Source organism: Streptomyces malaysiensis subsp. malaysiensis (genome assembly GCF_040653035.1).
GTDB lineage: Bacteria > Actinomycetota > Actinomycetes > Streptomycetales > Streptomycetaceae > Streptomyces > Streptomyces malaysiensis.
Genome location: NZ_JBEZNG010000013.1, coordinates 1 through 57,671, shown reverse-complemented (window position 1 = coordinate 57,671; position 57,671 = coordinate 1). Strand labels below are relative to the sequence as shown.

39 protein-coding genes and 1 pseudogene (1 of these 40 running past the window's edge) are annotated in these 57,671 nt (G+C 71.4%); 18 read left to right on the top strand and 22 right to left on the bottom strand.

From position 1 onward, the window contains the following. Together AB0E24_RS24965 and AB0E24_RS24960 are read right to left on the bottom strand one after the other, a co-directional pair. On the bottom strand, positions 1 to 423 hold the 5' portion of the coding sequence (locus tag AB0E24_RS24965; protein WP_069862204.1) for an ATP-binding protein. 42 nt of this gene lie to the left of the window's left edge; the window shows 423 of its 465 coding nt (coding positions 1–423); it begins with the start codon at positions 421 to 423; its stop codon lies beyond the left edge, outside the window. An 88-nt stretch (positions 424 to 511) separates the two neighbouring features. Further along, a pseudogene (locus tag AB0E24_RS24960) lies at positions 512 to 1,027 on the bottom strand (type 2 periplasmic-binding domain-containing protein); the annotation flags it as partial. A 154-nt stretch (positions 1,028 to 1,181) separates the two neighbouring features. On the opposite strand from AB0E24_RS24960, the gene AB0E24_RS24955 reads away from it, so the two are divergent. Then, positions 1,182 to 2,402: an RNA-guided endonuclease InsQ/TnpB family protein gene (locus AB0E24_RS24955; RefSeq protein WP_359380051.1), complete on the top strand. Its 1,221-nt coding sequence runs from the start codon at positions 1,182 to 1,184 to the stop codon at positions 2,400 to 2,402. Positions 2,403 to 2,443: 41 nt separating this feature from the next. Here AB0E24_RS24955 and AB0E24_RS24950 read toward each other — a convergent pair whose 3' ends face one another. Both AB0E24_RS24950 and AB0E24_RS24945 read right to left on the bottom strand, forming a co-directional pair. After that, positions 2,444 to 3,229: an ABC transporter permease gene (locus AB0E24_RS24950; RefSeq protein WP_174882151.1), complete on the bottom strand. Its 786-nt coding sequence runs from the start codon at positions 3,227 to 3,229 to the stop codon at positions 2,444 to 2,446. Between the two features lie 137 nt (positions 3,230 to 3,366). Then, positions 3,367 to 3,450: a putative leader peptide gene (locus tag AB0E24_RS24945; protein ID WP_313905944.1), complete on the bottom strand. Its 84-nt coding sequence runs from the start codon at positions 3,448 to 3,450 to the stop codon at positions 3,367 to 3,369. Positions 3,451 to 3,551: 101 nt separating this feature from the next. On the opposite strand from AB0E24_RS24945, the gene AB0E24_RS24940 reads away from it, so the two are divergent. Then, positions 3,552 to 3,971, top strand: coding sequence for a YjbQ family protein (locus AB0E24_RS24940; RefSeq protein WP_069862053.1), 420 nt, complete (start codon positions 3,552 to 3,554; stop codon positions 3,969 to 3,971). Between the two features lie 154 nt (positions 3,972 to 4,125). On the opposite strand, the gene dacB is transcribed toward AB0E24_RS24940, so the two are convergent. Further along, a complete protein-coding gene (gene dacB / locus AB0E24_RS24935; RefSeq protein ID WP_079256655.1) occupies positions 4,126 to 5,472 on the bottom strand; it encodes a D-alanyl-D-alanine carboxypeptidase/D-alanyl-D-alanine endopeptidase in 1,347 nt (448 codons plus the stop codon). Between the two features lie 313 nt (positions 5,473 to 5,785). On the opposite strand from dacB, the gene AB0E24_RS24930 reads away from it, so the two are divergent. Then, positions 5,786 to 7,204 carry a DUF1996 domain-containing protein gene (locus AB0E24_RS24930; RefSeq protein ID WP_359380045.1) on the top strand — a complete coding sequence of 473 codons (1,419 nt, stop codon included), beginning with the start codon at positions 5,786 to 5,788 and terminating at the stop codon, positions 7,202 to 7,204. Between the two features lie 68 nt (positions 7,205 to 7,272). On the opposite strand, the gene AB0E24_RS24925 is transcribed toward AB0E24_RS24930, so the two are convergent. Then, complete coding sequence (locus tag AB0E24_RS24925; protein WP_079256653.1) at positions 7,273 to 8,214, bottom strand: D-alanyl-D-alanine carboxypeptidase family protein; 942 nt, start codon at positions 8,212 to 8,214, stop codon at positions 7,273 to 7,275. Between the two features lie 131 nt (positions 8,215 to 8,345). Beyond that, entirely contained in the window at positions 8,346 to 9,026 is a 681-nt protein-coding gene (locus tag AB0E24_RS24920; protein ID WP_069862061.1) for an HAD family hydrolase, read from the bottom strand. A gap of 119 nt (positions 9,027 to 9,145) precedes the next feature. Between AB0E24_RS24920 and AB0E24_RS24915 the strand changes: the two genes are divergently transcribed. Next, positions 9,146 to 10,180, top strand: a complete 1,035-nt coding sequence (locus tag AB0E24_RS24915; protein WP_359380040.1) for a lactonase family protein — start codon at positions 9,146 to 9,148, stop codon at positions 10,178 to 10,180. Between the two features lie 138 nt (positions 10,181 to 10,318). Here the strand turns inward: AB0E24_RS24915 and AB0E24_RS24910 are convergent, their stop codons facing one another. From AB0E24_RS24910 to AB0E24_RS24890, 5 genes are all read right to left on the bottom strand, one after another. After that, a complete protein-coding gene (locus AB0E24_RS24910; RefSeq protein ID WP_079152886.1) occupies positions 10,319 to 11,317 on the bottom strand; it encodes a sirohydrochlorin chelatase in 999 nt (332 codons plus the stop codon). A 348-nt stretch (positions 11,318 to 11,665) separates the two neighbouring features. After that, positions 11,666 to 12,736: a BadF/BadG/BcrA/BcrD ATPase family protein gene (locus AB0E24_RS24905; RefSeq protein ID WP_435865319.1), complete on the bottom strand. Its 1,071-nt coding sequence runs from the start codon at positions 12,734 to 12,736 to the stop codon at positions 11,666 to 11,668. Positions 12,737 to 12,923: 187 nt separating this feature from the next. Further along, positions 12,924 to 13,745 carry an LURP-one-related family protein gene (locus AB0E24_RS24900; RefSeq protein WP_079256649.1) on the bottom strand — a complete coding sequence of 274 codons (822 nt, stop codon included), beginning with the start codon at positions 13,743 to 13,745 and terminating at the stop codon, positions 12,924 to 12,926. A 39-nt stretch (positions 13,746 to 13,784) separates the two neighbouring features. Beyond that, a complete protein-coding gene (locus AB0E24_RS24895; protein ID WP_069862070.1) occupies positions 13,785 to 14,462 on the bottom strand; it encodes a uracil-DNA glycosylase in 678 nt (225 codons plus the stop codon). Between the two features lie 54 nt (positions 14,463 to 14,516). Further along, entirely contained in the window at positions 14,517 to 15,605 is a 1,089-nt protein-coding gene (locus tag AB0E24_RS24890) for a WD40/YVTN/BNR-like repeat-containing protein (RefSeq protein ID WP_093702306.1), read from the bottom strand. 315 nt (positions 15,606 to 15,920) lie between these two features. On the opposite strand from AB0E24_RS24890, the gene AB0E24_RS24885 reads away from it, so the two are divergent. Both AB0E24_RS24885 and AB0E24_RS24880 read left to right on the top strand, forming a co-directional pair. Continuing rightward, complete coding sequence (locus tag AB0E24_RS24885; RefSeq protein ID WP_099012814.1) at positions 15,921 to 17,000, top strand: NADH:flavin oxidoreductase/NADH oxidase; 1,080 nt, start codon at positions 15,921 to 15,923, stop codon at positions 16,998 to 17,000. 92 nt (positions 17,001 to 17,092) lie between these two features. Beyond that, complete coding sequence (locus AB0E24_RS24880) at positions 17,093 to 17,476, top strand: ArsR/SmtB family transcription factor (RefSeq protein ID WP_079256646.1); 384 nt, start codon at positions 17,093 to 17,095, stop codon at positions 17,474 to 17,476. On the opposite strand, the gene AB0E24_RS24875 is transcribed toward AB0E24_RS24880, so the two are convergent. The 3 genes from AB0E24_RS24875 to AB0E24_RS24865 all read right to left on the bottom strand — a co-directional run bounded on the left by AB0E24_RS24875 (position 17,390) and on the right by AB0E24_RS24865 (position 21,261). Then, on the bottom strand, positions 17,390 to 18,778 hold the full coding sequence (locus tag AB0E24_RS24875; protein ID WP_359380033.1) for a nucleobase:cation symporter-2 family protein: 1,389 nt from the start codon (positions 18,776 to 18,778) through the stop codon (positions 17,390 to 17,392). The genes AB0E24_RS24880 and AB0E24_RS24875 overlap by 87 nt on opposite strands. Before the next feature lie 200 nt (positions 18,779 to 18,978). Further along, positions 18,979 to 20,322, bottom strand: a complete 1,344-nt coding sequence (locus AB0E24_RS24870) for an FAD-dependent oxidoreductase (RefSeq protein WP_359380030.1) — start codon at positions 20,320 to 20,322, stop codon at positions 18,979 to 18,981. A gap of 255 nt (positions 20,323 to 20,577) precedes the next feature. Next, entirely contained in the window at positions 20,578 to 21,261 is a 684-nt protein-coding gene (locus AB0E24_RS24865; RefSeq protein WP_079256644.1) for a DUF305 domain-containing protein, read from the bottom strand. A 192-nt stretch (positions 21,262 to 21,453) separates the two neighbouring features. On the opposite strand from AB0E24_RS24865, the gene AB0E24_RS24860 reads away from it, so the two are divergent. Further along, positions 21,454 to 22,935, top strand: a complete 1,482-nt coding sequence (locus AB0E24_RS24860; protein ID WP_069862079.1) for an LVIVD repeat-containing protein — start codon at positions 21,454 to 21,456, stop codon at positions 22,933 to 22,935. Between the two features lie 36 nt (positions 22,936 to 22,971). Here the strand turns inward: AB0E24_RS24860 and AB0E24_RS24855 are convergent, their stop codons facing one another. After that, positions 22,972 to 23,598, bottom strand: a complete 627-nt coding sequence (locus AB0E24_RS24855; RefSeq protein WP_069862081.1) for a TetR/AcrR family transcriptional regulator — start codon at positions 23,596 to 23,598, stop codon at positions 22,972 to 22,974. A gap of 175 nt (positions 23,599 to 23,773) precedes the next feature. Beyond that, on the bottom strand, positions 23,774 to 24,487 hold the full coding sequence (locus tag AB0E24_RS24850) for an HAD family hydrolase (RefSeq protein WP_359380024.1): 714 nt from the start codon (positions 24,485 to 24,487) through the stop codon (positions 23,774 to 23,776). A 704-nt stretch (positions 24,488 to 25,191) separates the two neighbouring features. On the opposite strand from AB0E24_RS24850, the gene AB0E24_RS24845 reads away from it, so the two are divergent. The 5 genes from AB0E24_RS24845 to AB0E24_RS24825 all read left to right on the top strand — a co-directional run bounded on the left by AB0E24_RS24845 (position 25,192) and on the right by AB0E24_RS24825 (position 33,964). After that, positions 25,192 to 28,137: a helix-turn-helix transcriptional regulator gene (locus AB0E24_RS24845; RefSeq protein ID WP_359380021.1), complete on the top strand. Its 2,946-nt coding sequence runs from the start codon at positions 25,192 to 25,194 to the stop codon at positions 28,135 to 28,137. 132 nt (positions 28,138 to 28,269) lie between these two features. Next, positions 28,270 to 29,472: a cytochrome P450 gene (locus tag AB0E24_RS24840; RefSeq protein WP_069862091.1), complete on the top strand. Its 1,203-nt coding sequence runs from the start codon at positions 28,270 to 28,272 to the stop codon at positions 29,470 to 29,472. 60 nt (positions 29,473 to 29,532) lie between these two features. Then, entirely contained in the window at positions 29,533 to 29,727 is a 195-nt protein-coding gene (locus tag AB0E24_RS24835; protein WP_069862093.1) for a ferredoxin, read from the top strand. Between the two features lie 75 nt (positions 29,728 to 29,802). Beyond that, the gene (locus AB0E24_RS24830; protein ID WP_079256640.1) at positions 29,803 to 30,867 is read left to right on the top strand and encodes a 3-dehydroquinate synthase family protein; all 1,065 of its coding nucleotides are present in this window, start codon (positions 29,803 to 29,805) and stop codon (positions 30,865 to 30,867) included. A 364-nt stretch (positions 30,868 to 31,231) separates the two neighbouring features. Beyond that, the gene (locus tag AB0E24_RS24825; RefSeq protein WP_359380016.1) at positions 31,232 to 33,964 is read left to right on the top strand and encodes a helix-turn-helix transcriptional regulator; all 2,733 of its coding nucleotides are present in this window, start codon (positions 31,232 to 31,234) and stop codon (positions 33,962 to 33,964) included. 106 nt (positions 33,965 to 34,070) lie between these two features. On the opposite strand, the gene AB0E24_RS24820 is transcribed toward AB0E24_RS24825, so the two are convergent. Next, complete coding sequence (locus tag AB0E24_RS24820) at positions 34,071 to 34,727, bottom strand: O-methyltransferase (protein WP_069862099.1); 657 nt, start codon at positions 34,725 to 34,727, stop codon at positions 34,071 to 34,073. Positions 34,728 to 34,972: 245 nt separating this feature from the next. Here AB0E24_RS24820 and AB0E24_RS24815 point away from each other — a divergent pair, with 245 nt between their 5' ends. Genes AB0E24_RS24815 through AB0E24_RS24790 form a run of 6 tightly spaced genes read left to right on the top strand, consistent with a single transcriptional unit; the run spans position 34,973 to position 40,752 of the window. Beyond that, positions 34,973 to 35,839 (top strand): 3-hydroxyacyl-CoA dehydrogenase family protein, encoded by an 867-nt coding sequence (locus AB0E24_RS24815; protein ID WP_359380012.1) that lies wholly within the window; start codon positions 34,973 to 34,975, stop codon positions 35,837 to 35,839. Beyond that, positions 35,836 to 36,111, top strand: a complete 276-nt coding sequence (locus AB0E24_RS24810) for an acyl carrier protein (RefSeq protein ID WP_093702315.1) — start codon at positions 35,836 to 35,838, stop codon at positions 36,109 to 36,111. The genes AB0E24_RS24815 and AB0E24_RS24810 overlap by 4 nt, the downstream gene beginning before the upstream one ends. Beyond that, complete coding sequence (locus tag AB0E24_RS24805) at positions 36,108 to 37,220, top strand: acyl-CoA dehydrogenase family protein (protein ID WP_069862105.1); 1,113 nt, start codon at positions 36,108 to 36,110, stop codon at positions 37,218 to 37,220. Before AB0E24_RS24810 ends, AB0E24_RS24805 begins: the two co-directional genes overlap by 4 nt. Then, positions 37,217 to 38,329: an HAD-IIIC family phosphatase gene (locus AB0E24_RS24800; RefSeq protein ID WP_079256637.1), complete on the top strand. Its 1,113-nt coding sequence runs from the start codon at positions 37,217 to 37,219 to the stop codon at positions 38,327 to 38,329. Before AB0E24_RS24805 ends, AB0E24_RS24800 begins: the two co-directional genes overlap by 4 nt. 52 nt (positions 38,330 to 38,381) lie before the next feature. Continuing rightward, entirely contained in the window at positions 38,382 to 40,451 is a 2,070-nt protein-coding gene (locus AB0E24_RS24795; RefSeq protein ID WP_359380006.1) for a carbamoyltransferase family protein, read from the top strand. Between the two features lie 4 nt (positions 40,452 to 40,455). Then, complete coding sequence (locus tag AB0E24_RS24790; protein WP_079256635.1) at positions 40,456 to 40,752, top strand: O-linked N-acetylglucosamine transferase; 297 nt, start codon at positions 40,456 to 40,458, stop codon at positions 40,750 to 40,752. A 184-nt stretch (positions 40,753 to 40,936) separates the two neighbouring features. Here AB0E24_RS24790 and mhpA read toward each other — a convergent pair whose 3' ends face one another. The 4 genes from mhpA to AB0E24_RS24770 form a co-directional block, all read right to left on the bottom strand. Then, a complete protein-coding gene (gene mhpA / locus AB0E24_RS24785; RefSeq protein ID WP_359380001.1) occupies positions 40,937 to 42,580 on the bottom strand; it encodes a bifunctional 3-(3-hydroxy-phenyl)propionate/3-hydroxycinnamic acid hydroxylase MhpA in 1,644 nt (547 codons plus the stop codon). Continuing rightward, complete coding sequence (locus AB0E24_RS24780; protein WP_359379998.1) at positions 42,577 to 43,350, bottom strand: arylamine N-acetyltransferase family protein; 774 nt, start codon at positions 43,348 to 43,350, stop codon at positions 42,577 to 42,579. The genes mhpA and AB0E24_RS24780 overlap by 4 nt, the downstream gene beginning before the upstream one ends. Before the next feature lie 7 nt (positions 43,351 to 43,357). Beyond that, positions 43,358 to 54,958 (bottom strand): SDR family NAD(P)-dependent oxidoreductase, encoded by an 11,601-nt coding sequence (locus AB0E24_RS24775; protein ID WP_359379995.1) that lies wholly within the window; start codon positions 54,956 to 54,958, stop codon positions 43,358 to 43,360. A gap of 26 nt (positions 54,959 to 54,984) precedes the next feature. Further along, positions 54,985 to 57,671: SDR family NAD(P)-dependent oxidoreductase (locus AB0E24_RS24770; protein ID WP_359379993.1), on the bottom strand; the 2,687-nt coding region annotated here is incomplete at its 5' end.

Below are 57,671 nucleotides of genomic sequence, written 5' to 3'. Positions count from 1 at the left end.
CCGCCGGGCGACGATCGCGTTCACGGTCTTGCCGCCGCCCGGCTCCTCGGTGACGGCCGTGGCCATGGCCATACCGCAGATCATCGGCCAGCCGAATCCGCCGCCCTCTCCCCGGACATCCGGAGTGCGCCGGTGCGGCGGTACGCGACTGGCATCGCCGACGGCGATGGCGATGGCCTCGGGGTCGGCCGACACGCGCAGCGAGCAGTACCGGCCGCCCGAGTGCCGTACGGCATTGGTGACCAGCTCCGAGACGATCAGCATCACCGCCTCGGCGGCGCTCCGATCGGGCTCCGGGCGCAGGCTCTCCAGGAAGGTGCTGGTGAGTTGGCGTGCGTACGAGGCCGCTTCGGGGCGGCAGTCCAAGGTGGCCCGCAGCGCGGACGGCGAGGCGGCCGTCCGCCGGGCCGTGGCGGTGTGCATGATGCTCACCTCGTTTCATCGGGTGTGTTCGCGCGGCCTGATTGTTTCCACGCGCTTACCCGATGGGGCGCTCCCGAAAAGGGGTCCCTCAGGAGTCCTTTCCGTAGCTGCGCGGTGCGGAGGTGGACGGGGGCAGATCGCCGTTGAAGCGGGTGTCCACATAGTCGGCGAACCGGAAGCGGCGCGGGGTGAGCTTCAGCTTCGCGAAGGTGTCCGCGATCTCCTGCTCCGAGGCGACGGCGGGCTTGTCGACCGCGACGTACACCCGGGTGCCGTTGGTGCGCTTCACGGAGTCCAGCGCCACCTGGTACGGCAGCCCGGTCTCCTTGCCCCACACCTTGGCCCATGCCTCGGGGTGCTTGTAGACCCAGTCCTGGGCCCGGCGCAGCCGCCCGAGATAGTCCTCGATGACCTTCGCCTTCTTCTTGTCGTCGAGGGAGGAGGGGTTGGCGACCTGGAAGTTGAGGCCGTTGACCACGCCCTGACCCGTGGTGAGCACCCGCGCGTCCGACTGGCGCAGCGCCTGGGAGGTGTACGGGTCCCAGACGGCCCAGGCGTCCACCTTGCCGCGGGTGAAGGCGGCCAGGGCGTCGGCGGGCTGGAGGCGAACGTCGACCATCAAACGTTCTTCCGTGGGGGAATCGAATCTTTGGGCCGGGGCCGCGAAGCGTCGGAGTCCAGTGCGTTGTCAGTGACGGCCGGTAGAGTGACGATATCTGCTTTGACCTGGGGAAACGAGTGAGGGGGCGGGCTGCGTTTTGTTGCGTGCGTATAAGTTTCTGCTGCGCCCTACGGTCCGTCAGACGGTCGCGTTGGGCGAGATGCTGCGGGATCACTGCTCGCTGTACAACGGAGCCTTGCAGGAACGCCGCGACGCCTACCGGCACGTCTCCAGGACGAGCATCAAGTATGGCGACCAGTCGGCCCAGCTCAAGGAGATCCGGGCGTTCGACCCTGAGCGTCAAGGCCGCTGGTCGTTCTCCTCCCAGCAGGCCACCCTGCGCCGCCTGGACAAGGCATTCCAAGCGTTCTTCCGCCGCGTCAAGGCCGGTCAGACGCCGGGATACCCCAGGTTCAAGGGCGTCGGCCACTTCGACACGGTGACCTTCCCCAAGGACGGCGACGGGTGCGGCTGGGACTCCACCCCCCACGACCCACAGACCCGCGTACGCCTCCAGGGCATCGGTCACGTCCGCGTCCACCAGCACCGGCCCGTACGCGGCCGGGTCAAGACGATCTCGGTGAAGCGGGAGGGGAACCGCTGGTACGCCGTCCTCTCCTGCGACGACGTACCAGCCGAACCCCTGCCCGCCACGGGTGCGGTCGTCGGGATCGACATGGGTATCACGCACTTTTTGACCACCTCCGACGGCGCACACGTCGCAGGCCCCCGCTTCCTCGACCAGGCCGCCGACGAACTCGCCGAAGCGCAGCGGCACCTCGCGACGTTCCCCAAGCGCACCCGGCGGCGCACCAAGGCGCACAGGGCCGCCGCCCGCCGCGTGGCGAAGCTGTACGCGAGGATCCGGCGCCGGCGCCTGGACCACGCGCACAAGACTGCGCTCACCCTCGTGCGGGACCACGACGTGATCGCCCACGAGAAGCTGAACACGGCGGGCATGACCCGCGCCCCCAAACCCAGGCCCGACCCCGACGCGCCCGGCACCTTCCTGCCCAATGGCGCCGCGGCCAAGGTGGGCTTGAACCGCAGCATCCTCGACGCGGGTTGGGCGCAGTTCCTGACGATCCTGGCGAACAAGGCTGAGAGTGCCGGTCGCCTCGTGGTCGCGGTGGACGCGCGCAACACCTCCCGTACGTGCCCGCCCAGCCTCGGAGGCTGCGGGCACATCGCGAAGGAGAACCGCGTCACCCAAGCCAAGTTCGAATGCACGGCGTGCGGCTTCACCGCGCACGCGGACCACGTCGGCGCAACGAACGTGCTCGACAGGGCCGGGCTGGTCCTCTGCGACGCTGCTTAGCCAGCGATCCAGGAAGCCCGCGCGGCTACGCGTGGGCGGAGTCACTGCAGCAGCAGCCTCTCCAGGGTGCGGACGATGAAATCGGCGAGCAGGCCGAGGGCGGCGTAGACGATCAGGCAGACCACGATCACATCGGTCTGGAAGAACTCCCGTGCGCGGTTGAGCAGAAAGCCGATCCCGTCATCGGCGTTGATGGTCTCGCCGAACACCAGCGCCAGCCAGGCGGTGGCGAGGGAGTAGCGCAGCCCGGTCATCGCGCCGGGGAGCGCACCCGGCAGCACCACATGGCGGATCAGCCCCCAGCGGCCGAGCCCGAGCGAGGTCCCGGCCTCGATGAGCTGGGCGTCCACACCACGGATGCCCGCGTAGACATTGAGGTAGAGATGGAAGGTGACGCCCAGCGCGATGAGCGCGATCTTCGGGGCCTCGCCGATGCCCATCCAGATGATGAACAGCGGGATCATGCCGACCCAGGGGATGCTGCGCAGCATCTGCACACTCGCGTCGACGAGGTCCTCGCCGAGCCGGGAGAGCCCGGAGATCAGCGCGAGCGAGACGCCGATGACCCCGCCGAGCACCAGCCCGATCAGCACCCGCTGCACCGACACCAGCATGGCGTGCGGGAGGGTGCCGTCCTCGACCAGGTCGGAGGCGGTACGGGCGATGGTTCCGGGGGAGGCCAGGGTGTCGGAGGGCAGCACACCGGTGGCGCTGGAAACCTGCCAGAGCACCAGCAGCAGTAGGGGTCCGGTCGTGCGCCGCAGCCAGCGCGGTACGGTGCGGCGGCGCGCGGAGAGCGGCACGACCGGTTCGAGAACCGGGGACATGGGGGCTCCACAAAGCGGGTACGCCTCGATGCCCCTGCGTACGCCGGTACGGCCCGACCATCAGGGCCGGTACGGCGGAACGGGCCGGAACGGGGCGTTGCCGAGGCGGAGAAGAAGCGGGGGAGGAAGGGGAAAGGTCAGCGGTGGCCGGGACACGCGGCGGACGCCACCCGCAGCAGGTCGATATGACCGCGCGTGGTGAGCAGGGCTGACGTATACATGCTCACGAAGCTAGCGAGGACGTCCGGAACCGGTCAACGGTGTCTTGCCCCTCGGACCTTTGTTGCGGGAGTTTTGCGGGGCGGCGTATCAGGATGGAGCCATGAGCACATTCCGTACCCACACCATCAGCGTCACCACCGGTTCCACCGAGACCGTCGCCGACCTCACCGCCGACTGCGAGGCGTATCTACGGGAGGTAGCGGGCGGCGGTGACGGCCTGCTCAACGTCTTCGTCCCGCATGCCACGGCCGGGATCGCGATCCTGGAGACGGGCGCGGGCAGCGACACCGATCTGCTCTCCACGCTGCGCGATCTGCTGCCCCCGGACGACCGCTGGCGCCACCGCCACGGCAGCCCCGGCCACGGCCGTGACCACGTCCTCCCCGCCCTTGTGCCGCCGCACGCCACCCTCCCGGTCATCGGCGGCAGGCTGGCGCTGGGCACCTGGCAGTCGGTGTGCCTGGTCGACACCAACCGCGACAACCCCGAGCGCCAGGTCCGGCTGAGCTTCCTGGGCTGATCGACCGCCGTTGGGCCAGGCGGTCGATCGCAAGGCGGAGCGTCGCCCTCGTACTGGGCGTACTCGGGCGACGCGACAACGCGGCGAGCGGCCGTGCCAGGCGCCGGGAGCAGGGCGCGCGCCCCCTTTGACGACTGACGACAGACGACTGACCCTAGGCCCAGCAGCCGTTGACCGTGGCGGCCAGGCCGTCGAGGGTGTCCTTGGTCGCGGCCGGGTCGGCGGAGGATTCGTTCTCGATGAAGGAGAAGACCTTCCACCGGCCGTCCTGCGCCTTGGTCAGGCCGCTGAGGGCGATGGCGCCGGTCAGCGTGCCGGTCTTGGCCTTGACCTGGCCGACGGCGCACTGGGAGTCCGCGGTGTCGAAACGGCCCCACTCGGGGCCCAGGGTGCTGCCGGCCTCGCCCGCCACGGGCAGACCCTCGTCGATGGAGCGCAGCAGGCCGCGGTAGCGCGGGTCGGTGACCAGGTCGAGGATGTCCGCGACGGTCTGCGCCGGGATGCGGTCCGCGCGGGACAGCCCGCTGCCGTCGTGGATCTGGAAGTTGTCCATCGAGACCCCGTAGTGCCCGCTGAGGACGTCCCGCACCACGGCCGTGCCGTCCTCGAAGGTGGCGGGCCTGCCGGCGCCGAGCGCGGTCATGCGCAGCACCGTCTCGGCGATGTCGTTGTCGCTCTTCTTGAGCATCTTCTTGACCGTCTCGGACAGCGTGGGGGACAGATGGTGTCCCACCGGGACGTCCGTCGCCGGGGCCGTGCCGCGGGTGACCTCGCCGTCCACGGTGACGCCCTGGTCCGCGAGTTGCTGGGCGAAGACCTTCCCCGCGTCGATGGAGGTGTCCGCGGACAGCTTTCCGTCCACCACCAGGGAGCGCACCGGTGAGACCTGGTCGTCGTAGTACGAGTCGTTCCACCCGGTGGCGAGGGTCGGCTCGGCGAAGAGGCTGTCGTCGACGCGGACCTTGACCGAGTCCAGGCCGCCGAGCTTGACCCCGGCGGCGGCGGTCTTGGCGAGCTCGGTGAGGTCGGCGGTGGTCAGCAGGCGGTCGCCGCCGCCTATGAGGGTGAGCGTGCCATCGCCGTAGACCACCTTGGTGGTGAACCGGTGCTCGGGGCCGAGCACGGTCAGCGCCGCGGTGGCGGTGGCCAGTTTGGCGTTGGACGCGGGCATCAGCGCGGTGTCGGCGTTGTGCCCCCAGACGACCTTGTCGGACGCGGAGTCCAGCACGACACCGCTGAAGGTGTCGCCCAGACTCGGGCTCTGGGCACGGGTGTTGAGGTTGTCCGCGATCCGCTGCTCGGCGGGGTCGAGCCCGTCGGCGGCGGCCACGGACTGGGTCGTCGCGGTGGTCTTGGCGGTCTTGTCGGCGGCGAGCGCGGAGGGAGCCGACAGCAGCGCGCCGGTGACCGGGACGGCCGCGACGATGAAGGCGCGGCGCAGCGCGAGGCTCATGGGCTTGGCTTTGCGATGACGCCCGGTGGACGAGGTCGCGCTGGACATGGGGGGCTCCGCGGCGCGTAGAGGGACATTGGGGGGTGTGAAGCGAGGCACTCACTTTAGCCATGGCTGAACGGCTTCGTCCCCGAGGCCGGTGGATATGTGGTGAAGCCGTTGCGGAGATACGCCACCGCACCGACTCCTCCGGCTTTTCACGAGATGTTGCGACCGCCGTTGAGAACGATCGCCTCGCCGTCCGTATCCATCGGCGTCGCGCTGTGCCTTCCAACTCCGGGACGGATGGTGGGGGCGCGGTCCGACGCGGCCGAGGGCAAGGCGTCCCCGGCGTATGGAGACTGCCGATGAGGGGCGAAGGATGAGGAACAAGAAGAGACACAAGCGATCCAGGGTCATCGGGCTGACCGTGGTCGGAGTGACCGCACTGGCCGTGGGTGGCGGGGCTCTCCTGATGACCGACAACGACGCTTCCGCCGCCCGCCAGTCGGCCGGGCAGCGGCAGACGGCGGCGCGAGCGGCGATGACCGTCAAGTGCCCGGATGCCGCGACCCGGCTGTCGAGTGTGCCGCAGCGGGCGCGGCCCACCGTGGACAAGGAACTGGCGACGATGGACAGCCAGGTGGCCGACGCCTACCAGCGGTTGGCCGCGCGCGGCGCCGGCGCCGACCAGGACTGGGTGCGCACCCGGGTGCTCGAGCCGCTGACCGCCCAGCGGCGTGGCGCGCTCAACCGCATCGGGAACGAGATGGACCGGGTGTCGAGCCGCCCGTCCGGCCTGGACACGCTGGCCCCCTGCACCGTGCAGGGAGCGCCCCCCGCCGCCACCCCGGCGGGCGCCACCCCCGCCGCGGGAACGGCCGCCCCCGCCGCTCCGGCCGCGGGCGCCCCGCCGCAGTCCGGCCCGGTGCGGGCGGACTTCGTGGACATCCGCAAGGTGAGGCCGAACGTCAAGAACCCCCGCACCCGGGCCAACGCCTCCCGCGGCACCTTCTCATCGCGCTGCGGACGCAATGAGAACAAGCACTTCAACTCGGACAACGTGATCGTCGCCCCCGGTGTGAGCAACGGCGCCCACCATATGCACGACTACGTCGGCAACCGCGACACCGACGCCTTCTCCACCAACGACGGCCTCGCCGCCGCCGGGACCACCTGCACCAACGGCGACCGCTCCACCCACTACTGGCCGGTCCTGCGGCTCCAGGACGGGACGAAGGAGGTCGACGCCGACCAGCCCGGCGGCGGTACCGAGGGCAATATCGGGCGGATCCTGCGCCCGGCCACCGCGTCGATCACCTTCCGTGGCAGCGCGGTCTCCAAGGTCGTGGAGATGCCCAAGTTCCTGCGCATCATCACCGGTGACGCCAAGTCCTTCACCAACGGCACGGCCAACGCCAATGCCTCCTGGAGCTGCACCGGGTTCGAGAACCGGCAGCTGAAGGACAAGTACCCGCTCTGCCCCAAGGGCAGCAAGGTGGTCCGTACGTTCAAGTTCCAGAGCTGCTGGGACGGCAAGAACACCGACAGCGCGAACCACCGCACCCATGTGGCCTTCGCGGACGCCAGGGGCGCGTGCCCCAGCGGGTTCAAGGCCATCCCGCAGCTGATCCAGCGGATCACCTACAAGGTGGCACCCGGCTCGCTCTTCGCGGTCGACAGCTTCCCCGAGCAGCTGCACAAGCCGGTGACCGACCACGGCGACTTCATCAACGTGATGTCCAACTCGCTGATGAGAAAGGCCGTGAAGTGCATCAACACCGCGCGTAGGTGCGGCTGACAGCCGCCTCGACGGCCCGGTGCCCCGGCCGGATCGGGATCCGGCCGGGGCACCGTCCGCGGAGCGGGTCAGTCCTCAGGAGTGCCCTTGGGGAGCTGACGCCAGGTGACCTTGGTGTTCGCCCGGAAGGCCCAGTCGAGCATCTTCTTCGCGTCCGGGTAGCGCTTGGGCGCGTTGAGGATCACGCCCACGACGGTGCGCCCGTCCCGCTTGGCCGCGAACACCAGGCACCTGCCGGGCGCGGTGCCCGTGCCCGTCTTGATGCCGATCGCGCCGCTGTACGAACCCAGCAGCCGGTTGGTGTTGTTCCAGTAGTACGTCCTGGTCCTGCCGTTGGCGGCCGGCGCCTTCTGGATGGTGTCGACGGACTTGACCACGGTGCCCAGGGTGGAGTTGCGCAGCGCGTGCCTGGCCAGCTTGGTCATGTCGCGGGGCGTGGTGTAGTTCTGTCCGCCCTGCGAGATGCCGTCGAAGGTGTCGTAATGGCTCTTGGTCATCCCCAGCGCGGACGCCTTCTTGTTCATCTGCGCGATGAACGACTTGGTGCGCTTGGCGGTGGTGTCACCGGTGCCGAACGTATCGGCGAGCGCCATGGCCGCGTCGCAGCCGGACGGCAGCAGCAGGCCGTACAGCAGCTGCTTGACCGTGAGCTTGTCCCCCTTCTTCAGATCCGCCTTGCTGCCGCCCACACGCGCGGTGTAGTCGATGTACGACTGCTTGACGGTGACCTTCTTGCCGAGGTCCAGCCCCCGGCTGTCGAGGACCACGACCGCCGTCATGAGCTTCGTGGTGCTCGCCATCGGCCGCTTGGTGTCCGCCGCCTTGGCCCACAGCTGCTTGTTGGCGCTGTTGTCCAGCAGATACGCGCCCTTGGCGCTGACCCCCGTCGGACCGCTCGCGGCCCCGGCGGCCTGGGCCGCGGTCGCCGGCGCGGCGACCGCCACGGCCGCCGCCGAGGCGATGACCGCCGTTCCCCAGCGGCGGATCGCCTTACCCCCACGTCTTTCCATACGCCCTCCGTCTCTCCTGCGACATGCCGGGGAATGTCCGGGCATGTGCATGCGCATCGTCTCACCGGAGGGCCGGGGACCGTGTTCCGGGGTGGCGGCCGCGGGCTGTCGCGCTGCGGGGCCCGGGGGCGTCAACTACCGGCCGTGGTCCACTCATAGGCGCGCCGGGCGTCGAACTCCGGCTGTCCGCCCCGGAAGAGCAGCCCGGCGGAGGCGAACGGCTCGCCGTCCGGAGACGGACCCGCCACGTACGGAACGGCGATACAGCGCATCCCGGCCCGCCGCGCCGCCTCCACCCCGGGACCGGCGTCCTCGACCACCACACACCGGCCCGGATCGACGGACAGCAGCCGCGCGGCGGCCAGGAACACGTCCGGCTCCGGCTTGCCGCGGCCCACGTCCTCCGCGGACACATACAGGGGCAGCAGCGCGTCCAGCCCGGTGGCCTTGAGCGCGGTCTCGATCGCGGAGCGGGACGAGCCGGAGGCGACGGCCAGCGGATGCCCGGCGGCCCTCAGCAGCTCCACGAAGTCGCGCATCGCGGGGAAGACCTCGGTCGTGGCGGCGAGCTCCAGATAGTGCCGGTTCTTGACGGCGAGCAGCTCCTCCACGGGTGCCTCGATGCGGTATCTGCCGCGCAGGGTCTCCAGGGTCTCGCGGGTGCCGATCCCGATGAACTGGGAGTGCTCCTCCCAGCTGAAGCCGGTGATCCCGTACCGCTGGAGGGTTCGCCTCCCCGCCTCGTAGTAGAGGGGCTCGCTGTCCACGAGCGTGCCGTCCAGGTCGAAGATCACGGCGGGCATGGTGTTCATGGGGACAGCATGCCAAGAAGCCGCCACGCCCTTCGCCGGACGGCGTGTTGGTCTAGACCGCTCTGTTACCGTCGGGCCCGAGCGGATACCGGAACCGGAGTCGGCGGAAGGGGAGTGCGGTGGGCGCGACAGGAAGCGGACGGCGGGCGTATATCGGGTCCTTCACCTCGGCGGGGGGTGCCGGGATCACCGTCGCCGATGTCGACGACGAGACCGGCGCGCTGGGGATCCGGAACTCCACGGACGTGGTCGTCAACCCGTCCTATCTGACGCTCGCCCCCGGCGGGCGCATTCTGTACGCGGTGAGCGAGACCGACGACGGCGCGGTCGCCGCCCTGGACGTCACCCAGGATCCGCCCTCGCTGCTCGGGGAGCCCGTGCGGGTGCGGGGCGCGGCGCCCACCCATCTCGCGCTCGCCGGCGGGCAGCTGCTGACCGCCAACTACGGCTCCGGCAGCGTCACCGCGCTGCCGGTGCTGGCGGACGGCCGGCTCGGGGAGCCCGCGTCCGTGTTGCGGCACGAGGGCAGCGGGCCGCATCCGGAGCGGCAGCGGGGGCCGCATGCCCACGCCGTGACACCCGATCCGTCGGGCGGCTGGCTGCTCGCCGTCGACCTGGGGATCGACGCGGTCCAGGTGTACGCGCTGCCCGGACCGCGTCCGCACCGCGAGGTCCGGCTGCGCCCGGGGAGCGGCCCGCGCCATCTGGCGTTCCATCCGCGCGGCGACCACGCGTATGTCGTCAACGAGCTCGATCCGACGATCACGGCATGCCGCTGGGACGCCGCGTCCGGCGTGCTCGAACCGCTGGGCGAGACCCGTGTGCTGCCCGACGGCACGGACGCCGAGACCTACCCCGCCGAGGTCGTGGTCTCCGGGGACGGGCGCTTCGTATGGGCCGCCAACCGCGGTCATGACAGCATCACCACGCTCGCCCTCGACGCGTCCGGCGACCGTATGGAGCTGGTGACCACCACGCCCTGCGGCGGCCACTGGCCCCGCGATCTGACGCTGGATCCATCGGGCCGCAGGCTCTACGCGTCCAATGAGCGCTCGGGAGATATCACCTGGTTCGGCATCGACCCCTCGACCGGGGTGCCGCACCGCGGCGGTTCGGTCCCGGCCCCGGCGGCGTCCTGCGTGGTCTTCGGCTGACGTACGTTCGCCGACGGCGGATACGAGCGGGGCCGACCGCCACGAAGGGGCCGGCGGATACGAGTGGGGCGGCGACCGCCGAGGTCGCCGCCCCCGCTGTCCCGTCCGTGCTGCGCCGCTTCGCCGTCGTCCGTCGTGTCAGCGCATCGCCGGTGACGCCTGTTGCAGCGTGATGCCCATCGCCGCCGCGTACTTCGCCAGCACCAGCTTGCCCACGGCCGGGTACTCGCCCAGCGCCTCGGCCGCCGAACAGCCCGCCTCCTCGGCGGCCGCCGAGATCAGCTCGGTGGAGACCTCCGGGCCGATGAGGTACGGCGCGAGGGCGAGCCGGGCGGAGCCGGCCGAGCGCAGCTGCTCGGCGACGCGGACCACGGCCCCGTCCACGTCCAGCGCGGCGGCCATCACCGGCACCGCGAGGCGCGCGGAGAGCAGCATGCCGGTGATGCCACCGGCCTGCGCCGCCTCGTCGCCGCCGACCGTGGCGAGGATGATGCCGTCCGCGGCGGTCGCGACCGTGAAGAGACGGGCGCGGTCGGCACGGGCCAGGCCCGCCTCCGACAGACGTACGTGCAGGGCCTCCGCGAGCAGCGGATGCGGGCCGAGGACATCGGTGAGTTCGGCCGCCGAGCCGCTGCTCATGATGGCCTGGCGTATCCGGCGCAGCTGCGCGTTGTCCGGGCCGGCGAGCAGCGGGACCACGACGGCCGCGGGGCCGTCCGTGGGGGCCGTGGGGACGGGCGGGACCTCGTTCACGACCTCGCCCGCGGCCTCGGCCGCCGCGATCGCCTCCGCCGCCTCGTCGGCGAGGGCCTTGGCGGCCTCGGCCGCCTGCCGTAGACGTTCGGGGTTCTCCTGGGCGGCGCGCGTGAGCACGGCCTCGAGTGGCGGGTACTCCTCGCCGTCCCCGTCCAGGAAACCGATCTGGGCGTCGAGCCCTGGCATCTCGGAGCGGGCGAGGCTCGCAAGCTCCTCGGCCAGGCGCCGAGCGCCGTCGCTCGGGGCACCCGGGACGGCCAGCACCAGCGGAGGCGCGCCGAGCGGTGCGGCGGCGGGCTCCGGTCGGCGGTGCCGTCCGGGCTGGCGGGGACGCGGCATTCGTACAGGCAGGCCGGACGCGGGCCCTGTGGGGGAGCTCATGGCGCCGCATGTTAGTCGCTCTATGGGCTCGGCTGTTCGGGAGGGGGTGACTGGGGGCATCTGTCCCACTTTGTCGACTGGTGTTGTGTGTTGATGTGCGTTCAGCGGCCATATGTGTTCGAAGAATCGACCATGTGTCCGGAATTGCCGGGCATGGTGTCCCATACGGGGTGCCTCATGGTGAGCGCCCGTACGGGACACCCGTGCCGTGCGGCCCATTTCGGGCGCCCGGTGTGTCCTGCTCGCGTCGTGGCCGCGTTGTGGCCCGCGCCGGGGTGCGTACGGGGCGGCGTAAGGAGCGTCGCACGGTGGCGTACGGGGCGTCGCACGTGGCCCACGGGGCGACGCTCAGACAACGGTAAGCAGCGCCGGGTCCCGTGGCAGCCGCAGCCCGTCAGCGGCCAGCGCCGCCGCGACGCACAGCGCCCCGTCCAGCGGATCCCCGGCCGCCTCCGTGACCCGGACCCCGGGCAGCCGCGCCGCCAGTTCCTCGCGTACGGGCGTCAGCAGCGGCGCGCCCATCCGGAACAGCCCACCGGTGAGCGCCACCTCGCTGGACTCCAGCCGGGGGCAGACCGCTTCGGCGGCCTCGGCGACATGGCGGGCGGCCGCCCGCAGGATCGCCTCCGCGACCGGATCCTCGCTCGCGCACCGCCCCACCTCGGGGGCGAAGGAGGCCAGGACGGCGGGCCGGTCGGGGCGCGGATACAGCTTCCCCGGCAGCCCGGCCGCGGGGCCGAACACGGCCTCCAGACGGGCCAGCAGAGGCTTTGAACCGCCGTCGCGCCCGTCGTACGCGCGCATGGCCGCCTCCAGGCCCGCGCGGCCGATCCACGCACCGCCGCCGCAGTCACCCAGCAGATGGCCCCAGCCGTCGGCGCGCCGCCAGCCGCCGGTGGCCCGGCGGGCGTCCGGGCGCGCGGCCGGGGCGTCCGCGCCGTCTGGACCGTGCGCACCACCAGGGCCGCCCGTCCCGGGCACACCGGACGCGCTGCCCGGGGCGCTCGTGACGGATGCGCCGCTCGTGCCGCCCGTCCCGGACGCGTCGCCCGCGCCGGACGCGCTGCCCATGCCGGATGTGTCGCCTGCGCCGCCCACGCCCTCCGTACCGCCCGGCCCGCCGCCCGAGCCCTCGGGCACCGTGCCCAGGGCGATCAGGCCCGTCCCGGCCGCGACGACCGCACCGGGGCGCTGGCCCAGCGCCCCGGCGTAGGCGGTCACCGCGTCGGCCGCCAGGGCGAGCCGCCGTACGCCCAGGGCGTCGGCGAGCGCGTCCGGGAGCCTGGCGCGCAGATCGTCGCCGAGGGTGGCCATGCCCGCCGCACCGACGCAGACCGCGCCGAGGCGCCGTGCCCCGGCCTCGTGCAGCAGCTCCCGGGCGGCGGGCAGGACCCGCGCCAGCAGGCCCGCCGCGTCGATGCCCCGGTCGCCGACCGCGGCGGGTGTGGACGAGGACCACGTCAGTGGCGCGGACCAGCTCGGTGGCTTCCCCGCGGAGCCACCGAGTACGTCCGTACGTGCCACGCCCACCCGTACGCCGGAGCCGCCCGAATCGATCCCGAGCACATGCGTCGCCGCATCGCCGGGCGCCGTATCGCCCACCGGCTCAGCCGAACCCGCGCGAGTCCTGCTTGAGCGCCGTGTCCACGGTGAGGGCCGTGGCGATCACAAGGCTCAGCAGCGGGTCGGGCAGCTGGCGGTGGATCTGGAGGACGTAGTTGTCCGCCGTCGTGAACATCGTCTTCGCCAGGCCCTCCCAGGTCTTGGTGATCCGGGCGATCTCGCTGTCGGTGTGGTCGACGATGGCGAAGTTCCAGGCCCGCCAGTTCTCCGCCTTGATGGCGCCGATCTGCTGGCCGTTGACGTGGATGCCGAAGTTGATTTTGCCGAAGACGTTCTGCTGGACGATCTCACCGACCGGCTGTCCGTCCGGGCGGGTCACCAGCACCTTGGACTTCACGAACTTCGCGGGCCGGGTGAGCACCAGATGCGGCTGCCCGTTGGCGTCGCGGATCTCCAGCTTGTGCGTCATGAACTGGTCGAGGCTCGAGACGAACCGCGCGACCTTCTTCATCGTGCTCTGGCCGACCTGGACCACCGAACCGATGGTGCGGCCGTGCTGGTCGAAGACGCTGTACTCATTGGTGAGCTCGATCAGCTTGGCCTTCTGGTTCACCACCAGCACCGGTTCGGTGAACAGCGAGCCGCCACCGCCCGCCGTGGGTCCCACATGTGCCTGCTGCTGCACCTGGTGCTGGACCTTGGCGGGGTTGGGATTGGGCGGGGCGGCCTGCTGAGGCGGGGGCTGTCCGGGCTGGCCCGCGTGGGTATGCGAGGTCCACTGGGCGCCGTCCCACCAGCGCAGCTGGTTCGGCGTGCCCTCGGGGTCGGCGTACCAGCCCGCGGGGGTGTTCGGATGCGTTGTCATGGCGGGCAGACTACCCTTCGCCCACCTGGAACGATCGGGTCAGGGAAGGCGCCAGTCCACGGGTTGCGCTCCCTGCTGTACGAGCATGTCGTTGGCGCGGCTGAACGGGCGGGAGCCGAAGAACCCGCGGTCCGCGGACATGGGGGAGGGATGCGCGGATTCGATGGCCGGGAGGCTGCCCAGCAGCGGCCGCACGTTACGGGCGTCGCGGCCCCACAGGATGGCCACCAGCGGGCGGGCGCGCTCGGCCAGCGCCCGGATGGCCTGCTCGGTGACCTCCTCCCAGCCCTTGCCGCGGTGGGCGGCCGGGCGGCGCGGGGCCGTGGTGAGCGCCTTGTTGAGCAGCAGGACGCCCTGCCGGGTCCAGGGCGTCAGATCGCCGTTGGACGGGCGCGGCAGACCGAGGTCGGTGTGGAGCTCGCGGTAGATGTTCTCCAGACTGCCGGGAAGCGGCCGGACCTCGGGCGCCACCGAGAAGCTGAGCCCCACCGCGTGTCCGGGCGTCGGATACGGGTCCTGACCCACGATCAGCACCTTCACCTCGTCGAAGGGCTGCTGGAAGGCGCGCAGCACATTCGGCCCGGCGGGCAGATAGGTGCGGCCTGCCGCGATCTCGGCCCGCAGGAAGTCACCCATCGCCGCGACGCGTTTCTCGACGGGCTCAAGTGCCTTGGCCCAGCCCGCTTCCACAATTTCATTCAAGGGTCGTGCTGCCACACCGCGTCACTCTAGTGGCTCAGCGCGTGGCCGCGTGCCGCTTCGCGATCACTCTCAGCCGATCACGGCGGCCCGGACACACAGCACATCCGGGAGATGACGGGCGATCTGCCGCCAGCTCTCGCCCTCGTCGGCGCTCGCGTAGACCTCGCCGTTGCGATTGCCGAAGTAGACCCCGGCCGGATCGGCGTCATCGGTGCGCAGCGCGTCTCTCAGCACCACCCCGTAGTGGGGCTCGCCCGGCAGCCCGGCGCACCGCTCCTCCCAGGTGGCGCCCGCGTCCTCGGTGCGGAACACCCGGCAGCGGTACTCCGGGGGGTAGCGGTCCGAACCGTCGCTGGCCGGGAAGACGTAGACGACGCCGCCGCGGCGCGGATGGACGGTGACCGCGAAGCCGAAGTCCGCCGGGAGGTCCTTGCCGATCTCGGTCCAGTGCGCGCCGTCGTCGTCGCTGCGGTACACCCCGCCGTGGTTCTGGAGGTAGAGCCGGTCCGGGTCGACCGGATCCCGGGCGATCTTGTGGACGCACTGCCCGAACTCCGGGTACTGATCCGGCAGGAACTCCGCCTTGAGCCCGCTGTTGGACGGCTCCCAGCTCTCCCCGCCGTCCGCGGAGCGGTACACCCCGCCGGAGGACACGGCGACCATGAGCGCCCGCGGGTCCCTCGGATCGGTGACGACGGTGTGCACGGCCTGCCCGCCGAACCCCTCGCCCCACTCCGGCCGCTGGGGGTGGTCCCACAGGCTGCGGACGAACGCGAAGGTCTCCCCGCCGTCCTCGGAGCGGAACAGCGCCCCGGGCTGGGTGCCCGCGTAGACCACCCCCGGCTCGTCGGGCCCGGCCGGCTGAAGCTGCCACACCCGCTCCAGCGAGGTGCCGGTGCCCTCCGGGAACTTCACCGCGGGCTCGGCGGGCTCGTGCCAGGCGGCCCCGAGGTCGTCGGAGCGGAAGACCGAGGGGCCCCAGTGCGAGCTGTCCGCACCGGCCAGCAGCCGGGGGCGGTCGCCCCGGGTGTCGATGCCGACGGAGTACACCGCCTGCATGGGGAAGTGGGGGCCGGTGAAGTCCCAGCCCCCGCGGCCGCCGGAGCGGCCGAGGAAGAGACCCTTGCGGGTGCCGACGGCGAGCAGGACATCGTTCATGACGGCTCATTCCTTGGAGCATGAGATGGGGAGCATGAGATGGACGGCGGAACGAAAACGGCGAAAGGAGATCGGGGGGTGGCGGATCGGTGGGCGGATCGATGGAGGAGAAGGGGATGTGTCCGTCATCACAGAGTCTGCACCCCACCACTGACAACGGGCCGGAAGTCATCCGCGCCACCTCGGGCCACATGCGTCACAGCAGGTCACGGGCCTCATACGAGGGATTTCGTAATTTGACGATCGTCGTACTACGGTAGTTGCCGTACAAGGCGGCGGTCCGGCCGGGCCGCGCGAGGAGAAACGGAGACGTTCATGAGTGCCCTCTTCGAGCCCTTCACCCTGCGGTCGCTGACCATCCCCAACCGCCTCTGGATGTCGCCCATGTGCCAGTACAGCGCGGACCCGGACGAGGGCGCCGGCGTTCCGCACGACTGGCACTTCGTCCACTACGGCGCCCGTGCCACCGGCGGCACCGGGCTGATCCTGGTCGAGGCGACGGCCGTGTCCCCCGAGGGCCGCATCAGCCCCGGAGACCTCGGCATCTGGAACGACACCCAGGTCGAGGCGTTCCGTAAGATCGTCGGCTTCCTCAAGGCGCAGGGCACCGTCCCCGGCATCCAGCTCGCCCATGCCGGCCGTAAGGCGTCCACCGACGCTCCCTGGAGGGGCGGCGAGCCGCTCGCCGCCGACCAGCGGGGCTGGCAGCCGCTGGGGCCGAGCCCGGTCCCGTTCGACGAGGGCCACCCGGTGCCGGACGAGCTGTCCGAGGAGGGCATCGGCGAGATCACCCGCCAGTTCGCGGACGCCGCGCGGCGCGCGCTCGCGGCCGGTTTCGAGGTGGCCGAGATCCACGGCGCCCATGGCTATCTCATCGGCGAGTTCCTCTCCCCGCACAGCAACCACCGCACCGACGGCTACGGCGGCTCCTTCGAGAACCGCGCCCGCTTCGCCCTGGAGGTCGTCGACGCGGTCCGCGCGGTCTGGCCGGAGGAGCTGCCGCTGTTCTTCCGTATCTCGGCCACCGACTGGCTGGAGGAGAACGGCTGGACCGCGGATGACACCGTCCGGCTCGCCGCCCTGCTGAAGGACCACGGAGTGGATCTCCTCGACGTCTCCAGCGGTGGCAACGCCGCCGGTGTGCGCATTCCGGTGGAGCCGGGCTACCAGGTGCCGTTCGCCGCGCGGGTGCGCCGGGAGACCGGGCTGCCGGTGGCCGCGGTCGGGCTGATCACCGAGGCGGAGCAGGCCGAGAAGATCGTCACCAACGGTGAGGCGGACGCCGTCCTGCTGGGCCGCGAACTGCTCCGGGACCCCTACTTCGCCCGCCACGCGGCGGCCGAACTGGGCGGCCGGGTGCACAGCCCGGACCAGTACCACCGAGCGGTCCGGTAGCCGGGACCGCCACCATCCCGTTCGGGCTTGGAGTAGTACGGCGATCGTCAAACTACACTGGAGGTCCCGGAACGAGGCGATGAGGAGCAGCCGTGCAGACGCAGACCACGCCGACCGCGCCCCAGCCCCAGACGACCGGGCGCTCGCTGGAGCATCCGCGGCGCGAGGAGATCCGCCTCGAGGATGTGCTGCACGCGCTCTCCGAACCCATGCGGATGCGGGTGGTGCGGACGCTCGCCGAGGAGCCGGGCGAGCTGTCCTGCTCGGTCTTCGACCTGCCGGTCAGCAAGTCCACCACCACCCACCACTTCCGGGTGCTGCGCGAATGCGGTGTGATCAACCAGATCTACCGGGGCACCGCCAAGATGAACGCCCTGCGCCGCGATGACCTAGACGCGCTGTTCCCCGGTCTGCTCGACAGCGTCCTCGCCGCCGCGGCCCTCCAGGAGGGGCGCCTCGGCGGCGACCGGGGCTGAAGTCCGCCCGGCCGGCAGGTGGTTGAAGAGCAGGTTGAGCGCGATCGCGGTGACACACCCGGCGCTGATCCCGCTGTCCATCACCGTCTGGAACCAGTCCGGGAACTCCTTGTAGATCCCCGGCACGCCGACCGGCAGCAGCCCCACGGCGACCGACACCGCGACCACGGTGAGGTTGTGGTTGTCCCGGAAGTCCACCCCGGCCAGCGTGCGCAGCCCGCTCGCCGCGACCGTACCGAACATCACCAGGCCCGCCCCGCCCAGCACCGGGGCCGGGATCGCCGCCACCACCGCCCCCAGCTTCGGGGCCAGACCGAGCAGCACCAGCATGCCGCCCGCGGCCGCCACCACCCAGCGGCTGCGCACCCGGGTCATTCCCACCAGGCCGACGTTCTGCGCGAAGGCGGTGTACGGGAAGGTGTTGAAGACCCCGCCGAGCACGGTCGCGGCGCCGTCCGCGCGCAGTCCGTTCGCCAGCCGCCGCGCGTCGACCGGGCGCTCGGTCAGCTCGCCCACCGCGATGAAGTCGCCGGTGGTCTCGGTCATCGTCACCAGCGCGACGACCAGCATCGACACCACGGCCGGAGTCTCGAACACAGGGGTGCCGAAGTGGAACGGGGTGGACACGCCGACCCAGTCGGCGCCGCCCACCCCGGAGAAGTCGGTGAAGCCCAGCGGTATCGCGGCCGCCGTCCCGGCCACGATCCCCACCAGCACCGCCACCCGGCTCAGGAACCCGGGCGCGAAGCGCTGCACGGCCAGGACGAGGACCAGCACCCCGACGGCCAGGCCCAGGTTCTTCGGCGCGCCGAAGTCCGCCGCGCTCTGGCCCCCGGCCGCCCAGTTGCCCGCGACCGGCAGCAGCGAGAGACCGATGACCAGTATCACGGTGCCGGTCACCAGCGGCGGGAAGAACCGCAGCAGCCGCCCGAAGACCGGCGCCAGCACGATCATCGCCACCCCGGCCACGATCACCGAACCGTAGATCGCGCGCAGCCCGCCGCCCTCGGTGCCGATCAGCACCATCGGGGTGACCGCCGCGAAGGTGCAGCCCTGCATGATCGGCAGCCGGACGCCGAACCGCCACAGCCCCACGCACTGGAGCACCGTGGCGATACCGCACAGCAGCAGATCGGCGTTGATGAGATACGCCAGATCGGCGGGGGACAGCTTCATCGCCCCGCCGACGATCAGCGGCACGGCCACCGCGCCCGCGTACATGGCCAGCACATGCTGAAGCCCGAAGGCGGCGAGCCGGCCGGGCGGCGGCACCTCGTCCACGGGATGGCGTACGGACGTCATGGCGGCTCCTCGCGCGGCGCAGGGATGGGCGACGGATCAGGGTGACGCGACCGTAGAAGGCTTAAACAATCTGTTGATTTCAGGGGTGTTGCCGTCGTGTGTCAACCCCTTGGACCGCGTGGAGACCCGTGAACCGCCCGTCCGGCCGCAGGGAGCCGGGGCCGCCGCCGGAGGCCCGGCGGCGGTTCACCCGGCCCGGTTCACTCCTGTCCGCGCGCCGCGCCCAGCAGCCCCGTCCAGTCCGGGATCTTCACCTTCGTACGCCCCAGCGCCTCCCCGAGCGCCTCCTCGGCCGCCTCGATCCGCAGCCAGCCGGTCCACTCCACCGGCTCAAGACCCGCCTCGCGCAGCGCCCGCAGCGGATCCGCCGCCACCGGGCGGGCGGCGAGCACGTCCGCGTCGGCCAGCAGCGAGGCCACGGTCTCCTTCGCGCACGGCCGGTTGGTGCCGATCACCCCGGTCGGCCCGCGCTTGATCCACCCCGCCACGTACTCCCCGGGCGAGGGCTCGCCGCCGCGCAGCACCCGCCCCGCCGCGTTGGGTACCGTGCCGCGCTCCTCGTCGAACGGCAGCCCCGGCAGCGGCACACCCCGGTAGCCCACCGACCGCAGCACCAGCGGCGCCTCGATGTCCTCGAAGACCCCGGTGCCCGCGACCCCGCCGCGCCCGTCCGGCGCGGTCCGCTCGAACCGCACCGCGCGCACCGCACCCTCGCCGAGCAGCGCCACCGGCCGCAGGAAGAACCGCAGATGGATCCGGCGCGCCCGGCCCGAGGGCTCGCGCCGCGCCCAGTCGCGCAGCACCTCCACATTGCGCCGGTTGAGCCCCGGCAGCCCCGACGGGTCCCCGTACGCCGGGTCCAGCGCCAGCTCCTCGGGGCGCACCAGCACATCGGCGCCGGTCAGCGAGCCCAGCTCACGCAGCTCCTTGGTGGTGAACTTCGCCTGCGACGGCCCGCGCCTGCCCACCATATGGATATCCGAGACCCGGCTCTCGGACAGCGCCCCGAGGGCCGCGTGCGGCACATCGGTGGGCCTCAGCTCCTCCGCCCCGCGGGCCAGGATGCGCGCCACGTCCACCGCCACATTGCCCACCCCGATGACGACGGCGGAGCCCGCCCCGAGTGCGAAGGCGTCGCCGGTCGCGTCGGGATGGGCGCTGTACCAGGAGACGAAGTCGGTCGCGGAGAAGCTGCCCGGCAGCTCCTCGCCCGGAACGCCGAGCCGCCGGTCGGTCGCCGCGCCCACGCAGTAGACCACCGCGTGGTAGAGCCCCAGCAGCCGCTCGGGCACCAGCGGGGGCGGGCCCACATGCACATTGCCGAGAAAGCTGACCCGGGGGTGCTCCAGGACCGCGCGCAGCGTGTTCTGGAGCGACTTGATCTTCTCGTGGTCGGGCGCCACACCGTAGCGCACCAGCCCGTACGGACAGGGCAGCCGGTCCAGCACATGCACCGACACCTCGGGGACAGCCTGCTGCTGGACGAGCGCTTGGGCCGCGTACACCCCGCTCGGCCCGGATCCGACGACCGCGACGCGAAGCACGAAGGAGCTCCTTCCGCAGGATGTCTCCAGCATCCCACCCGGCGGGGCGCCCTGTCCGGCACTACGCGCCGGGGGACCGGTCCGGGTGACGCCTCCGGGCGTGATCCCCGTACGGCCTGGTCCGGTCCTGACGCGACCCCCTCCGGCCGCGGACGCCCGAGAGGTCAAGCTCCGCACCCCGGCACCGCGAGGCACCCCGGCACGGCGAGGCACCCCCGGCACCGCGACGCGCCCCCTACGGTCGCGGGCGCCCCGCTACGTCATCTGGCGCATCCGCCGGATCTCGCTGCTCTGCTGCGCGATCACATCGTTCGCCATCTCCTCCACCCGGATGTTGTTCCCCTGGGCCAGCAGATCCGTGGCCATGGAGACCGCGCCCCGGTGATGGGTGATCATCAGCTTGAGGAAGAGCGCGTCGAAGTCGGCGCCCTTGGCGGCGCGCAGCCGCTCGAGCTGGGCCGCGGTGGCCATCCCCGGCATCTTCGCGTCATGGCCCTCGTGGCCGCCCCCGTCGCCGCCCTTCGGCTCGCCGCCGTCCGTCTTCTGCCAGGCGCGCATCGCCTCGATCTCCGGCTTCTGCCCGGACGCGATGCGCTCCGCGAGCCGCTCGACCTTCGCCGACCCGGCCCGGTCGGGGGCGAGGTCGGTCATCACCAGGGCCTGCCGATGGTGCTCGATCATCATGCGGACGTAGGAGCGGTCGGCCGCGTTGGGGGAGTCGTCGTCCCCCGCCTTCGCCGCCTCCTCGGCCGACAGCTTCTTGGCCGCCTCGCCGGGCTTGCCCGGCGCGATCACCGCGGGCTTTCCGTCCTTGCCCGTCGCGGAGTCGGCCCCGCCGCCGCTCTCCGCGTCACAGCCGGTCAGGACGAGTGCCAGAGCGGCCACCGCCGCGGCGGCCGCGAGGGATGCGGTGTGGAGCGTCGTACGGCGATTCAACACCGTGGCCTCCTGGGGCGCTTGGGATCCGCAGACCGTCTTAGCACGTCAGCGACGCCGCCGGTCCGGGCGCGTTGGGAAAATCTCTTTACGAACATGTTGCTACCTGTTGTGGTGTACATGGATAGAGCGATACTTCCCCCGGTCCGTGAACCGTTCAACTCCGAACGGAGACGGCGACTAAGGGAGGACGCAGTGAAGCCGTGGGAAAGACCTCCGCAGCGGCGCAGATATCTCGGCGCGGCCGCGGCCGCCTTCGGTCTGGTGGCCACCTTGCTGGCCGCCGGCCCGGCGGCCGCGACGCCCGACCCCGGTGACGCTCCGCACAAGGAGCGGGTGACCAGCGGTCAGCAGGCGGAAGCCAAGGCCGCCATCGAGAACGGCGACATTCCCGGCGTGGACCAGATCGTCCACAGCGACAATGTCAGCCACCTCACCAACATCCCCAAGCAGGACCTCAAGGGCGTCAACTCCGACCTGGCCTTCCAGGGCAAGTACGCCTTCGCGGGCAACTACGACGGCTTCGTCATCTACGACATCAGCCGGCCGAAGAGCCCGAGGATCGTGAGCCAGGTGCTCTGCCCGGGGTCGCAGAACGATGTGTCGGTCTCAGGGGATCTGCTCTTCCTCTCCACCGACTCCTCGCGCAGCGACAACTCCTGCAACAGCACCACCCAGCCCGCGACCGAGAAGTCCTCCTGGGAGGGCATGAAGGTCTTCGACATCAGCGACAAGCGGAACCCGCAGTACGTCGCCGCCGTCGAGACCTCCTGCGGTTCGCACACCCACACCCTGGTGCCCGAGCGCAAGGACGTGTACATCTACGTCTCCTCGTACTCGCCCAGCGTCACCTTCCCGGACTGCCAGCCCCCGCACGACGGCATCTCCGTCATCAAGGTGCCCCGTAAGGCGCCCGAGAAGGCCGCCGTCATCGACTTCCCCGTCCTCTTCCCGGACGGCGGAAACCCCGGCCAGCCCACCAACCCCGGCGTCTCCCAGACCACCGGCTGCCATGACCTCACCACATTCCCCGAGCTGAAGCTGGCGGCGGGCGCGTGCATGGGCGACGGCATCCTGCTCGACATCGCCGACCCCGCGAAGCCGAGGGTCATCGACCGGGTCGAGGACAACGTCAACTTCGCCTTCTGGCACTCGGCCACCTTCAACGAGCGCGGCACCAAGGTCGTGTTCACCGATGAGCTGGGCGGCGGCGTCGCCGCGACCTGCAACGCCGAGGTGGGCCAGAACCGCGGTGCCGACGGCATCTACGACATCGTCGGCAAGGGCGACAAGCGCAAGCTGGTCTTCCGCAGCTACTTCAAGATCCCGCGCCACCAGGCCGACACCGAGAACTGCGTCGCCCACAACGGCTCGCTGATCCCGGCCAAGGGCCGCGACATCATGGTCCAGGCGTGGTACCAGGGCGGCGTCTCCATCTGGGACTTCACCAACTCCGACAAGCCCAAGGAAATCGGCTACTTCGAGCGCGGGCCGCTCTCCGGCGACACGCTCATCACCGGCGGCTCCTGGTCCGCGTACTACTACAACGGCTACATCTACTCCAACGACATCGACAAGGGCTTCGACGTCCTGAAGATCGACGACCGGCGCACCGACAGCGCCGCCTCGGTCCGGCTGGGCGAGCTCAACACGCAGACGCAGCCCGACTACCGCTGAGGGTCCGTCCCTCACCCATGAGTCACCTCTGAGTGCTCATCGACTCCCGTCGGGCGGCTCCTCGCCCGGCGGGAGTCCGAGCTCCCAGTCCAGTCCATAGCGGTGGAACAGCTCCGCCCGCAGCCGCTCGGGCGGCATCGGCGCGCCCGGCAGCAGCACCGCGACCACCGCGCCCATCAGCAGGGCCCGCAGCAACCGGTAGTCGGTCTCGGGGTCCTCCGAGCCGTACCGCGTGACGGTGTCCCGCAGCAGACCGGCCAGCCGCTGCTGCTCGGGGCACTGGATGAAGCCCTCGGCCGTGAGGATCCCGGCCATATGCGTGCGCATCAGCCGCGGCCGGTCCCGGGCCAGCCCGAGGATCGCGTCGATCGCCCGCGCCAGCAGCTCCCGCCCGGCGCCCTCGCCCTCCGGACGCGGCTCCCGCTCGAGCCCCCGGGCCAGCTCCATGTGCATCAGCCGGTGGACGGCCGTCTGGAGCAGCTGCCGCTTGCCCGGGAAGTAGTACGAGACCAGGCCGCGGGCCGCCCCGGCCCGGTCGGCGATATCGGCGAGGGTGGTCGCCTCATAGCCGTGCTCGCCGATCAGCTCGACCGTCGCGTCCAGCAGACGGACTTGGGATCGGCGGCGCAACTCCTCATTGACCGACGGGCTTCGGGGGACCATGCTGTAACTCCTGCGTTGGCTGGCTGTCAGCCAATATACTCAGGGGGCGTTGGGTTGTCCGCCGATCCTCTGGGGGGCGGCCGCATGTCTCCGCCGGTTCGGGCGACACGGGGGGATCGCCCGAACCGGTGGGTGCGGCCGCGGAGGCTCCTTCGGGGCCCCGTCCTCGGGGAGTTCAGGAGGTCGCGGCGGCGTCCGGCAGCAGGCCGAGAATCGCGCGCAGGGCGTCCGGGCGCCGGTCCACCGGGAGGTGCTCCACCAGGTGGACCCGGCAGCCCAGGGCCGCCGCTCCCGCGTCCGCCCGTTGGTCGTCGCCCACCATCACGGCGTCGCCCGGATCCACCTCCAGCGCGTCGCACGCGGCCTGGAACAGCCCCGGATCCGGCTTCTGGACGCCGTGCTCGTACGAGAGCGCATAGACGTCCACCAGCCGGTCCAGACCGTGGGCGCGGAAGACCGGGCGCAGATCCCAGCCGATGTTGCTGACCACCGCGATCCGTACCCCGCGCCGGCGCAACTCGCCCAGCACCTCGGCGGCGTCGGGATAGGGCCGCCAGGCGGCGGGCTCCATATGGCGGTCATACAGGGCGTCGTAGAGCCCGGGGCGGGGCAGCGGCACCTCGCGGGCCAGACCGGTGTAGGCCGCCCGGTGCGACTCGGCACTGCGGTCCCGTACGCCCCACACCTCCTCCAGAGGCGGCGGCACCGCGAGTGGCGCCGCGCCGCCGGGAAGCGCGCCGGCGTCCTCCAGGGCCCGTGCGTACCGTACGAACTCCTCCTCCGGGAGGACGGTCCGGCTCCGCTCCAGCACGGTGCGCAGCCAGGACTCGGTGGACTCGATTCGGAACAGCGTCCCGGAGAAGTCGAACAGCGCGCCCTTGACGGTCACGGTTTACGCTCCCTCGTCTCTGATCTGGCCAGTAGCCAGAACTTCGGGCATCGTATGCCGAGGGCACGGCCCCGGATCGGTCCCCGGCGCATCCGTTTCGGCCGATTTGCAAGCAGATAAATCCCGGCCGAATCAAGGCGAAGGATTTAGGGGAATCATGGGGTGGCGGCCGTTTATGGTCGCGATGTCGTGGTGATCATATGGGGGACAATCCCCGCAACTCCGCGACCGAGTCGGGGCATGCGATATCTGCTGAGGGCGAGGAGGTTGCCGGCAATGACACATGACATGACTTTGGGGCAACCGGGGGATGACCGCGGGTTGGGCACTTGCCGATCCGGAGCCCGCCGTGGCGGGCTCGGAGCGGTGACCGGCCGGGGCGGCTGCTGGTAAGCCACCAGCTTCGCGAAGAGCGGGGAATACTGCCGGGTCCATAACCGGTTCACACTCTGAGGTGTGTATTCGCGTCGGCAGGCCGTGAACGCTTTTCTTCCGCGCGTCGGCGCAGGCGGTGTCCCACCCTTCTCCGGGTGCGGGCCGCCCGCTCGGTCAGGCGTGTTCACACGGGGGCAGGAAACCGTGGCTGAGGTCACAATCGGGTGAAGGTATCGCTCCGGTTGTGTCTCTGCTTATATGAACGTCAAGGACCCAGGCTCCACCGGAGGTGATCCACATCAGAAAATTCGCCGCCGTCGGCGCAGCGGATGTCTGTCTCGTCAGAGAAGTCTTCTTCCGCGGGGTGGGATGACCGCGGAGATCAACTCATCGCTCAGACGCAACCCCCACAGCGAGGACTGATGAGTATGGGACTGACAGATTATCAATCGAGGCTCCGCGACGTTCTCGGCACGGCAGCAAGGGGAAACGGTGGGCTGCTCCAGGTGGTCGGGGGACCCGGAGTCGGGAAGACCACCTTATTGAGCAGCCTGGAGGAGCGGGCGGCCGAATCGGACGCGGTCTGTCTTACGGCGTCCGGATTCGCGGAAGACACCGCCATTCCCTTCAATATCGTGGAACAGCTGATCCGATCCTCCGCGGCCATGGGGGAATTGGACGTCGTGGCGCGCTGGCGGACCGCGGGGGAGCGGTATTCGGAAGCCGAACACGGCATGCTGGCCATGCTGGTCCGTGAAATATCGGATGTGCTGCACCGCATCGCGGGCGGCAAACAACTGGTCATCGCGGTCGATGACGTCGAGCATGTCGACTACCCCTCCCTCATGTGCCTTCTGCATATCGCCAGACATGCGTCCGGCACCCGTACGCTCGTCGCGATGACCAGCGGGCGGACACATCATCTGTGCGCTCGTGTGCAGGGATTCCACAACCTCTACAAGGTGGAGATCGGCACACTTTCCGAGTCCGGGGTCGTGCGTCTGCTGGAGCGGCACGCCGACGCCGACCTGGCGGACCGGATCGGCGCCTCCTGTCACGCCATCAGCGGTGGCAATCCAAGGCTGGTGAAGGCGCTGCTGCACGACCATCTCATGTCCGCTCCGGACGGATCGGAAAGAGAGGTCACGGTCGGAGCGGAGTTCCGGGATTCCTATCGCTGGAGCCTGTTATGCCATCCGTCGCTGCTCCAGATGGCACAGATCCTCGCCGTACTGGGCCCGTACGGCAGCCCGCGGCGGGTGGCCGGTATGCTCGAATGCGGTGAGGAGCGCGCGGCCCGGGCCATCGATGTCCTCGACTCCGCAGGGCTCCTGGAGGACGGATGCTTCCGGCACCCCGCGGCCCGATCCGTCGCGCTGGAAACGCTGGCAGTGGAGGAGCGGGCCCGCCTCGGCGCGAAGGCGGCCGAACTTCTGTATGCCGACGGGGCCGACCCGATCGCGGTCGCGGAACTCCTGGTCACCGCCGGTAAGACGCCTGATCACAAGGGTGTGGCGGTGCTCTGGCACGCGGCCCAGAAGAATCTCGACGAGGGCCGTACGGAAGAAGCGGTCGCCGGTCTGCGGCTGGCCGCTCGCGCCGATCTCGGCCGGCGGGAGCGCCTGGACATTCGCATGGCGCTGGTCGGCGCGTTATGGGCCGGCAATCCGGCGGCCGCCGAACCCGAGCTCGACCGGCTGATGGCCGCGATACGGACCGAATCCCCCGCGGACATCCCCGAGCAGTATCTGTGCTTCCTGCTCTTCATGGTGCTGTGGTTCGGCCGGTTCAGCGATGTCGAAGAAGCCTTCACATGGCTGTCGGGCAGTGGTGGCTCCGGTAATGCGTCCAGTATGGCGGCGCTGCGGGTGACCCGGCAGTGGGTCACCTTCCTCAAACCGACGCTGATCCACCACTTCCCCGACCAGGATCCCTCGGACAGGGAAGTCGACGGGCTGTGGGCGGCCAATCTGGAGCACGGACTCCAGCTCTCCGTGGACGAACTGGGCATGGAGATCGGGCATCTCCAGGATCCCCGGCAGATGGCGGACTTCTCCCCCGACACCATGCACCTGTTGTCGCACTCCAACCATTTCTGGTTCGCCTACGCGTACGCCTGCCGGATCGTCTGGGCACTGGCCGCGAGGGGAGAGACGGAGGCGGCGGACCGCCTGTGCGGGGCGCTGTTCACCGCGGCGGACAAGCTCAATATGAAGACGCCGTGTGCCGTCGCCCTGTCCATGCGTGCCTATATCCAGTGCCGTCATGGGGACTTCACCTCGGCCATCGATCTCGCCGGCACCGCGCTGAGGTCCATCCCGCCACGCGGCTGGGGCGTCGCCATCGGGTTACCGCTGTCCGTGCTGGTGGCGGCCCACACCGCCATCGGCAGGCTGGACGAGGCCCAGCGGTATCTGCGTTACTGGGTGCCGAAGGAGATGTTCGACAGCGTTGTCGGATTGGAGTACCTCCGGGCCCGGGGGCAATACTGCCTGGCCACCAACCGCCCCTATGCCGCGCTGAACGATTTCATGGTGAGCGGGATGCTGATCGACCAGTGGCCCGTGGACTTCGGTGATCTGGCACCCTGGCGCATCGACGCCGCCGAGGCATATCTGCACGTACATGAACCCGTGGAGGCCAAAAGGCTCGCCCTGGAAGAGCTCAAGCTGTCGCCCGACCGCCCCATGAGCACCCGCGGCAGAGCGCTGCGCGTACTGGCCATGGCGGAAGACCCGGACAAACGCAGGCTGCTGCTCTACCAATCCGTCAAGTGCCTGCGCGAGCACGGCGACCGTTATGGACTCGCCCGCACGCTCGTCGAACTCAGCCGGGACTTTCTCAGCACCGGGGAAACCCAGCAGGCGCGCGCCACCTGGCATGAGGCGCAGAAGCTGATGGACGAGTGCGGAATGAGCGCCCAGCACGAGAGCCGACGGGACCCCGTCATGGGCGGTGCCGAGAGCCCGGCGGACCCTCAACCGCCGGGAAATTCCGAGGACTCCGGGGAGCCCGGGGTACCCGAGGAAACGGCCCCGGGCACATCGGCCGAAGATGCCGAGCCACCCGTACTTTCGGAGGCCGAATGGCGAGTGGCCACCCTCGCGGCGTCGAGAATGACCAACCGGCAGATCGCCAAGAGCCTCTACATCACCGTCAGCACCGTGGAACAGCATCTGACCCGCGTCTACCGCAAGCTCTCCGTGGGAAATCGGCAGGATCTGTCGCGCCGCCTGTGGCCGCTCATAGGAGCCGCCGGATCGTCCTCCTGCTGAGCGTCCCGCCCCGCCCGGGGCAAGGGGGGATAGGGGAGTGATTAGGGGAGTGGAGCGCGGACGCACGCACCAGACTTGGCAATCCGCAGGGCAGCGCAGTGGTGGCGATGGAGCGACGGACGGGACGGACGGATGGACAGGACTGACGAGATACGCGACTACCCCGAATTGCGGGCTGCTGCATGCCCGTTCTCACCCCCGCCGGGTTACGAGGAACTGCGTGAGCGGTCCGCCGTCACCCGGGTGCGGATGTGGGACGGCAGCACCCCCTTTCTCGTCACCGGCTATCACGAGGCGCGGGCCGTGCTCGGCGACAGCAGGTTCAGCGCCGACGGCACGCACAAGGGGATGCCACGCTTCACCAAGTTCGAGGTGCCGGCCGAGGTGTTCAACCTCGGCAGGATGGACGATCCGGAGCACGCCCGGATCCGCCGCATGCTCACCGCGCACTTCACCATCCGGCGCACCGAGGCGATGCGGCCGATGATCCAGGGCATCGTCGACGGCCTCCTGGACCGGCTGATCGCCGAGGGGCCGCCGGCCGACCTGGTGGCCGATTTCGCCTTCCCCTTGCCGTCCCAGGTGATCGCCGTGATGCTGGGGGTCTCGGACGCCGACTTCGCGGAGTTCCAGCGGGCCTCGCAGGGCGTCATGGACTTCACGGTGTCGACCGAGGAGATGGGCGCCGCGCTCGGCGTCATGGTCGACTACGTCAGCCGGATGTGTGCGGCCAAGCGCGCCGCGCCGGGAGACGACCTCCTCAGCCGGCTCATCGTCGACCAGGAGCTGACGGGCGGGCTGACCCAGCAGCAGGTGGTCGCCACCGCCCTGGTGCTGCTGCTGGCCGGCCACGAGACCACGGCCAACATGATCGCCCTGTCCGGCGTCCTGCTGCTGCGCCACCCCGAGCAGCTCGCCCGGCTGCGGGCGGATCCCGGGCTGATGCCCAACGCGGTGGATGAACTGCTCCGGTACATCACGATCGTCCAGGAGGGCACCGGACGGGTGGCCGCCGAGGATGTCGAGGTCGGCGGGGTGCTCATCCCGGCGGGCGAAGGGGTGATCATCAACCTGCCCAGCGCCAACCGCGATCCCCACTTCGCGGACGCCCACGAACTGGACCTGGGCCGGCCGAACGCCCGTGAGCACATCGGGTTCGGCTTCGGTGTGCACCAGTGCCTGGGGCAGACCCTCGCCCGGGTCGAGCTCCAGATCGCCCTGGAGACCCTGCTGCGCCGACTTCCGGCACTGCGCCTGGAGGCCCCGCTCGACGACCTGGCGTTTCTGTACGAGTCGATGAACTTCGGCGTCGCCCGTGTGCCCGTCGCCTGGTGACCACGGAGGCCGGCGCGGCCGCCGGAACGACGGAAGACTGAGGGAGAGGGGAACACCACGGTGAAGGTCTCGGTGGATCAGGAGAAGTGCTGTGCGGCCGGCCACTGCGCGCTGGCGGCCCCGGAGGTGTTCGACCAGCGGGAGGAGGACGGGGCCGTTGTCCTGCTGGACCCGCGTCCGCCGCTCGCGCTGCGCGACGGCGTCGCCGAGGCGTCGTTCCTGTGCCCGGCCGCCGCGATCGCGGTCGAGGACTGAAAGCGCTCCACACCCGATTCGGGCCCCGGCGGGACAGCTTCTCGCCGGGGCCGCGCAAGCGATGGGAAGGCAGTCTTGACCACGTCGACCTCCAGTCCGGCCGCCAGTTCCGCCGCTCCTTTCCGGCAGGTCACCGTCGCGCTGGCCGAGCGCTCGTACACCGTCCACATCGGACACGGTGTGCGGCGGCTGCTCCCGCGGGTGGTGTCCGCCCTGGGCGCGCGCAAGGCGGTGGTGGTCACCGCGCGGCCCCCGGAGCAGACCCCCGACCCCAAAGTGCCCTCGCTCGTCGTGTCCACGCGCGACGGGGAGGAGGCCAAGGACCTGGCCGCCGTGACGGACCTGTGCCGCCGGTTCGTGGAATTCGGGCTGACCCGCTCGGATGTGGTGGTGTCCTGTGGCGGCGGCACCACGACCGACACGGTGGGCCTGGCCGCCGCCCTCTACCACCGGGGCACACCGGTCGTCCATGTGCCGACCTCGCTGCTGGCCCAGGTGGACGCGAGCGTCGGCGGGAAGACGGCGGTGAATCTGCCCGAGGGCAAGAACCTGGTCGGCGCCTACTGGCAGCCCGCGGCCGTGCTCTGCGACCTCGATCACCTCACCACCCTGCCCGAACGGGAGTGGCGCAACGGCCTCGGTGAGATCGCCCGCTGCCACTTCATCGGCGCGCCCGATCTCGACGGGCTGCCGCTGCTCGACCAGATCGCGGCCAGTGTGACGCTCAAGGCGGGCATCGTCGCCGCGGACGAACGCGACGCGGGCTTGCGGCACATCCTCAACTACGGACACACACTGGGGCATGCGCTGGAACGTGCCACGGGGTTCGCCCTGCGGCACGGGGAGGGCGTGGCCATCGGCACGGTCTTCGCCGGCCGGCTCGCCGGTGCGCTGGGCCGTATCGGCCCGGAGCGGGTCGCCGAGCACCATGATGTGGTCGCCCGTTACGGACTGCCGACCGCGCTGCCCGCCCAGGTCCCCGTGGCCGAGCTGGTGGAGCTGATGCGCCTGGACAAGAAGGCCACCGACGGGCTGACGTTCGTCCTGGACGGCCCCGACGGGCCCGGACTGGTGCCCGGGATCCCCGAGGACACCGTCAGCGCCACCCTCGCCGCGATGCCCCGCGAGCCGGCGGGGTGACACGGCGCGCTCCGGAAGAGGCGACCGCCACGAAGCGGAATGGCCGGAACGGGGATACGCCACGGCATTCATCGCCTCTTCGCTTTAGGGGCACGCCACCTCGATAGGGGGTTGACCGTGCGGCGCGCGTCCCGGATAACTGAACAGCGCGGTGTGCTGGACGAGATGCGGTGGACCGGGTTAGGGGGCGGAGGTTCCGGTAGGGGTTGATGCTGATGTGGACGCACTGATGGAATCGTTTCCCGATCAATGTTCGGTCTGATTCAAGGATCGCGAGTCCATATTTCGTCGACCTCGATCGGGGACCCTCAACATGCCCTTCAGCTATGCCATGCCGGTGAATACCGAGTGGAATTCCCGTCCGATGGACACGGTATTGAATGCCGCGGCGCACCTCGGACACGCGTTCGGTGACTCTTTGGTGCGGCCCGGGCAGGCTCTTCTCCTGGACGGACCGCTGGCATGCGGTAAGACCACCCTGCTCCGGTCGTTCGCCGAGCGGGCCGCGGCGGCCGGCCGGCTCGTCATCACGGCGACGTGTTCCCCCTGCGAGCGGGATCTTCCCTTCGGTGTCGTCTCCCAACTGGCCCGCGGCGCCCGGAAGTCAGCGGGCGGGCCGCCCGAGGTGCCGGGGCTGCCGGACATCCTCCGCGGGACCAGCGACCCGGTGGACCGGGCCGAGATCGCCCGGCTGTGCCATCGGCTGTGCACCTTGCTGATCGACTACGCGGAACACACCCCGCTGCTGCTCGCCGTGGACGATGTGCGCCACAGCGATCCGGCCTCCGCGCACTTCCTCCTCCAACTGGTGCGGCGGCTGGACTCGGCACGGATCGCCGCCGTGTTCACCGACGATCTGAGCCTGCCCGCGCCCACCCTGCCGCTCCGCTACGAACTGCTGCGCTCCCAGCGCCTGCACCGGATCGGCCTCGGCCCGCTCACCCCCGACGAGGTGGCCGACGTGGTCGTGGCGGAGCTGGGGGAGACCGCGAGCGCCCGCGCCGGCGATGTCTACGCCGCCACCGGTGGCAACCGGCTGCTGCTGCACACCCTGCTGGCCGACTACCGCGAGCACGGCGAGGCCCGCCAGACCGGCTATGGCCAGTCCTTCCTGAGCTGTCTGCACCGCAATGAGCCGATCTTCCTGGACGTGGTGCGCGCGCTGGCCGTGGTGGGCTTCTCCCTGCCCGCCACCGACCTGGCCTGGCTGACCGGACACGAGCCCGAGCCCATCGGCCAGGTGCTGGCGGCGCTGACGGGCGCCGGGCTGATGGACGAGGGCGCGTTCCGGCAGGAGGCGGCGCGGCTGAGCGTGCTCAACGACACGCCGGCGAGGGCCCGCAGGACCCTGCACCAGCGGGCCGCGCGGCTGCTGCACGACCAGGGCAGGCCCGCCACCACGATCGCCCGTCATCTGGTGCGGGCCGGGCGGATCCCCGATTCATGGTCGCCGGAGCTGCTGCTGGAAGTGGCCGAGCAGGTGGCGGTGGGCGAAGAGGCGTCCGTCGCCGTCGACTTACTGGAGCAGTCCCTCGAACAGTGTCCGCACCAGGAGCGGCGCGCCGCCTTGCAGGCGAAGCTCGCCGAGGCGGAATGGAAGATCAACCCGTCCACCGCCACCCGGCACCACACACCGCTGTACGGCGCCGTCCGCGCCGGCCGGCTCGGCCTCCCCGACAGCGTCACCCTGCTCATGCAGCTGCTGTGGAAGGGCGGGCTGACCGAGGTGGAGGGGCTGCTCGCCCATCTGCGCGAGGACCCCGCCGCCACCGACCAGCTCCATGCCATCGAGGCCGCGCTCACCTGCACCTACCCCTGGCTCGCGGAGCGGCGGCCGGCCCCGGCGCACCACGGTGGCTCCGCCGCGACGCGGGCGGCGGTGTGGCCGCGGGCCGGCACCGTACTGGCGGACGTGCTCACCGGCGGGCAGACCCATGACACCGTCCGGCGGGCCGAGGAGGTGCTGCGCGAACTCCAGCTCGGCCACGACCCGGCGTGCCAGGAGCAGGCCGGGCTGTTCGCCCTGCTCGCGCTGGTCTACGGCGGCCGGATCGACCTGGCGTCCGCATGGTGCGAGGGGGCGCTCGGCGAGACCGGCGCGGGGCCGCACGTCCCGATGCGGCAGGCGGTGCTGGCGGCGGCCAGGTCGGAGATCGCGCTGCGCCGAGGTGACCTCGCCGAGGCCGCGGAGCGCTCCCGGGCCGCCCTCACCCACGCCTCTCCCGGCGCCTGGGGTGTCGCGGTCGGGCTGCCGCTCGGCTCCCTGATCCTGGCGTGTACGCGGATGGGCCGGCACGAGGAGGCGGGGTTCCACGTCGCGCAGACCGTGCCCAACGCCATGTTCAAAAGCTCCTACGGGCTGCACTACCTGTACGCGCGCGGCCACTACTTCCTGGCGGCCGGCCGGCACCAGGCCGCGCTCGCGGACTTTCTGCTGTGCGGCGAGCTGCTCACCGACTGGGGGCTGAGCAGCGGCTGCGACCCGGTGCCATGGCGGATCGGCGCGGCGGAGGCATGGCTCGCACAGGGCAACCACGACCAGGCCCGGATCCTGGTCTACCAGCAGCTCAGCCGTCCGCATACGGACGGTGCCCGGGCCCGCGGGCAGTCCTTGCGCCTCCTGGCCGCCACCAGCTCGGCCAAGCGGCGGCCGCAGTTGCTCAACGAGGCGGTGGGGCTGTTCACCGAGCAGGAGGACAAGTACGAGCTGGCCCGCACGCTGTGGGACCTCAGCCAGGCGTACCACGCGCTCGGCGAGAAGAAGCAGGCCCGCCGGACCATGCGCCGGGCCTGGCATGTGGCGAAGATGTGCGACGCCGCGTCGCTGTACGAGGAGTGGCTGCCGGCCGACGACCAGTCCCAGGCCGTGGCGCCGGCGCCGAAGGCGGACGCCGGGATCGAGCGGCTGACACACTCCGAACGGCGTGTCGCGTCGCTGGCCGCCATGGGCTACACCAACCGGGAGATCGCCGGGAAGCTGTATGTCACGGCCAGCACGGTGGAGCAGCATCTGACCCGGGTCTTCCGCAAGCTGGACATCAAGCACCGGGAGCAGCTGCCCACCGAACTCTACGCGGACCGCATGGAGTTGGCGTGACGACGGCACCCCGGCGGGAGCCCCGCCCGGCACCGACATGAGCACCGACCGCGAACGGCCACTTCCCGGGAGGCCCCGGGAAGTGGCCGTCACGGCAGGCGAGGACTCAGCGTTTGACCGCCAGCGTGATCCCATCGCCCACGGTGAGCATGCTGATCTCGACGCGTCCGTCCTCCCGGAGCAGTTTGTTCATCTCGCGCAGGGCGGCGGTGTCGGCGTCCTGTGCGGCGGGGTCGGTCACCCGGCCGAAGAAGAGGGTGTTGTCCAGGACGATGAGGCCGCCGCGCCGGAGCATCGCCAGTGACTCCTCGTAATAGTGCGCGTAGCCGGTCTTGTCCGCGTCGATGAAGACCAGGTCGAACTCCCGGCCCGCCCGCCGCAGTCCGGCCAGTGTGTCCTTCGCGTCGCCGATGCGCACATCGATGCGGTCCGCCACTTCGGCGCGCTCCCAGAACGGACGCCCGAGCCCCGGCCACTTCTCCGTGATGTCGCAGGTGATCAGCGTGCCGTCGGCCGGCAGGGCCCGCGCCATGCACAGTGTGCTGTAGCCGGTGAAGGTGCCGATCTCCAGCACCGAACGGGCGCCGACGAGCCGCACCAGCAGTCCGAGGAGCTGGCCCTCCTCGGGCATCACCTGCATGGCCTGTGCGGCCGGCAGACCCGCGGTTTCCGCCCGCAGCCCGGCCAGGACCTCGTCGTCGCGCAGGGACAGTTCCCGGACATAGCCGAGAATTTCTTCGGTCACATCGACTTGCTGAGCCATTGGACTGCCACACCCCGCAAAGGTGGAAAGGGAAGGTCCGGGGAAAGTCAATGCGGCCAATGCTAGGAATCCGCCGGTGTGCCGCGCAATGGCGTCCCGCGGAATGCCGGAACCCATATTCCGGGCTGAGGGGGGTGTAGGGGGGATCCTTAGGGGATTTGCGTGACCGCCCCGAGAATATCGTGAACGCGACAAGCGCGTGTCATGGTTGGCACGTTGTTCACAACGCGCTGCGGAGGCGATTGATGAGCGGACATGCGGAAGCGCACCGGCTCATGGTGCTGGGTGCGGGAACAATGGGACTGGGGATCACCTCTCTCGCCGTGGGGCACGGAATCCCGGTGACGGTCGTCGAGGTGGACGAGGCCAAGGCCGGCCGGACGCGGGCCGCGGTCACCGAACGGCTCCGCATGGCCCAGCTCATGCGAGCCCTGCCCGCCGACCGGCCGCCCGGAGAGCTGACGGTCACCGCGTCCCCGGCCGACGGCCGGGAGGCCACCGCCGTGGTGGAGGCCGTCACCGAGGACACCCCCACCAAGGCCAAGGTGCTCGAAGCGGTCGCCGGGCTCACCGGCGGGCGGGTGCCGCTGATCTCGAACACCTCCTCCATCCCGATCGACGAACTGGCCGGTTTCATCGCCGATCCGGCACGGCTGGTCGGCACCCACTTCATGAACCCGCCCTATCTGATCCCCACGGTGGAGGTGATCCGCGGCCCCCGAACCGGGGAAACGGCGATGGCCGCCGTGACGGATCTGCTGCGCGCGCTGGAGCGCAAGCCGGTCGTCGTCGGCGACGGGCCGGGGTTCGTCACCAGCCGGGTGCTGCACCCGATGATCAACGACGCGATCCGTGTGGTGCAGGAGGGCACGGCGACGGCGGAGGCCGTGGACGTCCTCATGCGGGACTGCCTGGGCCACCGCACCGGACCGCTGCGCACCGCGGACCTGATCGGCCTGGACAACCTCGCCGACTCGCTGCGCGTGCTGCATGAACGCACCGGCGACGCCCGGTGCGCACCGAGCGAATTGCTGCTGGAGAAGGTCCGCGACGGCCACCTGGGCCGCAAGTCGGGCCGCGGGTTCTACGCATACGGGAAGGAGCTGGCGTGACCATCTCATCCGAGCAGGGCAGCCACACCGCCGAGACGGTGGCGCAGGAGGTGCAGCAGTTCCTCGAACAGCGCACCAAGCAGACCTGGGACCCGGACACCGACCTGTTCAGCACCGGCGCCGTGTCCTCGATGTTCGCCATGGAACTGGTCGTGCACCTGGAGTCGTCCTTCGACGTGGTGATCAGCGGCCCCGATCTGGCGCTGGACAACTTCCGTACGGTGAACGCGATGACCGCGATGGTCCTGCGGCTGCGCGGGGTCAAGCCGTGACCGACGCCGCCACCGACCACGCGGAGCTGGTCAGCGGGTTGATCGGGGACCGGGCCGACGCCTGGGACCTGGCCGGGGAACTGCCCCGCGACCTCCTGGTCAAACTCGGCGCCTCCGGTGTGCTGTGCGCACAGGTCGGCCCCGAGCACGGCGGCACCGGACTGGACAGCCGGGCAGGCGGGGAGCTCACCGCGCGGGTCGGCGCCCGGTGCAGCTCCCTGCGCAGCGTGATGACCTCGCAGGGCATGGCGGCGTGGACGGTGCGCAGGCTCGGCGGCACCGAGCAGTGGGACACCTTTCTGCCCCGGCTGACCTCCGGTGACCTGGCGGCGGTCGGATTCAGCGAACCCGGCGCCGGCAGCGACCTGTCGGCGATGGAGACCGAGATCGCCGACGACGGCGCCGAGGTGGTGGTCACCGGACGGAAGGTGTGGATCACCGCCGCCCACTACGCCGATCTGCTGCTGGTGTTCGGGAAGTACCGGGGCGGCGCCACGGCCGTGGTCGTGCCCGCCCGGACACCCGGAGTGCGCATCACACGGGTGGAGAACCCCCTGGGCTGCCGCGCCGCCGGTCATGCGAACATCACCCTGGACGCGGTCCGGGTGCCCGCCGGGCATGTACTCGGCGGCACCGGGCTGCCGCTTTCCCTGGCGACCACCGCCGCGCTCACCTACGGGCGCATGTCCGTGGCCTGGGGGTGCGTCGGCATCCTGCGCGCGTGCCTGGACGCCGCCGCCACGCACACCGCCAGCCGGGAGCAGTCCGGCCGGGCGCTCGCCGAGCACCAGTTGGTGGCCCGGCACCTGGCCGAGCTGTACGTCGCGGAGCGGCACGCCACCCGGGCCTGTGAACACGCCAGCGCCTCCTGGGACACCGGCTCGCCCGACATGGCCGTCGACGCGGTGCACGCGAAGTACGTCGCCTCGCGCGAGGCGGCACAGGGCGCGGCACGCGCCGTACAGCTCCTGGCGTCGGCCGGGGCGTCCGACGGCCATGTGGTGGCCCGTGCCTACCGCGACGCGAAGCTGATGGAAGTCATCGAGGGCACCAGCGAGATCTGCCAGCTCGTGCTCGCCCGGCACATGCGGAAGAAGGTGCGACCATGACGGAGGGGAAGCCCGTGAGCGAGCCGCCGGCGGCCGTCAAATGTCTCGTCTGGGACCTCGACAACACACTCTGGCGCGGCACCCTGCTCGAGGACGGCGAGGTGCCGCCGTTCGCGTGGGTGCGCGATGTCATCACCACCCTCGACGATCGCGGCATTCTCCAGTCGATCGCCAGCAAGAACGACCACGACCACGCCTGGGCGCGCCTGGAGGCGCTGGGCCTCGCCGAGTACTTCGTGCTGCCGCACATCGGCTGGGGGCCCAAGTCGGAATCGGTGCGTGCCATCGCGGAGCGGCTGAACTTCGCACACCGTGCCATGGCCTTCGTGGACGACCAGCCCGCCGAGCGCGCCGAGGTCGGCTACCGGCTCCCCGAGGTGCGCTGCTACACCGCCGAGGACGTGGCCGGGCTCACCGGGCTGCCCGAGTTCAGCCCCGCCGTGGTCACCGTGGACTCACGGCAGCGGCGCACCATGTACCAGTCGGGGTTCCGCCGTGACGCCGAGCGGGCGGAGTTCGGCGGCCCCGACGAGGAGTTCCTGCGCACCCTGGACATCGAGATGGCCATCTCCCGCGCCACCGAGCGGGAGCTGTCCCGGGTCGAGGAACTGACCCTGCGCACCAGCCAGATGAACGCCACCGGTGTGCACTACTCCGACTCCGTACTGCGCGGACTGCTCACCGACCCCGCGCACGAGGTGCTGGTCATCACGATGGCCGACCGGTTCGGCCCGCACGGCGCCGTCGGCATCGTGCTGCTGGAACGCCACCCGGCGGTGTGGCATCTGAAACTGCTCGCCACCTCCTGCCGTGTGGTCTCCTACGGCGCCGGGTCCACCCTGCTGAACTGGCTGGCCGACCAGGCGGCGCGTGCCGGGGTGCATCTGGCCGCCGACTTCCGGCGCACCGACCGCAACCGGATGATGGAGGTCGCCTACCGCTTCGCCGGGTTCGCCGACGCCGACTGCGCCTGCACCGCCGCCCTCGCGGCCCCCGGCGAGGAGGGCGTCGAACGCCTCCACCTCACCCCCGCGTTCCAGCCGGCCCCGACCACGCTGCGGCTGACCGCGCCTGAGCTCGCCGACGCGGCGCTGCCGCGCTCCCGGTGACCGGCGGGCGACTCCCGCCCCGCATCCTCGCGTTCGCCTCCGACTGGTTTGGGTGATCACTGTGCTTGTGCTCGGGCTCAACGGCAACTTCTCCGCCGCGGACACCGATGTGGTGCCGCGGCTGAGCGAGGTCTTCTTCCACGACTCGGCGGCCTCCCTGATCCGCGACGGCGAACTCGTGGCCGCAGTGGAGGAGGAGCGGCTCAACCGGATCAAGAAGACCACCAAATTCCCCATCAACGCGGTCCGTGAGTGCCTGGCCCTGGCCGGCGCGCGGCCCGAGGACGTCGACGCGGTGGGCTACTACTTTCCCGAGAACCACATCGACACCGTCCTCAACCACCTCTACACCGAATATCCGCGGGTGCCCCTGCGCTACTCCCGGGAGCTGATCCGGGAGCGGCTGAAGGAGGGTCTGGACTGGGACCTGCCGGAGGACAAGCTCGTCTATGTGCCGCACCACGAGGCACACGCCTACTCCACATATCTGCACTCCGGCATGGACTCGGCGCTGGTCCTGGTGCTGGACGGCCGGGGCGAACTGCACTCCGGCACCGTCTACCGCGCCGAGGGCACCCACCTGGAGAGGCTGGCCGACTACCCGGTGCCCAAGTCACTGGGTGGGCTCTATCTGAACGCCACCTATCTGCTCGGCTACGGCTTCGGCGACGAGTACAAGGTGATGGGCCTGGCCCCCTGGGGCGACCCCGCGACCTACCGCGACACCTTCTCCAAGCTCTACACCCTCCAGGACAACGGCGAGTACGAACTGCACGGCAACATCATGGTGCCGAACCTGGTCAGCCCGCTGTTCTACGCCGAGGGCTTCCGGCCGCGCCGCAAGAGCCAGCCGTTCACCCAAGCACACCGCGACTTCGCCGCCGCGCTCCAGGAGGCGGTCGAGAAGATCGTGCTGCACATCCTCCAGCACTGGGCGAAGACCAGCGGGCTGTCCCGCCTCTGCTTCGGCGGCGGCGTCGCCCACAACTCCAGCCTCAACGGCCTGATCCTCAAGTCCGGCCTCTTCGACGAGGTGTTCATCCACCCCGCCTCGCACGACGCGGGCGCGGGCGAGGGCGCCGCCTACGCCGCCGCGGCGAGCCTGGGCACTCTCCAACGGCCCCGGAAGCGGCTGCTCAGCGCGAGTCTCGGCCCGGCGCTGGGCACCCGGGAGCGGATCAGGGCACGGCTGGCCGACTGGGCGCCGCTGATCGATGTGGAGTTCCCCGGAGACGCCGTGGAGAGGGCGGCCGGACTGCTCGCCGAGGGCGAGGTGCTCGGCTGGGCCTACGGCCGGTCCGAGTTCGGCCCCCGCGCCCTGGGCCACCGCAGCATCGTCGCGGACGCACGCCCCGAGGAGAACCGGACCCGTATCAACGCGATGGTGAAGAAGCGCGAGGGCTTCCGGCCGTTCGCCCCGGTGGTCACCGCCGAAGCCGCCCGCGATTACTTCGACCTCTCCGGCGCGGAGGGCAACCACGAGTTCATGTCCTTCGTGGTGCCGGTGCTGCCGGAGCGGCGTACCGAACTCGGCGCGGTCACCCACGTGGACGGCACCGCCCGGGTGCAGGTCGTCTCGGCCGCCTCGGGCGAGCGCTTCCACCGGCTGGTACGGCGGTTCGGCGAACTGACCGGCACCCCCGTGCTGCTCAACACCTCCTTCAACAACAACGCCGAACCCATCGTGCAGAGCCTCGACGACGTGGTGACCAGCTTCCTGACCACCGACCTGGACGCCCTGGTGGTGGAGGACTGCCTGGTGCGTGCCAAGCCCTCGCCCGACCTGGGCGTTCTGGTGCCGCGGTTCCGCCCGGTCACCCGGCTGGTCGAGCACAGGACCAGCGGTCCCGACGCCTCGGCGGGCACGAAGGTCCACGAGATCCACCTCGACTACGACGGCGGCCCGTCCGCGAAGGTGTCGCCCGAGCTGTACGAACTGCTCGGCGCGGTGGACGGCACCACCACCCTCGGGGATCTGGCCAAGGCCGTGGGCGGGCTGTCGGAGGCGCTGGCCGCCGAGGTGTTCGCCCTGTGGGAGCAGCGGTTCCTCACCCTCGTCCCGGCCGGGGAGCTCCAGCCGCCGGCCCAGGGGCCCGCGGACGACGGCGCGCGGGGGCGCTGACCCGATGGTGGCGGACCCGATCACCGAAGTGCACCGGGAGATCACCCGGCTGCTGGCGAAGCTGAGCCGGGCCGGTGGCGGGCGGCCGGACGCCCTCGTGGAGGCGTGCGTCGCCTGTCTGGAGGCCGCACAGTGCACCTCGGCCGCCGCCACCGGGCAGGAGCGGGCGGACACCGGCGCCCAGGAGGCGCTGCACGCGGTCAACGCGGCGGCGCTGGCGATCAGATACGCCCTGGTCAAGGCGGGCGATGAGCGGCGTCTCGCGGCGCGTACCGGGGAGAGCGTGACCTCCGATACGTGATCGCTCCGCTGGGGCGCCGTCTTCCGTCGGCCGTCTTCCGTCCGCCGTCGATCGGCCGCGGCGCCGTCGTGGCCGGTCGCGCCCACGCGGCGGAGCCGCACATCGACAGGGGCGCACCAACTGGTCCCCTTCCCCCACGGCACTCGGGGAAGGGGACCAGTTCGTGTTCGGGTGGGGGAGTGCCTCAGGACGGGGTGGCGGTCGGGGTGAGTTGTTCCGCCAAGTCGTCCACCAGCGAGGGCAGTTCGGCCTTGTCCCCGGCGATGCCGAACACGTAGAAGTCCGGGCGTACCAGCACCGCCAGCGCGCCCATCTCCGACAGATACGGCAGATACCGGCCCTCCACATCCCGCGCGTCCCCTGGTTCCAGGTCGGCCGCGGGCGTGTCCGCGGGCACCACACGCACCAGCCGGGCCCCGATGTTGTCGAGGAACGTCAGCTGCCGCGCGTCCAGCGCCGGGACCACGTCCTCGCCGTACAGCAGGACGAAACCGGTGCCCACCACATCGTCGAACAGCCCGGTGCCGCCCGCGCGGCCCACCCGCCACTGCGGGGCCGCCTGTCCGGCGTACGGCGCCGGCCGGCCCTGCCCGTCCCGCCGCAGCAACCCGTCCACGAGCGGGCGCACCACCGAGCGGCGCGCGGCGCTCGGCCCGATGTTCCGCTTCCGCGCGGCCAGCATCGCCGCGTCCCGGTCCGCCGCCGCGGCCGGGTCCGCCATGCACACCACCCGGCCCAGGCCCACGGACATCTCCACCGCGTGCCGCACATGAGCGCGCCGCTCGCTGGTGTAGGTGTCCAGCAGCGCCGGTGCCGCGTGCCCGCTCAGCACCAGGTCCAGCTTCCAGGCCAGATTCGCCGCGTCACGGAATCCGGAGCACATGCCCTGCCCCGCGAACGGCGGCATGAGGTGCGCCGAGTCCCCGGCCAGCAGCAGCCGTCCGGCCCGCCAGTGCTCCGCCCAGCGGGCCTGGAAGGTGTAGACCGCATGCCGGTCCAGGACGCCGTTGTCGGGCGTCACGTCGAACAGCCGCAGCAGCTCCCACGCGCTCTCCACGGTGCCGAAGTGCGCGGGGTCGTCCGCGGGCACCCGCATGAACTCGTACCGCCGGTGTCCGGGCCCCGCGGACACCGCGGTCCGCGGGCGGGCCGGATCGCAGATCTCCAGGTTGTTCGGCCGGAACTCGCGGTGCTCATGCAGCCGCACATCGCAGATCAGCCAGTCGTAGGAGAAGTCGAGGTCCGTCACCGTGGTGCCGACACTCGCCCGCACCAGGCTGTTGGCGCCGTCGCAGCCGACCACCCACGAAGCGGTGAGGTCGGTCCTCTCGCCGTCCGGACCGACCACGGTCAAGGTCACCCGGTCACCGTCGTCCGCGAGTCCCGCCGCCTCGTAGCCGCGCAGCACCCGCAGCCGCGGCAGCGTCGCCCCGTGTTCGATCAGCGCGGACTCCAGGGCCGGCTGATAGGCCGACAGCGCCTCCGGCCAGGTGCAGTGCCCCCGGTCGGCGACCTCGTGGTCGATCAGCGTCTCGCCCTTGGTGTTCTGCCAGGCGTGGTCCCGCGCGGGCTCGGTGAACTTCTCGAGCGAGTCGCCGATCCCGGCCGAGGCCAGGATGCGCGCGGCCTCACTGTCGAACCCGACCGCCCGGGGGTGCCGGTACGGCTCCGGCCAGCGCTCCACCACCGTCACCCGGCGGCCGCGCTGGGCCAGCAGCACCGACAGCAGCTGCCCCACCGGTCCGTACCCGACGATCAGCACATCGGTCTTGGGCCCGCCGTTGTCCGTGTCCCGCGCGACGTCCACCGCCGCCTCCTTCCCGCTCATTCGCCCGCCAGGATCAGATCGACCGTGTCCTGGAACTCGTCCGCCTTCACCAGCACCTTGGTGTGCTCCACCCCGTCCTCGACGGTGAAGCAGCGCCTGCCGATCAGCACGATCTTTCCGTTGTCCGTGGCCCGGCTGCGGAAGGTGGTCCCGGCGAGCACCGAGTCCTGTGCGTAGTCGTCCAGGCTGTCCAGCCGCACCGCGTCCCAGCCGGACGGGTCGGCCAGCTCCGGCCGGAACCGGTACACCGGCTGCCAGTCGCTCTCCTTGGGCCGCCGTTCCACCACCCGGTAGCCGTCGTGTTCGGTCACGCGGTAGGCACAGCCGTACTGGTGCTGTTCCTCCTCGGACAGGCGCAGCGGCTCCGAATAGGACGGCCCGGGGAAACCGACGTCCACCAGGTGGGTCCGTCCGTCGAGGCGGACCAGGTCGAAGGTGTGCTCGCGTTCCGGGCCGAAGGCCCCGTTCGCCTGCCGTACCGCCGCCGCCACCATGCGCACGTCGTAGCCGAGTTCGGCCAGCAGCGTGTGGAACAGCCGGTTGAGCTCGTAGCACACTCCGCCATGGCCCTCGGTCACCACATGCTCGAACACCAGGTCCAGCGGGACGTTCGTCAGATGCCGTGAGGCCGGGAGCCGGTCGGGGGCCGTCGAGTTGTCGTACGGGACCGCCATGAGATGCCGTTTGTGCAGGTGCCGGAGGGTGTCCAGAGTTGGTGCGGGTATGGACTCCACCCCGATGCGCCGCAGGTACTTCGCCACGTCGAACATGCTCGTCTCACCTCTCCGTGCTCTGGTCGTCGTCTTCCGCCGCTTCTCGGGCCGCCCCGGGTGCGTTCGTGGCATCCAGCGCGAGCTGCTCCTGGAGGTGCTCGGCGGCCATCGACGGGGTGGGGTAGTCGAACAGCATCGCCGCCGCGAGCTGGAGGCCCGTGGCCGCGTTGAGACGGTTGCGCAGTTCCACCGCGGTCAGCGAGTCGAACCCGATCTCGAACAGCGGGTCGTCCGGGCCCACCGCGTCCGGGGTGGGGTGTCCGAGGACGGCCGCGGCCTCGGCGCGGACCAGTTCGGTCAGGCGCTGGTGCCGCTGGGCCGGGTCGAGCGCGGCCAGCTCTTGGGCGAGGGACGGGGCGGCGTCGGGCCGGGCCGAGGCGTGGGCGGTGGGGCGGTGGTGGCCGCGTACGAGGCCGCGCAGGAGGGGCGGGAGTGTGTGGGGGTCGGTGTTGTTCCGGAGGGCCGCGAGGTCCAGCTCGAGGGGGACGAGATGGGGGTGCGGGGTGGTGAGCGCGGTGTCCAGGAGGCGCATACCGCCGGCGTCGGTCAGGGGGATGACACCGCTGTGCCGGGTCCGTTGCTGCTGGGCGGTGGTCATACCGGCCGTGAGGGCGCTGGTGGTCCCCCACAGGCCCCAGGCGAGTGAGGTGGCGGGGAGCCCGGCGGCGTGGCGCTGCTGGGCGAGCGCGTCGGCGTAGGTGTTGGCGGCGGCGTAGTTGGCCTGGCCGGGGGTGCCGAGGACGCCGGTGGCGGAGGAGAAGACGACGAACGCCGCGAGGTCGAGGTCGCGGGTGAGGTCGTGGAGATGGGTGAGGGCGTCGACCTTGGGGCGCAGAACGGTGTCGAGGCGCCGCGGGGTGAGATCGGTGAGCAGGGCGTCGTCCAGGGTCCCCGCGGTGTGGACCACGGCGGTCAGCGGATGGTCGGCGGGGATGCCGTCAAGGACGGCGGCGAGTTGGTGGCGGTCGGCGGTGTCGCAGGCGGCGATGTGGATACGGGCGCCGAGCCGCGTCAGCTCCTCGCCGAGCCGGGCCGCGCCGGGGGCATCGGGCCCCTGGCGGCTGACCAGGAGGAGGTCGCGCGCGCCGTGCTGGGTGATGAGGTGGCGGGCGGTGAGGGCGCCGAGGGTGCCGGTGCCACCGGTGATGAGAACGGTCCCTTCCGGGGCCAGGGCGAGGGGCTGGGGCGATGTGCCGGTGGGCGCGGCGGTCAGATGGGGCGTGTAGGCGGTGGCGTCGCGAAGGGCGAGTTGGGCTTCGGCCGTGGTGAGCGCTGTGGGCAGGGTCTGGTGGGAATGGCCGTCGACGTCGATGAGCCGGACCCGGCCGGGGTGCTCGGACTGGGCGGAGCGGACCAGACCCCAGACCGCGGCCGCGGCCGGGTCGGTGACCTCGGCGGTGTCGTGGACGGCCATGGCGCCGCGGGTCAGGACGACCAGGCGGGTGTCCGCCAGTTCGGGCCGGTCCACCCACTCCCGCAGCAGATCCAGCACCCGGGCGCAGAGCACGTGCGTACGGTCGATGGGCCCGGTCCGTTCGGGGACCCACGCGGACACGTCGGCGACGAGCACCTCGGGCCGCTCCCCGGCCCCCGCGACCTCCGGGACATCGGCATAGCTCGACGGGGCGTCCGGGAGCCCGCTCTCCCCGACCGTGGCCCAGCGCGCTTCGGTGGCGCCGAGGCCGCATTCGGCCCATTCGACCGCCCACAGGGCATTGCCGCCCGACGCGGCGGCCAGCGCGCGCAACTGGTCGGGTGTGGTCTCCCGGAGCTGGAGGGAGCCGATCGTGGCGACCGGCACACCCCGCGGATCGGTGATCCGCACGCACAACCCGTCCCCGCCGGACACCGTCGCGCGCACCCGCACGGCGGTGGCGCCCACGGCGTGGAGCCGTACGTCGGTCCACGCGAACGGCAGCATCGTGGGCCGTTCACCAGCGGACTGGAAGCAGAAGTTCCCGGCGTGCAGAGTGGCGTCCAGCAGCGCCGGATGGATGCCGAACCGCCCGGCGACCCCGGTCTGCTCCTCCGGCACCGACACCTCGGCGAACACCTCGTCGTCCCGCTTCCACACCGCCCTCAGACCACGGAACGCCGGGCCGTACTCGTACCCGACTTCGGCCAGGTGCTCGTAGAACCCCTCCAGGGCCACGGGCTCCGCACCCTCGGGCGGCCACGGCAGCGCGGCCTCGGCCTCTTCCGGCGGGACGGCGGCCCCCGTGGTCAGCGTGCCGGTGGCGTGCTCGGTCCACTCCCGTATGCCCTCGGGGCGGGAGTAGACCCCCACCTTGCGGCGCCCGCGCTCCTCGCCGCCGACGAGCACCTGGACATGCAGGGTGCCCTCGTCCGGCACCGTCATCGGCCGGCTGATGACCAGCTCCTCCAGTACGGGGGTGTCCGCCTCGTCCCCGGCACGCACCGCCAGCTCGACCATCGCCGTACCCGGGAGCAGCACGGTGCCGGAGACCGCGTGGTCGGCCAGCCAGGGGTGGGTGGGCAGGGAGAGACGCCCGGTGAGCAGCACACCTCCGGTGTCGGGCACGCTCACCACGGCCCCGACCAGCGGATGGCCGGTGTCCTCGAGACCCACGGCACGGACATCGCCCGGACCGCCACGGTCCAGCCAGAACGTCTCGTGTTGGAAGGGGTAGGTGGGCAGCGGGATTTGGGAGGGTTGTGATCCGGTGTACGCGGTGGGCCAGTCCATTGGTGTTCCCCTGGTGGACAGTTCTGCGAGGTGGGTGAGGAATCGGGTGGGGGTGTCGTCGTCGCGGCGGAGGGTGCCGGTGACGGTGGTGTGGGGGGTCTGGTTTGCTTCGAGGGTTTCTTGGATGGCGGTGGTGAGGACGGGGTGGGGGCTGATTTCGATGAAGGTGCGGTAGCCGTCGTCGGCGAGGGTGCGGACGGTGGCGTCGAACCGCACGGTCTGGCGGAGGTTGCGGTACCAGTAGTCGCCGTCGGCGGTGTGGGGTTCGGTCCACTGGCCGGTGACGGTGGAGAGCCAGGGGATGGTGCCGGGCTCGGTGGTGGTGTCGGCCAGAGCCTGGTGGAGTTCGTCCTCGATGGTGTCGACGTGTCCGGTGTGGGAGGCGTAGTCGACGGGGATGATGCGGGCTCGGATGCCTTGGTCGGTGTAGTGGGTGTGGAGTTCGTGGAGGGCGTCGGTGTCGCCTGCGATGACGGTGGCGTTGGGGCCGTTGTGTGCGGCGATCCAGAGTTTGCCGTGCCAGTTGGTGAGGTCGATGGTGTCGGCGGGGGCGGCGAGCGACATCATGCCGCCGTGTCCGGCGAGGTGGTGGGCGATGGTCTGGCTGCGGAGGGTGATGATTTTGGCGGCGGTGGGGAGGGTGAGGTGTCCGGCGACGCAGGCGGCGGCGATTTCGCCTTGGGAGTGGCCGATGACGGCGTCGGGGTGGATGCCGCAGGACTGCCAGAGTGCGGCGAGGGAGACGACGATGGCGAAGGTGGCGGGTTGTACGACATCGACGCGGTCGAGCGAGGGTGCGTCGGGTGCGCCGGTGATGACGTCGATGAGCGACCAGTCGGTGTACGGGGCCAGGGCCGCGGCGCATTCGTGGAGGCGTTCGGCGAAGACGGGGGAAGTGGTGAGCAGTTGGGCTCCCATTCCGACCCATTGGGCGCCTTGGCCGGGGAAGACGAAGGCGGTTTTGCCGTGGGTGGTGGCGTGGCCGGTGGTGAGGCGGGGGTGCGGCTGTCCGCTCGCGAGGGCGGTGAGGGCGGCCGTGGTCTCAGTGCTCTCGGTGGTGGTGTCGGCGAGTATGACGGCGCGGTGGTCGTGGAGGGTGCGGGTGGTGGCCAGGGACCAGCCGATGTCCACGGGGTGCGCGTCGGCGCCGGATGCCAGGTGGTCCAGGAGGCATTGGGCCTGAGCTCGCAGGGCCGTGGCGGTCTTGGCCGACAGCACCCAAGGGGCGATTCCGCCGGTGGCGACCAGACCGGGGATCTCCGTACCGTCGTCCACCTTCGGTGCGGGCTCGGGGTTCGGTGCCTGTTCCAGGACCACGTGTGCGTTCGTCCCACTGACGCCGAAGGAGGAGATCCCGGCGCGGCGGGGGTGTCCGTTCACCGGCCAGGGGCGCGCCTCGGTGAGCAGGGACACCGCGCCCGACGTCCAGTCCACCTGGGCGGTGGGTTCCTCGGCGTGCAGGGAGCGCGGAAGCGTGCCGTGCCGCAGCGCCAGCACCATCTTGATGACGCTGGACACGCCCGCGGCCGCTTGGGTGTGGCCGATGTTGGACTTCAGCGATCCGAGCCACAGCGGCTCGTCACCCTGTCGCTCCTGGCCGTAGGTGGCCAGGAGTGCCTGGGCCTCGATGGGGTCGCCGAGGGCGGTGCCGGTGCCATGGGCCTCGACGGCGTCCACATCGGCCGCTGTCAGCCCGGCGTTCGCCAGGGCTTGTCGGATCACCCGTTGCTGGGAGGGGCCGTTGGGCGCGGTGAGGCCGTTGCTGGCGCCGTCCTGGTTGACCGCCGTGCCACGGATCACGGCCAGTACCTCGTGCCCGTCGCGGCGGGCGTCGGACAGCCGTTCCAGCAGCAAGAGCCCTACGCCCTCGGACCAGTTGGTGCCGTCGGCGCCCTCGCCGAAGGACTTGCAGCGGCCGTCGGACGCCAGACCGCGCTGGCGGGAGAACTCCACGAAGGCGCCGGGCTGGCCCATGACGGCGACGCCCCCGGCGAGTGCCATCGTGCACTCGCCGGAGCGCAGGGCTTGTACGGCGAGGTGGATGGCCACCAGCGAGGAGGAGCACGCCGTGTCCACCGTCACCGCGGGACCGGTCAGGCCGAAGGTGTACGACACCCGGCCCGACGCCACGCTCGTCGCGCCGCCCACCCCGAGGTAGCCCTCCAAGCCTTCCGGCGCCGCGCCGGGGCCGGTGCCGTACCCCTGGCCGCTGGCGCCGACGAAGACGCCGACCTCCTGGCCGCGCAGTGATGTGGGAACGATGCCGGAGCCTTCCAAGGTCTCCCAGGCGGTCTCCAGCAGTACGCGCTGCTGCGGGTCCATCGACAGGGCCTCGCGCGGGGAGATGCCGAAGAAGGCGGCGTCGAATCCACCCGCGTCGGTGAGGAATCCGCCCTCGCGTACGTAGGACTTGCCCACGGCGTCCGGGTCGGGGTCGAACAGCCCGGCCAGGTCCCACCCCCGGTCCTGTGGGAACGGGCCGATCGCGTCGGTTCCGGTGACCACCAGCCGCCACAGGTCCTCGGGGGTGCGGACGTCACCGGGCAGTCGGCAGCCCATGCCCACCACGACGACCGGATCCTCGGCTCCGTCCGGAGCGGACCGGCGGCGGTGGGTCGGCCGGGGTGCGGCCTCCACGGTCCGCCCGCCCAGCTGGTCGCGCAGGAACTCGGCGGTGGCCTGAGGCGTCGGGTGGTCGAAGACCAGCGTCGCGGGCAGCCGTAGCCCGGTGGCCGTGTTGAGGCGGTTGCGGAGCTCCACCGCGGTCAGCGAGTCGATTCCCAGGTCCCGGAACGCCTGTTCCGGACCTATGGGGTCGACGGTGGGGAACCCGAGCACCGAAGCGGTCTCTTCGCGGGTCAACTCGACGAGCAGCCGCTGCTGTTCGGCCGTGGGCAACCCGGCCAGTCGCTGTACGAGCCCGCCCTCAGCGGCCTTCGGCACCGGCCGGGCCGTACGCCGGGCGGGCCGGACCAGACCGCGCAGCAGCGGCGGTGGCTCCGTGGCCTCCGCGCCGAGGGCTGCGAAGTCGAACCGCAATGGCATCAGCAGCGACAGCCCCGACGCCACCGACCGGTCGAACAGGTCCAGCGCCTCCGCCGTGGACAGCCCGACGATGCCACCGCGGCGCACCCGGTGCAGATCGCCGGAGCCCAGCCCGGCCGTCATACCGCTGGTCTTTGCCCACATGCCCCACGCCAGCGAGGTGGCGGGAAGTCCACGCGCACGCCGCCACTGCGCGAGGCCGTCCAGATAGGCGTTGGCGGCCGAGTAGTTGCCCTGGCCGGGCCCGCCGAGCACTCCGGCGGCCGACGAGTACACCACGAACGCCGCCAAGTCCTGATCGCGGGTGAGGTCGTGGAGGTGGGTGACCGCGTCGACTTTGGGGCGGAAGACGGTGTCGAGTCGTTGGGGGGTGAGGGCGGTCAGGGTGCCGTCGTCGAGGGTTCCGGCGGTGTGGATGACGGCTGTCAGTGGATGGTCGGGCGGGATGTTGGCGAGGGTGGTGGTGAGGTGGTGGCGGTCGGCGGTGTCGCAGGCGGTGATGTGGATGTGTGCGCCGAGTTCGGTGAGTTCTGTGGCAAGTTCGGTCGCGCCGGGGGCGTCAGGGCCCTGGCGGCTGATGAGGAGGAGGTGGCGTGCGCCGTGGTGGGTGATGAGGTGGCGGGCGATGGTGGCGCCGAGGGTGCCGGTGCCGCCGGTGATCAGGACGGTGCCGTCGGGGTCGAGGGTGCGGGGGATGGTGAGCACGATCTTGCCGGTGTGACGGCCCTGGCTCATCCAGCGGAACGCCTCCGGGGCTCGGGTGATGTCCCAGTGCCGTACCGGCAGCGGCTCGATCCGGCCCGCCTCGAACAGTTCCACCAGCTGGCGCAGCAACTCCCGCACCCGGTCCGCGGGGGCCTCACCGCCGAGGTCGAACGCCCGGTAGGTGACCTCGGGATGGCGCGCCCCGACCTCGCCGGGCTCCCGCAGGTCGGTCTTTCCCATCTCCAGGAACCGGCCGCCGGGGCCGAGGAGGCCGAGGGAGGCGTCGATGTGTTCGCCGGTGAGGGAGTTGAGGACGACGTCGGCGGTGGGGAAGGTGCCGGCGTAGCCGAGGTCGCGGCTGGAGGCGAGCCGTTCGGCGGGCACGCCGAGCCGGTGGAGGGCGTGGTGTTTGGAGGGGTGGGCGGTGCCCAGGACGGTGGCGCCGAGGTGCTGTGCGAGCTGGACGGCGGCCATGCCCACACCGCCCGCCGCGGCGTGCACCAGCACCGTCTCGCCCGGCCGCACCTTCCCGAGGTCCTGCAACGCGTACAGCGCCGTCAGATACGCCACCGGCACCCCGGCCGCCGTGCCGAACGACCAGCCCTCCGGCATCCGGATCACCGTGCGCGCGTCGGCGGTGGCCAGCGGGCCGAACGAGCCGGAGAACAGGCCCATCACCCGGTCGCCCACGGCCAGGTCGGCCACGTCCGGGCCGACCTCGGTCACCACACCGGCGCCCTCCGTGCCGATCACCGACCGGCCCGGATACATGCCGAGGGCCACCAGGACATCGCGGAAGTTGAGCCCGGCGGCGCGGACCTCGATCCGCACCTGACCGGCCTCCAGCGGTGCGGTCCGGGCCTCGTCGGGCAACAGCGCCAGATTGTCCAGCGTGCCGTATTCGGCCGAGTCCAGATGCCACGACCGCTGCTCGGGCACGCGCAGGCCCGGCTCGACCCGGGCCAGGCGTGGCACCCATACGGTGCCACCGCGCACCGCCAGTTGGGGCTCGTCCCCGGACCACACACCCGCGGGCAACTCCTCGCACGCGCCGTCGGCGTCCACCAGGGCCAGCCGCCCCGGGTGTTCGGCCTGGGCCGAGCGGACCAGACCCCAGACCGCGGCGGCGGCCGGGTCGGTGACCTCGGCGTCGCCGTGCACGGCGACCGCGCCGCGGGTGACCACGGCCAGCCGCGTCCCGGCCATGGCATCGTCGGTGACCCACCGCTGGATCTCCTCCAGCAGGCGGCCGGTCAGCTCCCGGGCCCGCGCGGGCAGCGGCTCGGTGAGGTCTTCGGCCCATGTGCGGGTGTCGGCCACGAGGACGTCGGGGAGGGTGCCTTCGGTGGCCGTATCGCCCCCTGCCGCCGCCTCGCCGAGCGGGGCCCAGGAGACCGTGCCGTCCGGCAGGGGGTGTTCGCTCCACCGGACCGTCCACAGCGCGTCGTCGGCCGTGCTCGTCTCCAGCTGGGCCGGGTCCACCGCGCGCAGGGTCAGCGCCTCCACGGAGGCCACCGTCCGGCCCGAGCCATCGGTCAGACGTACCGAGAAGGCATCGTCACCGGCCGGGCGGACCTGCACCCGGACCGCGGACGCGCCGCCCGCGTACAGACGTACGTTGTTCCAGGCGAACGGCAGCAGGGTCACCTGTCGCGCCGGGTCGGAGGGCAGGCAGAAGTTGCCCGCGTGCAGCGCGGCGTCCAGCAACGCCGGGTGGATGCCGAACCGTTCGGCCTCCTCGGCGTACGCCTCCGGCAGCGCCACCTCGCCGAAGACCTCACCGTCCAGGCGCCACGCGGCGGCGAGCCCGCGGAACGCCGGTCCGTACGCATAGCCGGCGTCCACGAGCGAACGGTAGAAGTCCTCCACCGGGATCGGCTCGGCCTCCGCGGGCGGCCACTCGCCGGTGGCCCCGTCCAGCGGTGCCGGGCCCTGCGCCACGAGCGTGCCGGTGGCGTGCTCGGTCCAGTCCGTGGCCCCGTCGGCGCGGGAGTAGATCCGCACCGTGCGCCGCCCGCCCTCGTCCGAGCCCACCACGACCTGCACGCTCAGCGCGGTGTCGCCGGGCAGGAGCATCGGCTGACCGATCACCAGCTCCTCCAGCACCGGGGTGCCGGTCTCGTCCCCGGCGCGGACCGCCAGCTCCACCATGGCCGTGCCGGGCACCAGTACAGCGCCGGAGATGATGTGTTCGCCCAGCCAGGGCTGGGCCCGCACCGACAGCCGCCCGCTGAGCTGCACACCGCCCGTCTCCGGCAGCTGCACCACCGCGCCCAGCAGTGGATGGCCCGCCGCGCCGAGCCCCACAGCGCCCACGTCGCCGGAGCCGGCGGGCCGCTCCAGCCAGTAGTGCTCATGCTGGAAGGCGTACGTCGGAAGGGCGACGCGCCGGGCGCCGGACCCGGCGAACATCGCGTCCCAGTCCACCGGCACACCGCGGACGTACAGACCCGCGAGCCCGGCCAGCGTCGCGTGGGCCTCCTGGACGCCCGGACGCAGGGACGGCACGAACGCCGCGAACGCGGTATCCGCCTCCGCGCCCGCATCCGGCAGACAGTCCTGGCCCATCGCGGTCAGCACGCCGTCCGGGCCGAGTTCCAGATGGGTGCGCACGCCCTCGTCGGCCAGGGTGCGGACACCGTCGAGGAACCGCACCGCGCCACGCACATGCCGCACCCAGTACTCCGGGGAGCACAGCTCCTCGGGATCCGCGACCCCGCCGGTCAGGTTCGACACCACGGGCACCCGGGGCGGCGAGTAGGTCAGCCGCGACGCCACCTCGCGGAACGCGTCGAGCATTCCGTCCATGTGGGGGGAGTGGAAGGCGTGCGAGACCACGAGCCGCTTGGTCTTGCGGCCCTGCCGTGCCAGCGTCTCCGCCACCGCCGTGACCACGTCCTCGTCACCGGAGACGACCACGGAGGTCGGGCCGTTGATCGCGGCGATGGAGGCGCGGTGTTCCTGCCCGGTGAGCAGCGGCGCGACCTCGTCCTCGGCCGCTTCCACCGCGACCATCGCCCCGTTCGCGTCGAGTCGCTGCATCAGCCGCCCACGCGCCCGTACCAGTGTGCAGGCGTCGGGCAGGGACAGGACCCCGGCCACATGCGCCGCGGCCACCTCGCCGATCGAGTGGCCCAGCACATACGCGGGGCGCACCCCCCACGACTCCACCAGCCGGAACAGCGCCACCTCCAGCGCGAACAGCGCGGGCTGGGTGAACTCGGTGCGGTCCAGCAGCGCCGCCGTGGCCGAGCCCTCGTCGGCGAAGACCACCTCGGCGAGCGAGACCTTCTCGTCCCCGTCGCGCAGATCGCCGAAGTGAGCGCATACGTCGTCGAAGGACCGGGCGAACACCGGGTAGCGGCCGTGCAGTTCCCGGCCCATTCCGGCTCGCTGGCTGCCCTGGCCGGTGAACAGCACCGCGACCTTTCCGGAGGCCACGGAGCCGGTGACCACTGACCGGGCGGACGCGCCCGAGGCCACCGCTGCCAGCCCCGCGACGGCCTCTTCGGCATCGGCACACAGCACGACCGCGCGGTGGTCGAGCCGGGTCCGGGTGGTGGCCAGCGACCAGCCCACGTCCCACGGGCTGTCGGTGGCCACCTCCCGCACATGGGTCAGCAGCCGGGCGGCCTGGGCGCGCAGCGCCGCCTCGGTGTGACCGGAGAGCACCCATGGCACCACGGGCCCGGTGGCGACCGGACCGGGCTCGGCGTGCTCGGCCGATCCCGTGGGCGATTCCTGGGCGGCGGTGTTCGCTTCCGGAGCCTGCTCGACGATGATGTGCGCGTTCGTACCGCTGACGCCGAAGGAGGAGATCCCGGCGCGGCGGGGGTGTTCGGTCTCCGGCCACTGCCGCGCCTCGGTGAGCAGGGACACCGCGCCCTCGGTCCAGTTCACCTTGGTGGTGGGGTGTTCGGCGTGGAGGGTCTTCGGCAGCCGGCCGTGGCGTAGGGCCATGACGGTCTTGATGACACTGGCGATGCCGGCGGCGGCCTGTGCGTGGCCGATGTTGGACTTGAGGGAGCCGAGCCAGAGAGGTTGTCCGGCGGGGCGGTTCCGGCCGTAGGTGGCAAGTACGGCCTGGGCCTCGATGGGGTCGCCGAGCGCGGTGCCGGTGCCGTGTGCTTCGACGGTGTCCACATCGGCCACCGTCAGCCCGGCGTTGGACAGCGCCTGCCGGATCACCCGCTCCTGGGAGGGGCCGTTGGGCGCGGTGAGCCCGTTGCTGGCGCCGTCCTGGTTGACCGCCGTGCCACGGATGACGGCCAGGACCTGGTGGCCGTTGCGGCGGGCGTCGGACAGCCGCTCCAGCAGGACGAGTCCGACACCTTCGGACCAGGTGGTGCCGTCGGCGCCCTCTCCGAAGGACTTGCAGCGGCCATCGGGCGCCAGGCCGCGCTGGCGGGAGAACTCCACGAAGGCGGTGGGCTGGCCCATGACGGCGACACCACCGGCCAGCGCCATGGAGCATTCGCCCGACCGCAGCGCCTGCACGGCGAGATGGGTGGCCACGAGGGAGGAGGAGCAGGCGGTGTCCACGGTCACGGCGGGCCCGGTGAGCCCGAGCGTGTAGGACACGCGTCCGGAGATGACACTGCCCGAAGCGCCCACCCCCAGGTAGCCCTCCAGGCCCTTGGGCGCCGCGCCCGGACCGCCGCCGTACCCCTGGCCGCTGCCCCCGGCGAACACCGCGATGTCCCGGCCCTCCACCGACCGCGGATCCATCCCGGCCCGCTCGAAGGTCTCCCACGCGGTCTCCAGCAGCAGCCGCTGCTGAGGGTCGAGCGACAGGGCCTCGCGCGGTGAGATGCCGAAGAACGCGGCGTCGAACTCGCCCGCGCCCTCCAGGAATCCCGCCTCGCGTACATAGGACTTGCCCACGGCGTCCGGATCGGAGTCGAAGAGCGTGTCCAGGTCCCAGCCGCGGTCCGTGGGGAACGGGCCGATCGCGTCCCGCCCCTCGTCCACCAGTTCCCACAGCGACTCAGGGCCGGTCACCCCGCCCGGCAGCCGGCATGCCATCGCCACGATCGCCACCGGTTCGGTGGACTCGGCGATCAGCCGGTCGTTCTCCCGCCTCAGCCGCTCGGCGTCCATCAGCGAGGTACGCAACGCTTTGACCAGGTCTTCCCGGGACGCAGCCATGTGTGCTCCTCTCCGCAACCGCGGCGTCAGTCGTTTCCGAAGGTCGTGCCGCGCATCGCCCGGCTCACCAGCTCGTCGTCATCCAGGTCCGCGATGGCGGAGGTCTCCGCCGCCACGGCGGTGCCCGGGTCGCTCAAGTCATCGAGGCCGTCCAGGTCGTTGGCCGCGGAGTCCGCGATGCGCATCAGCGCGTCCAGCACCCCCAGCTCGTGGAAGCGGCGCAACGGCACCGAAGCCAGCACCCGCCGGATCTCCCGTTCGCGGCCCCGCGCGTCGGCGGCCACGCCGTCCGCGGCCCCGTCCGCCGTCGCGTCCACGGTGGGGACCAGCTCCGTACGCACCTTCCTGGCCAGCGTGGTCGGCTTCGGATAGTCGAACACCACCGTGGGGGAGAGCTGGAGCCCGGTGGCCGCGTTGATCCGGTTGCGCAGCTCCACCGCGGTCAGCGAGTCGAATCCGGTGTCCTTGAACGCCCGCTCCGGTTCCACCGCGTCCGCGTCGGCATGCCCGAGCACGGCCGCCGCCTCGCGCCGCACCAGGTCGGTCAGGAACACCTCCTGCTCGGGGCCGGTCAGCTCGGCCAGCCTGCCCAGGAGCACGTCCCGTTGTGACGCCCCCTCGCCCGGCGCGTCCGCCGCGTCCGACGCGTCTGCCGCCAGGATCTCGGCGACCTCGGGCAACTGACGCAGCAGCGGCCGCTCCCGGGCCATCGTGTATCCCGGTACGAACCGCGCCCAGTCGATGTCGGCGACGACCACATTCGGCAGGCCACCGCCCACCGCCCGCGCCATCGCGCGCAGCGCGGGCGCCGGGTCCATCGGCAGGATGCCGATACGCCGCCACTGGTCGCCGCCGTCGGCGTCGATCATGCCGAGACCGCCGCCCCAGCCGCCCCACGCCACCGACGTGGCCGCCAGCCCGCGCGCCCGCCGCCGGGCCGCCAGCCCGTCCAGGAAGGCGTTGCCCGCCGCGTACGGGGCCTGTCCACCGCTGCCCCAGACACCTGCGCCGGAGGAGAACAGCACGAACGCGTCCAGCTCACGGTCGCCGACGAGCTCGTCGAGTACCAGCGCGCCACGCACCTTCGCCCCCGTCACGGCGGCGAACCGCTCCGCGGTCAGCTCGGTGACCGGAGCCGACAGCAGCCCGGCACCCGCGGTGTGCACCACCGCGGTCAGCGGATGTGTCCGCTCCGCCGCCGCCAGCACCGCGGCCACGCCGTCCCGGTCGGTCACATCGCACGCGGCGACCGTCACCTCCACCCCCGCCAGGTCCGCCACCAGTTCGGCCGCGCCCGGCGCTTCACCGCCCTGCCTGCTGAGCAGCACCACATGGTCCGCCCCGCTCGCGGCGAGCCAGCGCGCCACATGCGAACCGAGCCCGCCGGTGCCACCTGTGACCAGCACGGTGCCACGCGGCTTCCAGGCGCTGCCGGAGCCGTCCCGGTCGCGCAGCATCCGGCGTGCGAACAGCCCCTCGGCGCGCACCGCGAGCTGGTCCTCCCCCTCCGGGGAGCACAGCGCCGCGAACAGCGCGTCCGGCAACTCCGCGTCGCCACCCTCCCCTTCGGCGGGAAGGTCGACCAGGCCACCGAAGGTGTCCGGGTGGTCGAGCCCGAGTACGGCGCCGAATCCCCACACCGCCGACTGCGCCGGGTCGGCCGTCTCACCGGCCACCGCGACCGCGCCACGGGTGACGCACCACAGCGGAGCGGTGACGCCGTGGTCCCGCAACGCCTGCGCCGCCGCCAGCGTGGCCAGCGTGCCCATGGACACGGTGCCGTGTTCGGTGTCGGCGCGGTCGTCCCATGAGAGCAGGGACACCACCCCGGCACCGCCGTCCGCCGACTTGACCTGGTCGCCCAGCGCCTCCCGGCTGGTTTCGGAGACCTCGGCGGCCACCACTTCGGCGCCCCGCGCGGCCAGCCCGTCCAGCACCGCACGGACCGGCGCCGAGTCGGCCCGTACGGACGGGACCAGCACCAGCCACCGGCCCGACAGCTGAGGGTCGGCGGTGGCCACTCGGGTCCAGCCGACCCGGTAGCGCCACTCGTCCGTGAGGGAGTCCTCCTGGCTGCGGCGGCGCCAGGAGGCCAGCGCGGGCAGCACCGTGCCGAGGGCCGCGGCGTCCACCTCCAAATCCCGCGCGAGGGACTGCGCGTCCCCGTCCTCGATGGCGGCCCAGAGGGAGCCGTCGGTGGTCTCGGCCCGCGTCGGTGTCCTGGCCTGCTCCAGCCAGTAGTGCCGGTGCTGGAAGGCATACGTGGGCAGCGGCACCCGGCGGGCCCCGGCCCCGGCGAACAGGGCGGCCCAGTCCACCGGCACCCCGGCGGCGAACAGCTCCCCGAGCCCCGCGAGTACACGATCCGCGGCGCCGTCGTCGCGGCGCAGCGTCCCGGTGATGGTGGCCCGTACCTCGGGGTGGGTTTCGGTGGTGTCTTGGATGGCGGTGGTGAGGACGGGGTGGGTGCTGATTTCGATGAAGGTTCGGTAGCCCTGGGTGAGGAGGGCTTGGGTGCCTTGTTCGAAGTGGACGGTGTCGCGGAGGTTGCGGTACCAGTAGTCGGCGTCGATGTGGGTGGGGTCGGCCCAGTCGGTGTCCACGGTGGACATCCATGCGATGTGGCCGGGTGTGGCGGTGACGCCGTCGAGTGCTTGGTGCAGTTGGTTTTTGATGGTGTCGACGTGTCCGGAGTGTCCGGCGAAGTCGACGC

Excerpts from the sequence above, each read along its gene's own strand:
- AB0E24_RS24950 (WP_174882151.1), bottom strand. The coding sequence starts at position 3,229 with ATGTCCCCGGTTCTCGAACCGGTCGTGCCGCTCTCCGCGCGCCGCCGC.
- AB0E24_RS24945 (WP_313905944.1), bottom strand. The coding sequence starts at position 3,450 with ATGTATACGTCAGCCCTGCTCACCACGCGCGGTCATATCGACCTGCTG.
- AB0E24_RS24940 (WP_069862053.1), top strand. The coding sequence starts at position 3,552 with ATGAGCACATTCCGTACCCACACCATCAGCGTCACCACCGGTTCCACC.
- dacB (WP_079256655.1), bottom strand. The coding sequence starts at position 5,472 with ATGTCCAGCGCGACCTCGTCCACCGGGCGTCATCGCAAAGCCAAGCCC.
- AB0E24_RS24930 (WP_359380045.1), top strand. The coding sequence starts at position 5,786 with ATGAGGAACAAGAAGAGACACAAGCGATCCAGGGTCATCGGGCTGACC.
- AB0E24_RS24925 (WP_079256653.1), bottom strand. The coding sequence starts at position 8,214 with ATGGAAAGACGTGGGGGTAAGGCGATCCGCCGCTGGGGAACGGCGGTC.
- AB0E24_RS24920 (WP_069862061.1), bottom strand. The coding sequence starts at position 9,026 with ATGAACACCATGCCCGCCGTGATCTTCGACCTGGACGGCACGCTCGTG.
- AB0E24_RS24910 (WP_079152886.1), bottom strand. The coding sequence starts at position 11,317 with ATGAGCTCCCCCACAGGGCCCGCGTCCGGCCTGCCTGTACGAATGCCG.
- AB0E24_RS24900 (WP_079256649.1), bottom strand. The coding sequence starts at position 13,745 with ATGACAACGCATCCGAACACCCCCGCGGGCTGGTACGCCGACCCCGAG.
- AB0E24_RS24890 (WP_093702306.1), bottom strand. The coding sequence starts at position 15,605 with ATGAACGATGTCCTGCTCGCCGTCGGCACCCGCAAGGGTCTCTTCCTC.
- AB0E24_RS24885 (WP_099012814.1), top strand. The coding sequence starts at position 15,921 with ATGAGTGCCCTCTTCGAGCCCTTCACCCTGCGGTCGCTGACCATCCCC.
- AB0E24_RS24875 (WP_359380033.1), bottom strand. The coding sequence starts at position 18,778 with ATGACGTCCGTACGCCATCCCGTGGACGAGGTGCCGCCGCCCGGCCGG.
- AB0E24_RS24855 (WP_069862081.1), bottom strand. The coding sequence starts at position 23,598 with ATGGTCCCCCGAAGCCCGTCGGTCAATGAGGAGTTGCGCCGCCGATCC.
- AB0E24_RS24845 (WP_359380021.1), top strand. The coding sequence starts at position 25,192 with ATGTCTGTCTCGTCAGAGAAGTCTTCTTCCGCGGGGTGGGATGACCGC.
- AB0E24_RS24840 (WP_069862091.1), top strand. The coding sequence starts at position 28,270 with ATGGACAGGACTGACGAGATACGCGACTACCCCGAATTGCGGGCTGCT.
- AB0E24_RS24825 (WP_359380016.1), top strand. The coding sequence starts at position 31,232 with ATGGACACGGTATTGAATGCCGCGGCGCACCTCGGACACGCGTTCGGT.
- AB0E24_RS24820 (WP_069862099.1), bottom strand. The coding sequence starts at position 34,727 with ATGGCTCAGCAAGTCGATGTGACCGAAGAAATTCTCGGCTATGTCCGG.
- AB0E24_RS24815 (WP_359380012.1), top strand. The coding sequence starts at position 34,973 with ATGAGCGGACATGCGGAAGCGCACCGGCTCATGGTGCTGGGTGCGGGA.
- AB0E24_RS24800 (WP_079256637.1), top strand. The coding sequence starts at position 37,217 with ATGACGGAGGGGAAGCCCGTGAGCGAGCCGCCGGCGGCCGTCAAATGT.
- AB0E24_RS24790 (WP_079256635.1), top strand. The coding sequence starts at position 40,456 with ATGGTGGCGGACCCGATCACCGAAGTGCACCGGGAGATCACCCGGCTG.
- mhpA (WP_359380001.1), bottom strand. The coding sequence starts at position 42,580 with ATGAGCGGGAAGGAGGCGGCGGTGGACGTCGCGCGGGACACGGACAAC.
- AB0E24_RS24780 (WP_359379998.1), bottom strand. The coding sequence starts at position 43,350 with ATGTTCGACGTGGCGAAGTACCTGCGGCGCATCGGGGTGGAGTCCATA.
- AB0E24_RS24775 (WP_359379995.1), bottom strand. The coding sequence starts at position 54,958 with ATGGCTGCGTCCCGGGAAGACCTGGTCAAAGCGTTGCGTACCTCGCTG.